Here is a 46,767-nt window from a genome sequence, read left to right on the forward strand (position 1 = left end):
CGGTTCCCCCCCCCCCGCCCTTCCGCGCGGGCACCCGGCCCGCCCGCCGGGGCCCGCGCCCCGGGCGGGGGCGCGGCCACCGGTGGTCCGGCGCGGGGCCGGTGCGCGGGTCAGTGCGCGGCCGAGTCCCAGTCCGGGCCGACGCCGACGGAGACGTCGAGCGGGGCGCGGAGGTCGGCGGCGGCGGACATCTGCTCGCGGACCAGGGCCTCGACCCGCTCGCGCTCGCCGGGGGCGATCTCCAGGACGATTTCGTCGTGGACCTGGAGGAGCATCCGGGAGGCGAGGCCGGCCTCGGTGAGGGCCCGGTCGACCTTGAGCATGGCGACCTTGACGATGTCGGCGGCGGTGCCCTGGATGGGGGCGTTGAGCGCCATCCGCTCGGCGGCCTCGCGGCGCTGGCGGTTGTCGCTGTTGAGGTCCGGCAGGTAGCGGCGGCGGCCGAGCATGGTCTCGGTGTAGCCGGTGGCGCGGGCCTCCTCGACGACCCGGTGCAGATAGTCCCGCACCCCGCCGAAGCGCTCGAAGTAGGTGTCCATCAGGACCCGGGCCTCGCCCGGGTCGATGCTCAGCTGCTGCGCGAGGCCGAAGGCGGAGAGGCCGTAGGCGAGGCCGTACGACATGGCCTTGATCTTGCGGCGCATCTCGGCGTCGACGGCGGACCGCTCGACGCCGAAGACCTGGGAGGCGACGGTGGTGTGCAGGTCCTCGCCGGAGGTGAAGGCCTCGATGAGGCCCTCGTCCTCGGAGAGGTGGGCCATGACGCGCAGCTCGATCTGGCTGTAGTCGGCGGTCATGAGGGACTCGAAGCCCTCGCCGACGACGAAGCCGTGCCGGATGGCGCGGCCCTCGTCCGTCCGCACCGGCACGTTCTGCAGGTTGGGGTCGGTGGAGGAGAGGCGGCCGGTGGCGGCGACGGTCTGGCTGAAGGTGGTGTGGATCCGGCCGTCGGCGGCGATCGTCTTGATCAGGCCCTCGACGGTGGAGCGGAGCCGGGCCTGCTCGCGGTGGCGGAGCATGATGACCGGCAGCTCGTGCTCGGTCTGGCCGGCCAGCCAGGCGAGCGCGTCGGCGTCGGTGGTGTAGCCGGTCTTGGTCTTCTTGGTCTTCGGGAGGTTGAGCTCGCCGAAGAAGACCTCCTGGAGCTGCTTGGGCGAGCCGAGGTTGAACTCGTGGCCGACGGAGGCGTGGGCCTCCTTGACGGCCTGCTGCACGGCCCCGGCGAACTGCTGCTCCATCGCCTCCAGGTGGTCGCGGTCGGCGGCGATGCCGTGCCGCTCCAGGCGGGCGAGGAGGACGGAGGTCGGCAGCTCCACGTCGTACAGCAGGTCGCGGGCGCCGACCTCGTCGAGCCGGGCCTCGAAGGCGGTGCCGAGGTCGAGGACGGCGCGGGCCTGGGTCATCAGGGCCTCGGCCTCGGCGTGGTCCTCGGCGCCGAAGGCGAGCTGGCCCTCGGTGGCGGCGGCGGGGGCCAGCTCGCGGCCGAGGTACTCCAGGGAGAGGGCGTCCAGGGCGAAGGAGCGGCGGCCCGGCTTGACCAGGTACGCGGCGAGCGCGGTGTCCATGGTGACGCCGGCGACGGTCCAGCCGTGCTCGGGGAAGACCCGCATCGCGCCCTTGGCGTTGTGCAGGACCTTGGGGCGGTCCGGGTCGGAGATCCAGGCGGCCCAGGCCCGCTCGTCGGCCTCGTCGAGCTCGCTGGGGTCGAACCAGGCGGCCTCGCCGCCGGCGCCGGCCAGGGCGATCTCGGAGACGCTGCCGGTGCCCAGCGCCCAGGCGTCGACGGTGGCGACGCCGAGGGGCTGCTCGCCGTGGGCGGCGAGCCAGGGGGCGAGCTCGCCGGAGCCGAGGACGGTGAAGTCCAGCTCGACGCCGGGGGCGGGGGCCGGCCCGGCCTCCTCGGCGGAGCCGGGGTCGACGGCGAGGAGCCGCTCGCGCAGCGAGGGGTTGCGGATCTCCAGGGTGTCGAGGACGAGGGCGACGGCCTTGCGGTCGTACGGCTCGCGGGCCAGCTCGGCGACGGTCCTCGGCAGCTCGACGTCCCGGACCATCTCGGTGAGGACGCGGTTGAGCTTGACGGACTCCAGGTGGTCCCGGAAGTTCTGTCCGGCCTTGCCCTTGACCTCGTCGGCGCGCTCGACCAGCTCGGCGAAGGAGCCGAACTGGTTGATCCACTTGGCGGCGGTCTTCTCGCCGACGCCGGGGATGCCCGGGAGGTTGTCGGACGGGTCGCCGCGCAGGGCCGCGAAGTCGGGGTACTGGGAGGGGGTGAGGCCGTACTTCTCCTGGACCTTCTCCGGGGTGAAGCGGGTCAGCTCGGAGACGCCCTTGGTGGGGTAGAGCACGGTGGTGTGCTCGGTGACCAGCTGGAAGGAGTCCCGGTCGCCGGTGACGATGAGGACCTCGAAGCCCTCGGCCTCGGCCTGGGTGGCGAGGGTGGCGATGATGTCGTCGGCCTCGAAGCCGTCCACGGCGAACCGCGGCGCGTTCATGGCGTCGAGGAGCTCGCCGATCAGCTCGACCTGGCCCTTGAACTCGTCGGGGGTCTTGGAGCGGTTCGCCTTGTACTCGGGGAACTCCTGCGAGCGCCAGGTCTTGCGGGACACGTCGAAGGCCACGGCGAAGTGCGTGGGCGCCTCGTCGCGCAGGGTGTTCGCCAGCATCGACGCGAAGCCGTAGATCGCGTTCGTCGGCTGCCCGGTCGCGGTGGTGAAGTTCTCCGCGGGCAGCGCGAAGAAGGCCCGGTAGGCGAGCGAGTGCCCGTCCATGAGGAGCAGGCGGGGGCGGGTGTCTGCGGTGTTCTTCGATGCTGTCTCGGCCACGGGACGATCCTGCCACGGCCCGCTGACAATCCCGTCCACACCGGTCGGGGTGCCGGGCTGTCGGCGGCGCGTGACAGGATCGGAGACGTACGCCGCAGGATGATCGCTCAAGGGAGAGCGCGATGGTCAGCAAGCCGCCGGCCGGTGACCCGGTCCAGGACGCGCCGCAGGTCACACCGCCGCAGCACGCCGCCGCGGGCCTGCCCGCCATCGGACACACCCTCCGGATCGCGCAGGAGCAGATGGGGGCCGTGCGCACGGCCCGGACGCTGCTCAGGGTCAACCAGAAGGACGGCTTCGACTGCCCCGGCTGCGCCTGGCCGGAGGGCGACAAGCGGCACCTGGCGGAGTTCTGCGAGAACGGGGCGAAGGCGGTCGCCGAGGAGGCGACGCTGCGCCGGGTGACGCCGGAGTTCTTCGCCGCGCACCCGGTGGCGGAGCTGGCGGAGCGGAGCGGCTACTGGCTGGGGCAGCAGGGCCGGATCACCCAGCCGGTGTACCTGCCGGAGGGCGCCGACCGCTACGAGCCGGTGACCTGGGAGCGGGCCTTCGCGATCATCGCGGAGGAGCTGACCGCGCTCTCCTCCCCCGACGAGGCGCTCTTCTACACCTCGGGCCGCACCAGCAACGAGGCCGCGTTCCTGCTCCAGCTCTTCGCGCGCGAGTTCGGCACCAACAACCTGCCGGACTGTTCGAACATGTGCCACGAGTCCTCGGGTTCGGCGTTGACCGAGACGATCGGCGTCGGCAAGGGCAGCGTCTCCCTGGAGGACCTGCACCGGGCGGACCTGATCATCGTGGCGGGGCAGAACCCGGGCACGAACCATCCGCGGATGCTGTCGGCGCTGGAGAAGGCGAAGGCGGCCGGGGCGCGGATCATCTCGGTGAACCCGCTGCCGGAGGCGGGCCTGGAGCGGTTCAAGAACCCGCAGACCCCCCAGGGCATGCTGAAGGGGGCGGCGCTGACCGACCTCTTCCTCCAGATCCGGATCGGCGGCGACCAGGCCCTCTTCCGGCTGCTCAACAAGCTGGTCCTGGAGACCCCCGGAGCGGTCGACGAGGAGTTCGTACGGGAGCACACCCACGGCTTCGAGGAGTTCGCGGCGGCGGCCGGGGAGGCGGACTGGGAGGAGACCCTCGCGGCGACGGGGCTGTCCCGCGCGGAGATCGAGCGGGCCCTGGAGATGGTGCTGGCCTCGGAGCGGACGATCGTCTGCTGGGCGATGGGCCTGACCCAGCACAAGCACTCCGTGCCGACCATCCGCGAGGTGGTCAACCTGCTGCTGCTGCGGGGGAACATCGGCCGGCCGGGCGCGGGCGTGTGTCCGGTGCGCGGGCATTCGAACGTGCAGGGCGACCGGACGATGGGCATCTTCGAGCGTCCGGCGCCGGCCTTCCTGGACGCGCTGGACAAGGAGTTCGGGATCGTCTCCCCGCGCCACCACGGCTTCGACGTGGTGCGGTCGATCCGGGCGCTGCGGGACGGCGAGGCGAAGGTCTTCTTCGCGATGGGCGGGAACTTCGTCGGCGCGACCCCGGACACCGAGGTCACCGAGGCGGCGATGCGCAACGCCCGGCTGACCGTGCACGTGTCGACCAAGCTGAACCGCTCGCACGCGGTGACCGGCCGGCGGGCGCTGATCCTGCCGACGCTGGGGCGCACCGACAAGGACGTGCAGAAGAGCGGCCGCCAGTTCGTGACGGTCGAGGACTCGATGGGCCTGGTGCACGCCTCGCGCGGCAACCTGCCGCCGGCGAGCCCGCACCTGCTCTCCGAGCCGGCGATCGTGGCGCGGATGGCGCGGGCGGTGCTGGGCGAGGGGTCGCGGACGCCGTGGGAGGCGTTCGAGGCGGACTACGCGGCGGTGCGGGACCGGATCGCGCGCGTGGTGCCCGGTTTCGAGGACTTCAACGCCCGGCTGGCGGCGAACCCGGGCGGGTTCGCGCTGCCGCACGCGCCCCGGGACGAGCGGCGCTTCCCGACGAAGACCGGCAAGGCCAACTTCACGGCGGCCCCGGTGGAGTACCCGAGGGTGCCGGAGGGCCGGCTGCTCCTCCAGACGCTCCGCTCGCACGACCAGTACAACACCACGATCTACGGTCTGGACGACCGCTACCGGGGGATCCGGGGCGGCCGCCGGGTGGTGCTCGTGCACCCGGCGGACGCGGCGGCGCTCGGCTTCGCGGACGGGGCGTACGCGGATCTGGTGAGCGAGTGGACGGACGGCAGCGAGCGGCGGGCGCCCGGTTTCCGGGTGGTGCACTATCCGACGGCCCGGGGGTGCGCGGCGGCGTACTACCCGGAGACGAACGTGCTGGTCCCGCTGGAGTCGACGGCGGACGTCAGCAACACCCCCGCGAGCAAGTCCGTGATCGTGCGTCTGGAAGAATCGCCGCAGCCGTCCGTCTAAGCGCTTGCTCAGTCAGCGGGCCGGGCGGGAGGATCAGCCGTACGACGACGAACGGAGCCGGTTCATGGGTGAGCAGCAGCACGTGAAGTTCCCGCAGGAGGTCATCGACGAGTACGCCGCGCTCGGCGTGGATCTGCCGGCGCTCTTCTCGGCGGGGCACCTGGGGAACCGGATGGGCGTGCAGATCGTGGAGGCGTCGGCCGAGCGGGTCGTCGGCACCATGCCGGTGGAGGGCAACACCCAGCCGTACGGGCTGCTGCACGGCGGCGCCTCGGCGGTGCTGGCGGAGACCCTGGGCTCGGTGGGCTCGATGCTGCACGGCGGGGTGTCGAGGATCGCGGTCGGCGTGGACCTGAACTGCACCCATCACCGCGGGGTGCGCAGCGGTCTGGTGACCGGCGTGGCGACCCCGGTGCACCGCGGCCGGTCCACCGCCACGTACGAGATCGTCATCAGCGACGAGCAGGGGCGCCGGGTCTGCTCGGCGCGTCTGACCTGCATGCTGCGGGAGATCGGGCCGAAGGACGCGGACGTCCTGCCGGAGGCGGGGCGGGCGGACGGCTCCTGAGGCCGGCGCCCGGAGGAGCGGTCCACGGCGGAGGGGCGGTGCGCGCGGCGCGCACCGCCCCTCCGCCGCACCCGGGCCGGCTCCCGCTCCTCCACGCCCTCTTGCCCCGTACGGGCGCAGCCGCTTCACTGGCGGACCTCCCCCCACAGGAGAACACCCGTTCCGCTCACACACCGAGGGGTTCTTCGTGACCGCCGTTCGCACCACCTCCGCGCTGACCGCCGTCACCGCCGCGGCCTGCGCCGCCGTGATCGCCACCGCGATCCCGTCCGCCGCGATCAACTCGTACCACGCGACCCCCGCCCCCGAGCGCACCGAGGTCGGGGCGCTCGTCGCGACCTGGGACGCCGACGGCGACCCCGCGACGCCCGACCGGGTCGACTGGGTCTGCTCGGGCACCATGATCGACGCGGACACCTTCCTCACGGCCGCGCACTGCACGACGGACTGGCCGGAGAACGTCCGCTTCTACGTCTCGCTCGACCAGGACGTCCAGGGCGGCCTGGACCGGGCGGCCGCCGAGCACCCCGGGGACCCGGCCGCCGCGGCACGGAGCGTCGCCGTCGAGGGCACCGCCCGCAACCACCCCGGCTACCCGGGCCCGGCCTCCGACACCCACGACATCTCGGTGGTCGAGCTGCCCGCGGAGGAGGTCGCGGCCCGCTGGTCCTTCACCCCGGCCGCGCTGCCGGAGGCGGGGGCCCTCGACGCGCTCGGCCCCCGGGGGCTGAACGACGCCTCCTTCGTCGTGGCGGGGTACGGCACGCAGGAGGCCCGGCGGGGCCCGGGCGGGCACACCCACCCCGGCGGCGGCGTCCGGATGAAGGCCCCGGTCACGTTCGAGGCGCTGAACCCGGCCTGGGTGCGGCTCGGCATGACCGCCCCGCAGGGCAACGGCGGTGCCTGTTACGGGGATTCGGGCGGGCCGAACTTCGCCACGCTGAACGGCCGGTTCACCCTGGTGGCCACCACGATCACCGGCGACACTCCCTGTTACGCCACCAACGTGACGTACCGGCTGGACTCCGCCGGCGCCCGCGACTTCCTCCGGCCCTTCGTCCAACTTCCGTGACGCCTCGGCGACTTCGCCCGGCCGGGGCCGCGCTCGCCGCGGTCCTGGCCGGGTGCGTCCCGGTGCTCGTCACCGGGTGCGGCGCGCCGGAGGAGCCCGCGCCCCGCGCCGGCACGCCCGTCGACGTCTGCGCGAGCCTGGTCTCGTACTGGGTGCGGGAGGCCCTGGAGGGCAGTTCGTGGGCGGGGCTCGACTGGGAGCAGAAGGGGCTCTCCAACGAGCAGTACGAGATCCACGACGAGGTGCTCCAGGAGGCCAGGGCCGAGGAGCGGCGCGCGGGGCGCGCGGCGGCCTCCGCCCTCGCGGACCGGGAGGCGCGGCGGCGGTGCGAGGCCGCGGACGGGGCGACGGGCAGCTCCGAGAACTGGCGCCCGCCCGGCGGGGCGACCGCTCCGGGCGACGGATCTCGGCCAGAGTCCTGATCACTCTGCGTCACCTTCCCGCCGGGTGGCGGCGCGGCGCTCCGGTCGCCCGATCCGTCCGCTGGCGAAAGAGCGGGTGTCCGTTATCCGGACGCCTCCTCAAGGGGCCGTCAGGAGCATGATCCGCTCAAGCCCCTTAGCGGAACTGCGGGTTCTCAGCATGTGAACACCGCCCCGCCGACCGCTGTGCCCGGGTTTGCCCATCCGTTGCACACGGCATCCGCCCGTCGGCATAACAAGACAGTCACATCCTGACCTCGGCGCTCCCCGCCGCTCCCCACCTGCGCCTAGAGTCACGGCCAGTCACCGCGCCGCCGGGCGCTTCCACTGCACGGCCCTGCTCGACCCAGTACGGCCCGGCATCGAAAACGGCACCTCTCGCTCCACAGCTTCACGGCACCGCCTCAGCTGAGGGGGCCGCGCCAGGGAAAGGATTCTTCGTGCGACACCGTTCACTCATCATCCTCACCAGTGTGCTCACCACCGGTGCGCTCACCCTCACCGCTTGCGGTTCGCGCGACGACAAGGGCGGCTCCGGCGGTGGCGGCGACAACGCCGGCGGCAACGTCACGGTCGTCATCGGTGTCGACGCCCCGCTGACCGGCTCCCTCTCCGCCCTCGGCCAGGGCATCAAGAACTCCGTGGACCTCGCGGTCAAGACCGCGAACAAGAACAACGAGGTCCCCGGCGTCACGTTCAAGATCGAGGCCCTGGACGACCAGGCCGTCCCCGCCTCCGGCCAGGCCAACGCCACCAAGCTCGTCGGCAACAAGGACGTCCTCGGCGTCGTCGGCCCGCTGAACTCCGGCGTCTCCCAGCAGATGCAGGGCGTCTTCGCCGCCGCCAACCTGGCCCAGGTCTCCCCGGCCAACACCAACCCGGCGCTCAGCCAGGGCGACAACTGGGGCAAGGGCGAGTACAAGCGCCCCTTCAAGACCTACTTCCGCACCGCCGCCACCGACGTGGTCCAGGGCAAGTTCGCCGCCCAGTACCTCTTCAAGGACGCCGGCAAGAAGAAGGTCTTCGTCGTCGACGACAAGCAGACCTACGGCGCCGGCCTCGCCGCGATCTTCTCCGAGGAGTTCAAGCGCCTCGGCGGCCAGGTCGTCGAGACCGACCACGTCACCGTGAAGGAGACCGACTTCTCCTCCACCGCCGACAAGGTCAAGGCCTCCGGCGCCGACTCCGTCTACTTCGGCGGCCAGTACCCCGAGGGCGGTCTGCTCTCCGACCAGATCAAGAAGACCGGCGCCAAGATCCCCGTCATGGGCGGCGACGGCATCTACGACCCGGCCTTCATCAGCGCCTCCGCCGAGGCCAACGACGGTGACCTGGCCACCTCGATCGGCTACCCGGTCGAGAAGCTCGACACCGCCAAGAAGTTCATCGAGGACTACAACGCGGGCGGCTACAAGGACCCGTACGCGGCCTACGGCGGCTACTCCTACGACGCCGGCTGGGCGCTCATCCAGGCCGTCAAGTCCGTCGTCCAGGCCAACGGCGGCAAGCTCCCGAGCGACGCCCGCGCCAAGGTCACCGAGGCCCTGGGCAAGGTCTCCTTCGACGGTGTGACCGGCAAGGTCTCCTTCGACGAGTACGGCGACACCACCAACAAGCAGCTCACGGTCTACAAGGTCGAGGGCGGCAAGTGGGTCGACGTCAAGAGCGACACCTTCAACCAGTAATCCCCCCAGGCGCCCGCGAGGGAGCCCGCTCCACCTGAACCGAGCCGCGCGAGGGCGCAAACAGCGCCCTCGCGCGGAGTCTTATCCGACAAGCTCATCGGAGGCCTGCGGTGAACGAACTGCCGCAACAGCTGGCCAACGGCCTGGCCCTCGGTGCCCTCTATGGCCTCATCGCCATCGGGTACACCATGGTCTACGGCATCGTCCAGCTCATCAACTTCGCCCACGGCGAGATCTTCATGATCGGGGGCTTCGGTGCCCTCACCACCTACACCGCTCTGCCGAGCGGAACGTCCCTGCTGGTGGCGATACCGCTCATGATCGTCGGTGGCGCGATAGCCTCCGTGGCCGTCGCCACCGCCGCCGAGCGGTTCGCCTACCGTCCGCTGCGCAGCGCGCCCCGGCTTGCGCCGCTGATCACCGCGATCGGCCTGTCCATCGCGCTCCAGCAGCTGGTGTGGCAGTTCTACCCGGACGCCAAGAAGGCCGTGAGCTTCCCCGAGTTCACCGGCGAGGCGTTCAAGATCACCGAGAGCCTCTCGATCCAGCGCGCCGACGCCTTCGTGCTCGCCCTCGCCCCGCTCTGCATGCTCGCCCTCGGCCTCTTCGTCTCCAAGAGCCGCAGCGGCCGCGCCATGCAGGCCACCGCGCAGGACCCGGACACCGCGAAGCTGATGGGCATCAACACCGACCGCATCATCGTCATGGCCTTCGCCATCGGTGCCGCGTTCGCCGCCGTCGCCGCCGTCGCGTACGGCGTCGACAAGGGCCAGATCAACTTCGAGATGGGCTTCATCCTCGGCCTCAAGGCCTTCACCGCGGCCGTCCTCGGCGGCATCGGCAACATCTACGGCGCCATGGTCGGCGGCGTGGTCCTCGGCATCGCCGAGTCCCTCTCGATCGCCTACATCGCGGACATCCCCGGCATGCAGCAGCTCGGCGGCGGTGCCTGGTCCAACGTGTGGGCCTTCGTCCTCCTCATCCTCGTCCTCCTCGTGCGGCCCCAGGGCCTGCTCGGCGAGCGCGTCGCGGACAGGGCGTGAGCACCATGACCGACACCCTCAGCAAGAACACCCCGGCCGCGCGCCCCGCCGCCCTGCTCTGGACGGTCGTCGGCGGCAGCGTCGCCACCGTCGCCAGCGCCTTCCTCGCCTGGACGTGGACGACCGCCTTCCCCGGCAACCTCACGCTCTACGGCTACCCCGCCCCGCTCCAGCTGCTCACCCTCGTCGGGGCCGTCCTCACCGGTCTGCACGCGCTCTCCGCGCTCGGCGTCAAGGGCCTCGGCTGGCTGACCCCGGCCGGCGCCCGCAAGGCGCTGTGGATCCTCGCCCTCGGCACCTTCGCCACCACCCTCTTCACCGCGCTCGCGATCATCGTGGAGCTGGGCGCCCTGGTGGACCTGGAGCCCGGCGCCGGCGTGGCCGTCGTCGCCTCCGCGATCCCGGCGGTCGCCGCGTACAGGATCCCGGACGACACCCGCAAGGCGGCCCCCGCCAAGCGGCTGTCCTCCTGGGCCGAGATCCTGATCGTCGTCGCGGTCTTCGCGCTCGGCCTGTACGTCGTCACCTTCGGCATCGACACCGAGGACTCCGAGCCGCAGCTGTTCATCGCGTACCTGATCCTCGTCGGCTTCGCCGCCGCCGCCCTGATCAAGTCCGGTCTCCTCGCCCGGCTCTCGGACCTCACCGCGCGCAACCGCCAGGTGACGGTCACCGCCGGTCTCGTCGCGGCGATCGCGTTCCCGTTCATCCAGCAGAGCGGCGACACGTACACGCTGATCGCGGTCAACATCCTGATCTTCGCGACCGTCGCCCTCGGCCTGAACATCGTCGTCGGCCTCGCCGGTCTGCTCGACCTCGGTTACGTCGCCTTCCTCGGCGTCGGCGCCTACACGGCGGCCCTGGTCTCCGGCGCCACCTCCTCCGCCTTCGGCGTCCAGTTCCCCTTCTGGGCGGCGGCGCTCACCGGCATGGCGGCCTCGCTGGTCTTCGGCGTGGTCATCGGCGCCCCGACGCTGCGGCTGCGCGGCGACTACCTCGCCATCGTCACCCTCGGCTTCGGCGAGATCTTCCGGATCGCCATGGGCAACCTCGACGGCACCTCGGGCCCGCAGATCACCAACGGCCCGAACGGCATCCCGAACATCCCGCAGCTGGAGTTCTTCGGCTACAACTTCGGCGAGGCGCACACCGTCCTCGGCGTCGAGCTCGGCGCGTACGCCAACTACTACCTGCTGATGATCCTGGTCATGGCCCTGGTGATCATCGTCTTCGCCCGCGCCGCCAACAGCCGCATCGGCCGTGCCTGGGTCGCCATCCGCGAGGACGAGACCGCCGCCACCGCCATGGGCATCAACGGCTTCCGGGTCAAGCTGATCGCCTTCGCGCTCGGCGCCGCGCTCGCCGGCCTCGCCGGCACCGTCCAGGCGCACGTCAACACGACGGTCGTCCCCGAGAACTACGTCTTCGCCGGCCCCGTGCCGCCGAACTCCGCGTTCCTCCTCGCGGCCGTCATCCTGGGCGGCATGGGCACCATCAGCGGTCCGATCCTGGGCTCCGCGCTGCTCTTCCTGATCCCGGCCAAGCTGCAGTTCCTCCAGGACTACCAGCTGCTCGGCTTCGGCATCGCGCTGATCCTCCTGATGCGCTTCCGCCCCGAGGGCCTCATCGCCAACAAGCGGGCGAAGCTGGAATTCCACGAGAACGACGAACAGGCCGACGTGCCGGAGCAGCGACTCCCCGACGAGTCGGGCGTCACCACGGCGAAGGCGGGGGCGTGAACGCCATGACGACCACCACCGAGCAGAACGCCACCGGCACCACCCTGGGCGCGCCGGTCCTGGAGGCCAGCGGGGTCACGATGCGCTTCGGCGGTCTGACCGCCGTCCGCGACGTCGACCTGACCGTCCGCGAGGGCGAGATCGTCGGTCTCATCGGACCCAACGGCGCCGGCAAGACGACCTTCTTCAACTGCCTGACGGGTCTGTACGTGCCGACCGAGGGCCGGGTCAGCTACAAGGGCACGGTCCTGCCGCCCAAGCCCCACCTGGTCACCCAGGCCGGCATCGCCCGTACCTTCCAGAACATCCGTCTCTTCTCCAACATGACGGTCCTGGAGAACGTCCTCGTCGGACGGCACACCCGGACCAAGGAGGGCCTGTGGTCCGCGCTCCTGCGCGGGCCCGGCTTCAAGAAGGCGGAGGCCGCCTCGCGCGAACGGGCCATGGAACTCCTGGAGTTCGTGGGCCTGGCGAACAAGGCGGAGCACCTCGCCCGGAACCTGCCGTACGGCGAGCAGCGCAAGCTGGAGATCGCCCGCGCGCTCGCCAGCGACCCCGGCCTGCTGCTGCTGGACGAGCCGACGGCCGGCATGAACCAGAGCGAGACCCGCACCACCGAGGAGCTGGTCTTCGCGATCCGCGACCGCGGCATCGCCGTCCTGGTCATCGAGCACGACATGAAGTTCATCTTCAAGCTGTGCGACCGGGTGGCCGTCCTCGTCCAGGGCGAGAAGCTCGTCGAGGGCACCTCCGAGGTCGTCCAGGGCGACGAGCGCGTCGTCGCCGCGTACCTCGGCACCCCCTTCGAGGGCGCCCCGGGCGCGGAGGAGGCCGCCGAGGTCGAGGCCGCCGAGGCCCACGCGGCCGAAGGGACCGCGGAGGCCGTGGAGGAGGCCGCCGAGGACGCGGCCGAAGCGGACGCCGACGAGACCGAGGGGGCCGCCGAGGAGGCGGGCGCCGAGGACGCGGCCGAGGCGGACGCCGAAGAGGCGGACGAGGAGTCCGATGCCTCCGACGACACCCCCGCCGACGCGGCCCCGGCCGCCGGCGCGGACAGCACCACCGAAGGAGACTCCAAGTGACCGCGCTTCTGGAGGTCGAGGACCTCAGGGTCGCCTACGGCAAGATCGAGGCCGTCAAGGGCATCTCCTTCTCCGTCGAGGCCGGCCAGGTCGTCGCCCTGATCGGCACCAACGGCGCCGGCAAGACCACGACGCTGCGCACCCTCTCCGGTCTGCTCAAGCCCACCGCGGGGAAGATCACCTTCGACGGCCAGGTGCTCAACGGCATCCCGGCCCACAAGGTGGTCTCCCTGGGCCTGGCGCACTCCCCCGAGGGACGGCACATCTTCCCCCGGCTCTCCATCGAGGAGAACCTCCAGCTGGGCGCCTTCCTGCGCAGCGACAAGGACGGCATCGCCCGGGACGTCCAGAAGGCCTACGACCTCTTCCCGATCCTGGGCGAGCGTCGCAAGCAGGCCGCGGGCACGCTCTCCGGCGGTGAGCAGCAGATGCTGGCGATGGGCCGGGCCCTGATGTCCCAGCCCAAGCTGCTGATGCTGGACGAGCCGTCCATGGGTCTGTCGCCGATCATGATGCAGAAGATCATGGAGACGATCGCGACCCTCAAGTCCGAGGGCATGACGATCCTGCTCATCGAGCAGAACGCGCAGGCCGCGCTCTCGCTCGCGGACTACGGGTACGTGCTGGAGGTGGGCAGCGTGAAGCTGTCCGGCACCGGCCAGGACCTGCTCGTCAACGACGACGTCCGCAAGACGTACCTCGGCGAGGAGTAGTTCCCGCCGGCACACGGCGGAAGGCCCGCCCCGCGCGATGCGGGGCGGGCCTTCCGCCGTGCGGGGGCCGTTGTGCCGGCGGGGTGCTACTGCCCCTTGGCGGCCTTCTTCTCCTCGGCGTCCTCGATGACGGCCTCGGCGACCTGCTGCATGGACATGCGGCGGTCCATGGAGGTCTTCTGGATCCAGCGGAAGGCGGCCGGCTCGCTCAGCCCGTACTGGGTCTGGAGGATCGACTTGGCGCGGTCGACCAGCTTGCGGGTCTCCAGGCGCTGGGTGAGGTCGGCGACCTCCTGCTCCAGGGCGCGCAGCTCGGCGAAGCGGGAGACGGCCATCTCGATGGCCGGCACGACGTCGCTCTTGCTGAAGGGCTTCACCAGGTAGGCCATCGCGCCGGCGTCCCGGGCCCGCTCGACGAGGTCGCGCTGGGAGAAGGCGGTGAGCATGAGGACCGGGGCGATGGACTCGCCGGCGATCTTCTCCGCGGCGGAGATGCCGTCGAGGACGGGCATCTTCACGTCCAGGATCACCAGGTCGGGGCGGTGCTCGCGGGCCAGCTCGACGGCGGTGGCGCCGTCGCCCGCCTCACCGACGACCGTGTAGCCCTCCTCCTCCAGCATCTCCTTGAGATCGAGGCGGATCAGGGCCTCGTCCTCGGCGATGACGACGCGGGTGGTCAGCGGCGGGACGTGGGACGCGTCGTCGACGGCGTCGGCGGGCTGAGGCGACTCGGGGGCGGTCACGGGGGCTCCTCGTTGCGGGGCAGCTACTGCTACATGAGCCTACCGAGGTCCTGTATGTTTGGACACGACAGGTTGCCAATGACCTTCGTTTCGAAGGAAGCCCCGGTAGCCCAGCGGAAGAGGCGATGGTCTCAAACACCATACAGCGTGGGTTCGAATCCCACCCGGGGCACTTTCCCTTTAATTCCAAGGAAGCCAGCCCGTCGAGGGTTCGTCATCCGCGGGCGTGAAGCCCGGTCGTCCAGCCCCCGAACCGGGAGTGATTCGGCCGCCCTCGGTCGCGCGTACGACGTCGAAGCGCGCAAGCAGGCGCTCGCTCTCGTCGCCCAGGGCCGAAGCCTCGGCTCCGTCGGCAAGCGGACCGGGATCTCCCGCGCCGCCCTCCGCAGTCGGCGGGCACGTCCCACACCTCGCTCCCGCCACCTCGCACTCGGACGATGTCCGGAAGCCGTTCGGTGACGCCCTCACCAGGTCCGGTGTCGAGGGGAGGACCACCGCCCGAGGCGCCGCCCCCCGCAACGTCCCCACCGCCCGCAAAGCGTCCGTCGCGCTCGTGGACACCCACGTGGGCCCCGGGTACCGACCTCGATGCGGCAGGCCGCCGGCCCGTGCGGTCCAGGGTGGGAGAGCGCCCGTCAAGGGCTCCGGACTCGCGGCTTCCGGGCCGTGCGGAAACACGGAGAACCCCGCCGGCAGGAGGCTGGTGGCGGGGTTCTTTCGGGTACACCGTCTCGGGCGCGGGGCCCGCGGCTCAGGAGAGCGGGTCTCCGATGTGGTGCACGCGGACCAGGTTCGTCGAGCCCGAGACGCCGGGCGGGGAACCGGCCGTGATCACCACGACGTCGCCCTTCCGGCAGCGTCCGATGCGCAGCAGCTCCTCGTCGACCTGGGCGACCATCGCGTCCGTGGAGTCCACGTGCGGGCCGAGGAAGGTCTCCACGCCCCAGGTCAGGTTGAGCTGCGAGCGGGTGGCCGGGTCCGGCGTGAAGGCCAGCAGCGGGATCGGCGAGCGGTAGCGGGAGAGCCGCCGCACGGTGTCGCCGGACTGGGTGAAGGCGACCAGGAACTTCGCCCCCAGGAAGTCGCCCATCTCGGCCGCCGCGCGGGCCACGGCGCCGCCCTGGGTGCGCGGCTTGTTCCGCTCGGTCAGCGGCGGCAGGCCCTTGGCGAGGACGTCCTCCTCGGCGGCCTCGACGATCCGGCTCATGGTGCGGACCGTCTCGATCGGGAAGCGGCCGACGCTGGTCTCGCCGGAGAGCATCACGGCGTCGGTGCCGTCGATGACCGCGTTGGCCACGTCGGACGCCTCGGCGCGGGTGGGCCGGGAGCTGTCGATCATCGAGTCGAGCATCTGGGTGGCGACGATGACCGGCTTGGCGTTCCGCTTGGCGAGCTTGACCGCGCGCTTCTGCACGATCGGCACCTGCTCCAGCGGCATCTCGACGCCGAGGTCGCCGCGGGCGACCATGATGCCGTCGAAGGCCGCGACGATCTCCTCGATGTTCTCGACCGCCTGCGGCTTCTCGATCTTGGCGATGACCGGGAGGCGGCGGCCCTCCTCGTCCATGATCCGGTGGACGTCCTCGATGTCCCGGGCGGAGCGGACGAAGGAGAGGGCGATGACGTCGGCGCCGGTGCGCAGCGCCCAGCGGAGGTCCTCGACGTCCTTCTCGGAGAGGGCGGGGACGGAGACGGCGACGCCCGGCAGGTTGAGCCCCTTGTGGTCGGAGACCATGCCGCCCTCGACGACCCGGGTGACCACCCGGGGCCCGTCGACGGAGGTGACCTCCAGGGTGACCCGGCCGTCGTCGACGAGGATCCGTTCACCGGCGGTGACGTCCGAGGCGAGACCGGCGTAGGTGGTGCCGCAGCGGTGGCGGTCGCCCTCCATCGGCTCGACGGTGATGGTGAACTCGTCGCCGCGTTCAAGGAGTACCGGCCCCTCGCGGAAGCGGCCGAGCCGGATCTTCGGGCCTTGAAGGTCGGCGAGCACCCCGACGCTGCGGCCGGTCTCGTCGGCCGCCTTGCGGACCCGCAGGTAACGCTCCTCGTGCTCGGCGTAGGTGCCGTGGCTGAGGTTGAGGCGGGCCACGTCCATGCCGGCTTCGATCAACGCCTTGATCTGGTCGTATGTTTCGGTGGCGGGCCCAAGGGTACAAACGATTTTCGCTCGGCGCATGAGGCGAGCCTAGGGCCTTACCCATCAGTAGCCGGTGGGTCCGGCATGACTACTCAACAACCTTTCCGTGAAACGTTGTTGACAAGTCTTGAATCTGTGCGCCGGCGCGCTCCGATGAGCGTTTTCCACGCCCCGGAGCCCCTCGTCTCAGAGTGCGGGCGGCAGCATCGTGAACCGCGCGACGACCTCGGCGGTCACCGTCCGGCGCCGCGGTTCGATGTCGAGCGAGGGGGCCGCGCCCGGCTCCTCCGCCGCGTACCCGACCGCCATCGGGTGGAAGCCGCCGTCCCGCGGCGCGCCCGGCTCCGGCAGCCCGGCGTCCGACAGTTCGAGGAGTGAGCCCAGCGAGGTGCCCAGCGCCTCCGCGTAGGACCGCGCCCGGCGCACCGCCTCCGCCACCGCGAGCCGGCGGACCTCCGCGTACGCCTCCGAGTCCGGGCGCAGCTCCCACCACGGCCCGTCCACCTCCGTCTGCTCCCGGTCCGCGAGCGCGGGCACCAGTTCACCGAGGACCGTGAAGTCGGTCAGCTCGACGACGATCCGCACGTGCCCCCGGTAGGCCCGCACCCGCTCGCCCCGCTGCCGGCGGGACTGCTCCGGGGCGATCGAGAAGCCGCCGGTCTCCAGCTTCCCCACCGCCGCCCCGCGCGCCCTGATCAGGTCGAGCACCTCGGCGTTGCGGCGGGTGAGGTCGGCGAGCACGGCGGCGCGGTCGGTGCCCCGGGCGGAGACGGCGAGCCGGAACCGGACCAGTTCGGGCTCGACCTCCAGCCGGCCCTCGCCGCGGACCGTCACCTGCGGCGCCTGGGGGGTGGGGTGGGCGTGCGTCACGGCGGACTCCTCCGGGCCGGGGATCGGTGGCATACGAACACTTTCCCACTCCGTAACCCGAAAGGGCTGTTGCGGCAGAGGCGTCTGAGCCAGAATCTACGCGCGTTGTGCACCTGAGACAGCGCCGTCGAACAAGGAGAAACACATGCCGCTGAACCGCCGGACCTTCCTGGAGAGCTCCGCCGCCATCGGAGCCGGGGCCGCCCTCACCGCCGGGGTCGCCGCCCCCGCCGAGGCCCGGGAGTCCCGCCCCCGGCCGGCCAAGCGGTACTCCTTCACCGTCATGGGCACCACCGACCTGCACGGCAACGTCTTCAACTGGGACTACTTCACGGACAAGGAGTTCGACGACAAGGCCCACAACGACGTCGGCCTCGCCAAGATCTCCACCCTGGTGAACCGGGTCCGCGAGGCCAAGGGCCGCGGCAAGACCCTCCTCATCGACGCCGGCGACACCATCCAGGGCACCCAGCTCTCGTACTACTACGCCAAGGTCGACCCGATCACGCAGGACGGCGGTCCCGTCCACCCCATGGCGCAGGCCATGAACGCCATCGGCTACGACGCCGCCGCACTCGGCAACCACGAGTTCAACTACGGCATCCCGGTGCTGCGGAAGTTCGAGGAGCAGTGCGACTTCCCGCTGCTCGGCGCCAACGCGCTCGACGCGAAGACGCTGCGCCCGGCCTTCCCGCCGTACAGCCTCCACCGGCTGCGCACCCCGCACGGCAAGGACGTCAAGGTCGCCGTGCTCGGCCTGACCAACCCCGGCATCGCCATCTGGGACAAGGCCAACGTCAGCGGCCGGATGGTCTTCCCCGGCCTGGAGGAGCAGGCCGCGACGTGGGTGCCGAAGCTGCGCTCGATGGGCGCCGACGTCGTCGTCGTCTCCGCCCACTCCGGCTCCAGCGGCACCTCCTCGTACGGCGACCAGCTCCCGCACGTCGAGAACGCGGCCGGCCTCGTCGCCGAGCAGGTCCCCGGCATCGACGCGATCCTCGTCGGCCACGCCCACACCGAGATCCCCGAGTACCGGATCGCCAACAAGGAGACCGGCAAGGAGGTCGTCCTCTCCGAGCCGCTGAAGTGGGGCCAGCGCCTCACCCTCTTCGACTTCGACCTGGTGTGGGAGAAGGGCCGCTGGACGGTGGAGAAGGTCGCCGCCCAAGTCCTCAACTCCAACACCGTCGAGGAGGACCCGGAGATCACCGGCCTGCTCGCCGACGAGCACAAGAAGGTCGTGGCCTACGTCAACACCGTCATCGGCACCTCCACCGCCGCCATGACCACGGCCGACGCGCCGTGGAAGGACGAGCCGATCATCGACCTGATCAACGTCGTCCAGGCCGAGACGGTCAAGGCGGCCCTGGCCGGCGGCGCGTACGCCTCCCTGCCGGTGCTCTCGCAGGCCTCCTGCTTCTCCCGCACGGCCCGCATCCCGGCCGGCGAGATCACCATCAAGGACGCCGCCGGGCTCTACCCCTTCGAGAACACCCTGGAGGCCCGCCTGATGACGGGCGCCCAGCTGAAGGAGTACCTGGAGTACTCGGCGAAGTACTACGTCCGGACCCCGGCGGGCGCCCCCGTCGACACCGCGAAGCTCACCAACGCGGAGAACACCCCGGACTACAACTACGACGCCGTCTCCGGGCTCACGTACGAGATCGACATCGCCAAGCCGGTCGGACAGCGGATCACCGGCCTGTCCTTCGAGGGCGAGCCGCTCGACCCGGCCGCGAAGTTCGTCCTCGCCGTCAACAACTACCGCGCCAGCGGCGGCGGCGCCTTCCCGCACGTCGCCAGGGCCGAGCAGCTGTGGGCGAACTCGGACGAGATCCGCAACACGATCATCCAGTGGGTGCGGGCCAGGGGAACGGTCGACCCGGGGCAGTTCGCGTCCGTGGACTGGAAGCTGACCCGGGACGGCGTGCCCGTCTTCTAGCCGTCAGCTCTGCACGAGGGGCGTCAGCCTCCGGTCCTGCGCCGGGATGCCCGACGCCCCTCGCGCGTCCAGTCCGAAGCTGGTGAAGGCGGTCCGGCGCGGCAGCGGGTACGGCTCCTTGCCGGTGACCGCGTTGAGGATGACCGCGCTGCGCCAGGCCGCCAGGCCCAGGTCGGGGGCGCCGACGCCGTGGGTGTGGCGCTCCGCGTTCTGCACGTAGACCGAGCCGGTCACCGAGGGGTCGAGCACCATCCGGTACCGCTCGTCGATCCGCGCCCGGCCCGCCGCGTCGTGCCGCAGGTACGGGTCGAGGCCGGCCAGCATCCGGTCGACCGGGCGCTCCCGGTAGCCGGTGGCGAGGACGACGGCGTCGGTGGTGAGCCGGGAGCGGGTCCCCTGCTGGACGTGCTCCAGGTGCAGCTCGACCTGGGTGGTGGCGACCCGGCCCGCCGTGCGGACCCGCACCCCGGGGGTGAGGACGGCGTCCGGCCAGCCGCCGTGCAGGGTGCGGCGGTAGAGCTCGTCGTGGATCGCGGCGATGGTCTCCGCGTCGATGCCCTTGTGCAACTGCCACTGGCGGGGCAGCAGTTCGCCCCGGACCGGCTCCGGCAGGCCGTGGAAGTAGCGGGTGTAGTCGGGGGTGAAGTGCTCCAGGCCCAGCTTCGAGTACTCCATCGGCGCGAAGGCCTCGGTGCGGGAGAGCCAGCTGATCCGCTCGGCGCCGGCCGGGCGGGCCCGCAGCAGGTCGAGGAAGACCTCGGCGCCGGACTGGCCGGAGCCGATGACGGTGACGTGCCCGGCGGCGACCAGCGACTCCCGGTGGGCCAGGTAGTCGGCGGAGTGGATCACCGGCACGCCGGGGGCGTCGGCGAGCGGGCGCAGCGGCTCGGGGACGTACGGCTCGGTGCCGACGCCCAGGACCACGTTGCGGGTGTAGGCGCGGCCGAGGGCGGCGGCCTCGCCGTCCTGGTCGAGCTGGGTGAAGTCGACCTCGAAGAGCCTGCGCTCGGGGTTCCAGCGGACCGAGTCGACCTGGTGGCCGAAGTGGAGGCCGGGCAGCCGCTCGCTGACCCAGCGGCAGTAGGCGTCGTACTCGGCCCGCTGGATGTGGAACTTCTCCGCGAAGTAGAAGGGGAAGAGGCGCTCGCGGCCCTTCAGGTAGTTGAGGAAGGACCAGGGGCTGGCCGGGTCGGCGAGGGTCACCAGGTCGGCGAGGAACGGCACCTGGAGGGTGGCGCCCTCGATGAGGAGGCCCGGGTGCCAGTGGAAGGCGGGCCGCTGCTCGAAGAAGGTGGCGGCGAGCCCGCCGGGGACGCCGTCGGCGAGGGCGGCGAGCGAGAGGTTGAACGGGCCGATGCCGACGCCGACCAGATCGTGCGGGCGGTCGAGGTCCTGCTGGGGGGTGCTGCCGGTCATCGGTCGGTGCCGCCTTCCACGAGGGTGATGAGCTGGGCCAGGTCGTCGGGGGTGGTGTGGGGGTTGAGCAGGGTGGCCTTGAGCCAGAGCCGGCCGTCGGCCTCGGCGCGGCCGAGGACGGCCCGCCCCTCGGCGAGGAGCCGGCGGCGGATCGCGGCCACGGCCGCGTCCTCGGCGCCGGCGGGGCGGAAGAGGACGGTGGTCAGGACGGGCCGGGCCCGCAGTTCGAGCTCCGGGGCCTTCTCCACCAGGTCGGCCAGGTCCCGGGCGCGCTCCATGCAGAGGTCGACCAGGGCGCCGAGTCCGGAGCGGCCGAGCGCGCGCAGGGTGACGGCGGCCTTGAGGACGTCGGGGCGGCGGGTGGTGCGCAGGGAGCGGCCGAGGAGGTCGGGGAGGCCGGCCTCGGTGTCGTCGCCGGCGTTGAGGTAGTCGGCGGTGTGGGCGAGGGCGGCGAGGTCGCCGGCCTCGCGGACGGCGAGGAGCCCGGCGGCGACCGGCTGCCAGCCGAGCTTGTGCAGGTCGAGGGTGACGGTACGGGCCCGGTCCAGGCCCTCCAGGAGGGGGCGGTGGGCGCGGCTGAGGAGGAGCGGGCCGCCGTAGGCCGCGTCCACGTGGAGCTCGGCGCCGTGGGCCGCGCAGGCGTCGGCGAGGGCCGGCAGCGGGTCGATCAGGCCCTCGTCGGTGGTGCCGGCGGTGGCGGCGAGGAGGACGGGCCCCTCCCGCTCGGCGAGGGTCCGGGCCACGGCTTCGGGGTCGAGGACGCCCCGGGGGGTGGGGAGGACGACCGGTTCGGGGAGGCCGAGGAGCCAGGCGGCGCGGCGGAAGGAGTGGTGGGCGGCCGCCCCGGTGACGGTGGTGAGGCCGGGGCCGTGCCGCTCCCGGGCGAGGAGCAGGGCCAGCTGGTTGGACTCGGTGCCGCCGGTGGTGACGAGCGCGTCGGGACGGTCGGCGGCCGGGAAGACCTCGGCGGCGAGCGCGGCGGTGACCTCCGCCTCCAGGGCGGAGGCGGCCGGCGCCTGGTCCCAGGAGTCCAGGGACGGGTTGAGCGCGGCGGCCGCCAGGTCGGCGGCGGCGGCGACGGCGAGCGGCGGGGTGTGCAGATGGGCGGCGCACAGCGGGTGCGCGGGGTCGGCCGCGCCCGCGGCGAGCAGGTGCACCAGGGTGCGCAGGGCCTCGTCCTGGCCGGTGCCGGTCTCGGGGAGGACGGCTCCGAGGGCGTCCCGCACCCGTGCGGTGACGGCCCGCGGTCCGCCGGCCGGCAGCGGGCCGCCGCGTTCCTCGGCGCCGGCGCGCAGGGCGTCCAGGGCGATGCCGAGGAGACGGCTGAGGGGGGTGGGCTGGGCGGCGAGGGGTGGCGGGGGTGCGGCACGCATGGACGACAGCGTGCCGGGGGCGGCCGGGGTCTGTCCGGCGAGCCCGGCCACGTGACCCGAACGGGGGACGGGACGGTCGCGGCGGGGCCGGCGCGGTGGACGCGCCGGGCCCCGCCGGGGGCTCAGGCCCCGCGGACGCGGAGGGCGCGCGCGAGGTCGTCGAGCTGGTCGGCGAGCTTGCGGTGGAGGGCCGGGATCATGGTGCCGTCGGCGAGGCGGCGCTCGCCGACGGCGAGGGAGTCCGCGTCGACCGCGTACGCCGGGAAGGCGTGGCGTCCGGCGGCCTCGGCCATGGCGGGGCCCCGGCGGTCGCCGAGGGCGATGGCCGCGTCGTAGAAGCGGCCCACGTACTCCCGCACCAGCTCGGCCTGTTCGGGCTGCCAGAAGCCGAGGGCGGTGGCGGTGAAGAGGTAGTTCGACAGGTCGTCGGAGTCGAACATGGCCGCCCAGGCCGCCGCCTTGGCCGCCGGGTCGGGGAGCGAGGCGCGGCAGCGGGCCGCGCCCTCCTGGCCGGTGGCGCTGGGGTCGCGCGCCAGCTCGGCGGCGATGGCGGTCTCGTCGGTGGCGCCGAGGACGGCGAGCCGGGCGAGGATCCGCCAGCGCAGCTCCGGGTCGAGCTCGGGGCCGCCGTGGACGGTGCCCTCGTCGAGCCAGGAGGCGATCTGGTCGGGGGTGGTGGCGCTGTCGACGAGGGTGCGGACGGCGGTGAGGCGCAGGCCGGGCTCTTCGCCGTCCTCGGTGCGGCGGAGCAGGGCGCGGGCGATCTCGCGGAGGGTCGCGAGGGCGGCCGGGCGCCGCTCCTCGGTGACGTACCGGTCGGCGATCTGCTGCCGGGCGAAGGCCAGGACGCCCTGGACGATGCCGAGGTCGGACTCGTCGGGGAGGTGGGCGAGGGCCGTCTCCAGGTAGGCGGCGGGCTCCAGCTCGCCGTCGCGGACCATGTCCCGCAGGGCGTTCCAGACGACCGCGCGGGCGAGCGGGTCGGGGATGCGGGAGAGGCCGCGCAGGGCGGACTCCTCGGAGACCTCGTCGAAGCGGAGCTTGGCGTAGGTGAGGTCGCCGTCGTTGAGGACGACGAGGTCGGGGCGGGGGCCGGAGAGCCGGAGGGGCTCGCTCTGCGGCACGTCGAGGGCGATCCGCTCGCGCAGGGCGAGTTCGCCGTCGGGGCGGCGGTCGTAGAGGCCGGCCTCGACGCGGTGGGGGCGGTCGCCCGCGTGCTCGACGGCGAGCTCCCAGCGGTTGCCCTCGCCGGTGAGGCGGGGGGTGAGGGTGTCGACGCCGGTGGTGCGCAGCCACCGCTCGGCCCAGGCGTGGACGTCGCGGTCGGTGGCGGCGGCGAGGTTGTCGATGAAGTCGGCGAGGGTGGCGTTGCCGAACTTGTGCCGCTTGAAGTGGATGTTGATGCCGGCGAGGAAGTCGGCCTCGCCGAGCCAGGCGACGAGCTGGCGCAGGGCGGAGGCGCCCTTGGCGTAGGAGATGCCGTCGAAGTTGAGGAGGGCGGAGGCGGTGTCGGGGACGGCCTCGGGGTCCGGGGCGACGGGGTGGGTGGAGGGCCGCTGGTCGGCGTCGTACCCCCAGGCCTTGCGGCTGACGCCGAAGTCGATCCAGGTGTCGGCGAAGAGGTCGGAGCAGGCCTCGTTGACGGTCTGGTAGCCCATGTACTCGGCGAAGGACTCGTTCAGCCAGATGTCGTCCCACCAGCGGAGGGTGACGAGGTCGCCGAACCACATGTGGGCCATCTCGTGGGCGATGACCATGGCGCGGGTCATCCGCTCGGTGGCGGTGACGGCGGAGCGGAAGACGAACTCGTCGCGGAAGGTGACGAGGCCGGGGTTCTCCATGGCGCCGGCGTTGAACTCGGGGACGAACGCCTGGTCGTAGGAGTCGAAGGGGTAGGGCTCGTCGAACTTCTCGTGGAAGCGGTCGAAGCACGCCTTGGTGACGGCGATGATCTCGTCGGCGTCGGCGTCGAGGTGGGGGGCGAGGGAGCGGCGGCAGTGGATGCCGAAGGGCAGTCCGGCGTGCTCGGTGCGGATCGAGTGCCAGGGTCCCGCGGCGACGCAGACGAGGTAGGTGGAGAGCGGCTGGGTGGGGGCGGCCTTCCAGCGGCCGTCGTCCTGTCGCTCGGTGACGGTGTTGGAGAGGACGGTCCAGCCCTCGGGGGCGGTGACGGTCAGCTCGAAGACGGCCTTCAGGTCGGGCTGGTCGAAGGCGGCGAAGACGCGCTGGACGTCCTCCATGAAGAGCTGGGTGTAGACGTAGGACGCGCCGTCGGTGGGGTCGAGGAAGCGGTGCATGCCCTCGCCGGTGTGCGAGTAGCGCATGGTGGCGGTGAGGCGGAGCTCGTGCTCGCCCTCGGTGAGGCGCAGCGGGAGCCGGTTCCCGGCGAGGTCCGCCGGGTCGAGGGGGGTGCCGTCGAGGACGGCGGAGTGCAGGGTGTCCGGCTTGACTTCGACGAAGGTGTCCCCGGCGGCGCGGGCGGTGAACCGGATCAGGGTGGTGGACCCGAAGGTCTCGTCGCCGGTGGTGAGGTCGAGGTCCACGGTGTAGTGGTGGACGTCGAGCAACTGGGCACGGGTCTGCGCTTCGTCGCGCGTCAGTACGGACATGGGCCCCATGCTGCCTGATGGCCTGGCGTGACGGTACGGGGGTGCGCGGATCCGCGGGCGCGGCCGGCCGTCACGCGAGGCCGGTGCCGTCGAGGTGGGCGAAGGCGGCGGTGATGCGGGGGCGGTCGTACCCGCCGGGGCCCGCGGCGCCGCTGGAGACGAGGGCGGCGAGGAGGAGCCGGGCCTTGGCGGGGTCGAGCGGGCCGGCCGGGACGAGGCCGTGGCGGAGGAGGTCGTGCTCGGAGCCGGGGCCGCGGTAGGTGTCGCTGAGGCCGGTGCCCGCCCCGGTGCGGGAGGCGAGGACGACCGGGACGCGGCGGGCGATCTCGGCGAGGGGTTCGACGAGCCAGGCGGGGGCGTGGCCGGCGCCGAAGGCGGCGACGACGAGGCCCTGGAAGCGGTCGTCGACGGCGGAGAGGAGTTCGCCGCGGTCGCCGAGGCTCAGGGTGACCAGGGCGATCCGTACGGCCGGGTCGTAGGAGAGCCGGCGGGGGGCGGTGGGCACGGTGGGGCGGAGCAGGATCCGCGGGGTGCCCTCGACGACGGTGCCGAGGGGTCCGGCGCCGGGCGAGGCGAAGGCGGCGACCGAGGTGGTGTGGGTCTTGCGGGCGTGCCGGGCGGCGTGGATCTCGTCGGCGAGGACGACGAGGACGCCGAGGCCGCGGCAGGCGGGGTCGGCGGCGACGGCGAGCGCGGCGGCGAGGTTGGCGGGGCCGTCGGCGCCGGGCAGGTCGGGGCGGCGCATGGCGCCGGTGACGGCGATGGCGGCCCGGTCGGTGGGGCAGAGCAGGTCGAGGAGGAAGGCGGTCTCCTCCAGGGTGTCGGTGCCCTGGACGACGACGACGCCGGAGCCGGCGGCGACGGTCTCGTTCACCTCGGCGGCGAGGGCGGCGAGGTCCTCGGGGACGAGGGTGGAGGAGGGGAGCCGGCGGAAGTCGCGGAGTTCGACGTCCTCGGGGGCGCCGAGGGCGGCGAGGACCTCCGGGCCGGTCATGCGGCTCGCGTCACCGCCGCGCGCGGAGATCGTCCCGCCGAGGGTGAAGACGGTGACGCGGGCCATCAGCGCGCTCCGTCCGCGATCGTCTCGTGGTGGCGGATGACCTCGGCGATGATGAAGTTGAGGAGCTTCTCCGCGAAGGCCGGGTCCAGTTTGGCGCTCTCGGCGAGCTCCCGCAGCCGGGCGATCTGGCGGGCCTCGCGGGCCGGGTCGGCGGGCGGCAGGTGGTGCTCGGCCTTGAGGACGCCGACCTGCTGGGTGCACTTGAAGCGTTCGGCGAGCATGTGGACGACCGCGGCGTCGATGTTGTCGATCGACTCGCGCAGCCGGGTCAGCTCGGCGCGGACGGACGGGTCGATCTCGCTGGCGTCGTTCCTGGTGTCGCTCATGGTCAGCGAGCTTAGACGGAGTCTCCGGTGAGGGTGGGCGGGCGTTCGGGATCCGGAACGCGGTCGCTCCAGCCGCCGTGGACGGCGCGGCCCTGTTGTTCGCGGAAACGGACGGGGGCGAGTCCGACCCTTCGGGTGAAGAGCCGGGAGAAGTAGGCGGGGTCGTCGTAGCCGACGCGGCGGGCGACGGCGGCGACGGGCAGCTCGGTGGCGGCGAGGAGCTCCTTGGCGCGGTCGAGCCGGACGGTGAGCAGGTAGTCCTTGGGGCTGCGGCCGGCGGCCCGGCGGACGGCGGCGCGCAGCTCGGCGGGGGTCATGCCGTGCCGGGCGGCGTGCTCGGCGACGGAGAGCGGCTGGAAGGCGTCGCGGGCGAGGGCGGCGAGGACGGGGTCGCCGTCGGCGCCGGTGCCGGCGCGGGCGCGGCGCAGGGCGACGAGGAGCTCGTGGACGGCGGCGGCGGTCTCGACCTCCAGGAGCGGGTTGCCGGGCCGGGCGGCGCGGGCGATGCGGCCGACGGCGGCGCGGGCGGGGGCGGCGTCGGTGAGGGGGACGACGGGCCGGTCGGGCTCGATGTAGCCGAGTTCGGTGTAGGTGGCGGTGGCGGGTCCGGTGAAGTCGGCGAAGGACTCGTCCCAGCCGGTGGCGGGGTCGGCGCCGTAGTGGTGGGGGACGCCGGGGGTGAGCCAGAGCAGGGCGGGGGCGGCGACGGGCGTGCGGCGGCCGTCGGCGGAGCGGTACCAGCCGCGGCCGGCGGAGACGACGACGGCGACGTGGTGGTCGAGGGTGCGGGGGCCGACGACGGGGAGCCTGCCGTGCTGGAGGCCGACGCCGAGGCAGACGAGGCCGAGGCCGTGGTGGACGGGGGCGGGCGTGAAGTAGCGCATCCAGGTGTGGTACATCCCGTGGCCCGCCCCTTCTAACGTCCAAACTGCGACGATCTTTGTCCATGGACCGGCCCGCCGCCAGGGGGTGAGGGTGCGGCCATGAGCACGTTCGCTGTGGGTGACGAGGACTTTCTGCTCGACGGGCGGCCGGTGCGGCTGCTGTCGGGGGCGCTGCACTACTTCCGGGTGCACGAGGGGCACTGGGGGCACCGGCTCGGGATGCTGCGCGCGATGGGGCTGGACTGTGTCGAGACGTACGTGCCGTGGAACCTGCACGAGCCGGAGCCGGGCCGGTACGCCGATCCGGGGGCGCTGGGCCGTTTCCTGGACGCGGTGGCGGCGGCCGGGATGCGGGCGATCGTGCGCCCGGGGCCGTACGTCTGCGCCGAGTGGGAGAACGGCGGGCTGCCGCACTGGCTGACGGGTCCGCTGGGCCGGCGGGTGCGGACCCGGGACCCGGAGTTCCTGGGGCCGGTGGAGGCGTGGTTCCGGCGGCTGCTCCCGCAGGTGGTGGCGCGGCAGGCGGACCGGGGCGGTCCGGTGCTCATGGTCCAGGTGGAGAACGAGTACGGGAGTTACGGGAGTGACGCCCGCTATCTGGAGTGGCTGGCGGGGCTGTTGCGGGAGTGCGGGGTGACGGTGCCGCTCTTCACCTCGGACGGGCCCGAGGACCACATGCTGACGGGCGGTTCGGTGCCGGGGGTGCTGGCGACGGCGAACTTCGGCTCGGGCGCGGCGGAGGGGTTCGCGGCGCTGCGCCGGCACCGGCCGTCGGGGCCGCTGATGTGCATGGAGTTCTGGTGCGGCTGGTTCGACCACTGGGGCACGGAGCACGTGGGCCGGGACGCGGCGGACGCGGCGGAGGCGCTGCGGGAGGTCCTGGAGTGCGGGGCGTCGGTGAACGTCTACATGGCGCACGGGGGCTCGAACTTCGGCGGCTGGGCGGGCGCGAACCGTTCCGGCGGCCTGCACGACGGCCGGCTGCTGCCGACGGTGACCTCGTACGACTACGACGCGCCGGTGGACGAGTGGGGGCGGCCGACGGAGAAGTTCCACCGCTTCCGGGAGGTGCTCGCGCCGTACGCGGCGGGGCCGCTGCCGGAGGTGCCGGAGCCGCCGGCCCGGCTGGCGGCCCCGGCGCGCGCGGACCTCGCGGAGTGGGCGGCGCTGGGCGCGGTCCTGGGCGTCCTGGGCGGCGCGGAGGCGGAGACCGGGGCGCCGCCGTCCTTCGAGGAGCTGGGCGTGGACCGGGGTCTGGTGCGGTACCGCTTCTTCGTGCCGGGTCCCCGGCAGCCGTATCCGCTCGCGGTGACGGGGCTGCGGGACCGGGCGCAGGTGTGGGTGGACGGCGTCCTCGCCGGGGTGCTCACCGAGGAGGACGCGGTGCTGCCGGAGCCGGTGGCGGGCCCGGCCGTGGTGGACCTGTGGGTGGAGTCGCTGGGCCGGGTGAACTACGGGCCGCGGCTCGCGGAGCCGAAGGGGATCACCGGCGGGCTGCTGCACGAGCGGCAGTACGTGCACGGGGTGCGGACCCGGGGGCTGCGGCTGGACGCGTTCACGGCGGAGGCGGTGGGCCGGGTGCCGTTCCGGGCGGCGGCGGAGCGGTACGACGGGCGGGGCCTGTACCGGGCCTCGGTGGAGGTGGCGGGCGCGGGGGACGCGGAGCTGCGGCTGCCGGGCGCGGGCCGGGGCTTCGTCTGGGTGAACGGCTTCTGCCTGGGCCGGTACTGGCCGGCGGCGGGCCCGCAGGAGGGGCTGTTCGTGCCGGGGCCGGTGCTGCGGGAGGGCGCGAACGAGGTGTGGGTGCTGGAGGTGGAGCCGGCGGCGGGCGGGGGCGGGCCGGAGGCGGTGGAGCTGGGCTGAGGGGACGTACGGGGAAGGGCCCCGGGGCGCTGTGCCGCCCCGGGGCCCGGCCCGTGGGGGGTTACAGCGTGGCCGCGGCGGACTTGATCGCGGCGGCGAAGGTCGAGACCTCCGTGTAGACGCCGGGGTAGCCGGCCCGGGCGCAGCCCTCGCCCCAGCTCACGATGCCGACCTGGATCCAGGCGCCGGCGTTGTCCTTGCGGAACATCGGGCCGCCGGAGTCGCCCTGGCAGGTGTCGACCCCGCCCTGGCTGTAGCCGGCGCAGATCTCCTCGGACGGGACGAGGTCGCTGCCGTACGCGGCCTGGCAGGAGGCGTCCGAGACGAAGGGGACGTTCGCCTTGAGCAGGTAGCGCTGCTGGGAGCCGCCCTCGCGGGCGGCGCCCCAGCCGGCCACGGTGAAGGTGCCGCTGTTGTACGCGGTGGTCTCGGCGATCTTCAGGGTGGGCAGCGAGGTGATGGGGCTGGCGAGCTTGATCAGCGCCCAGTCCTTGCCCTTGCCGTTGTAGCCGGGGGCCTGGAGGACCTTGGTGGAGCGGACCTTGATGGCGCTGCTCGACTGGAGGTCGACGACGCCGGCGGTGGCGGTGATGGAGGTGTTGGTGCCGGAGCCGCTGACGCAGTGGGCGGCGGTGAGGACGATCTGGGGGGTGAGCAGGGAGCCGCCGCAGCCCATGGAGAGCCGGACCATCCAGGGGAACTCGCCCTGGGCGGCGCGGGTGCCGCCGACGACCGGCGTGGGGGCGGCGGTGGCGGTGGAGACGGGCTGGAGGCTGAGCGCGGCGAGAGCGACGGCGCCGGCCGCGGCGAGTTTCTGCAGGGTGCGGACGAGTCGGTTCTTCTTCTGCACGGTCTGCCTTCTCTCGTGGGGGGTTGACGCATGGGGGGTGCGGCCCCGACGGCGGGTCGCGCACGGGATCCGGGCCGGCGGCCCGGAGTGACATGCGCCCGTCAAGGCATGTCCGGAGTATGGACAACCTCCAACTCCCGCCACAAGAAAGCCTTTTCGGCCAGAGCCCGCGGTGCGGGACCGCCGCCGGACCGTACAGTGGGGCGAGGGGGTGAGCGCGCGTGACGGACCGCCGCGGGACCGGCCGGACCGGCGAGGACGCCTACGGGGTGGAGCGCGGCTTCCCCCACCGGGAGGCCGTGCGCGCCTCGCTCACCGCGCTCTACCGGCGCCTCGGCCCCACCGGCGTCGGCCGGTACGCGACCAGCGTGGCCGCCGCCGACGTGGCCCTCTCCCCCGCCGAGGACCCGCTCCTCGGCGCCACCCGGGCGGCCGGCGCCCTGGTCCGCCACCTGCGGCTCCCGGAGGCCCGGATGGTGGTCTCGTTCCGGGCGATGGAGCACGCCGCCACCGTCGAACTCGCCGCCGGGCCGGAGTACTCCGTCGAGCTGAACGAGCGCTTCCGGACCCGGACCCGGGACATCGGCGCGGCCCTCGCCCACGAGATCGCCCACGTCCTGCTGCACCGGCTGGACCTCCGCTTCCCCGACACCGGACGGAACGAGATCCTCACCGACGTGGCCACCGCCTACCTGGGCGCGGGCTGGCTGCTTCTCGACGCCTTCCGGCAGGACGGCGCCGAGAGCCAGAAGCTCGGCTACCTGACGCCGGAGGAGTTCGGCTGGGTGCTCGCGCAGCGGGCCGAGCTCTTCGGCGAGGACCCCTCGCCGTGGTTCACCGGCCCGGCCGCCTACGAGGCGTGGCGGCGCGGCCGGGCCGAGGCCGAGCGGGAGCGGCGGCTGCCGCCGCTGGCCTCGGCCGGCCGGCTCGCCCGGCTCCGCTACGCCCGGGAGCGGCGCCTGGGGCGGGCCGCGCCCGGCGCCCCGTACGCCTTCGACGGCGGCGCGCCCGCCACCGGGGTCGCCTTCCCCTGCCCGGTCTGCCGGCAGCGGCTGCGCGTCCCGGCGGGCCGGACCCTGCGGGCCCGCTGCCGGCTGTGCGGGACGGTCCTCGACTGCGCCGGGTGAGGAGGCCGGCGGAAAAGACCGCGCACGTCACGGCCCCGGCGGGGACAATACGGGCATGGTACGGAGTTTCGAGGAACTGGTGGCGGAGGCCGAGGCGGCCCCGATGGAGGGCTGGGACTTCTCCTGGCTCGACGGACGGGCCACCGAGGAGCGTCCCTCCTGGGGCTACCAGCGGCTGATGGGCGAGCGGATGGGCGCGGCCTCGGCCGCGCTGGACATCCAGACCGGCGGCGGGGAGGTGCTGGCCGGGGTGCCGAAGCTGCCGCCGCTGGTGGCGGCCACCGAGTCCTGGCCGCCGAACGTGGCGAAGGCGACCCGGCTGCTCCACCCCCTCGGCGCGGTCGTCGTCCACGACGAGGACGAGCCGCCGCTGCCCTTCGGCGACGCCGCCTTCGACCTGGTCGTCAGCCGCCATCCGGTGACGGTGTGGTGGGAGGAGATCGCGCGGGTGCTGCGCCCCGGCGGCACCTACCTCTCCCAGCAGGTCGGCCCCGCCAGCGTCTTCGAGCTGGTCGAGTACTTCCTCGGGCCGCAGCCGGAGGAGGTCCGCCGGGCCCGGCACCCCGAGGACGCGCGGCGGGCCGCCGAGGCGGCCGGCCTGGAGGTGGTGGACCTGCGGGCGGAGGCGCTGCGGACCGAGTTCCGGGACGTGGGCGCGGTGGTCTGGTTCCTGCGCAAGGTGATCTGGATGGTGCCCGGCTTCACGGTGGAGGCGTACCGCGACCGGCTGCGCGAGCTGCACGAGCGGATCGTCCGGGAGGGCCCCTTCGTCGCGACGACGGCCCGCTTCCTCGTCGAGGCCCGCAAGCCCTGAGCCGGACGGGCGGATTTGCGCCGGGAGCCGATGGCGGGTCAGGGTCGGTGCATGAGCACGCTGTTCGAGGCCATCGGTGACGGGGACGAGGACGCGGTCGTGCGGGCGCTGCGCGCCGGGGCGGATCCGGAGGCCGTCGACGACGACGGGGAGACCGCCCTCTACCGGGCGGCGGTCGCCGACGAGCCCGGGATCGCGCGGCTGCTGCTCGCCGCCGGGGCCGACCCCGGCCGGGCGAGCGGCCCGGACGGCGGGGACCTGCCGCTGTGCGGGGCGGCCTGCGGCGGCCACACGGGGACGGTGCGGGCGCTGCTCGCGGCGGGTGCGCCGCCCGACCAGGAGGAGGAGTTCGGCTTCACGGCGCTCGCCTGGGCGGTGCGGCTCGGCCACGCGGAGACCGTACGGGCGCTGCTCGGCCACGGCGCCGATCCCGACCGGCCGGGGCCCGACGGGCTGGCCCCGCTGACCGCCGCCGCCCGGCGCGGCTCCCCCTCCTGCGTCCGGGCGCTGCTCGACCACGGCGCGCGGGGCGCGGCGCCGGCGCTGCGGGAGGCGCGGCGGTGGATCGGCGTGGACGTGGCGGCCGAGCTGCGGCGCGGCCTGGTCGCCGGGAACGGCGGCGGGGAGACGTACGAGGCGGTGGTGCGGCGGGTCCGGGAGGACGGCGGGGTGACCGTGGTGGTCGAGCTGCTGCGGGAGGACGGCCGGCCCGGGCGCGGCGACGAGCGGCAGACCGGGCACGCGGCCGTCGCGACCCTCCTGGAGGCGGCGCTCGGCCGGCGCACCCCGCACGAGGAGCTGGCGGCGCGGGCGCTGCGCTGCGGGGACCCGGAGCTCGACGACTGGACGACGGCGGTGGCCGAACTCGCCGGGCGGGCCGACGAGGAGACCTTCGTGGCGGCGGCCGGCTGGTGCGCCTACCGCGATCCGCTGCGGCAGGCCCTCGGCGCGCGGGTCCTCGGGGCGCTGCCCGGGTTCGCGGCGAGCGCGGTGCCGGTGCTGCGGCGGCTGGCCGGGGAGGCGGGCCCCGGGCGGGAGCCGGTGCTCTCGGTGGTGACGGCGCTCGGGGCGTGCGCGGACCCGGCGGCGGTGCCGGAGCTCCTCGCCGCGGCGGCCCACCCGGACGCGGAGGTGCGGCGGGCGGCGGCGGGCGCCCTCGCGGGGCTCGTGCCCGCCGGGGACATGGAGGCCCTGGGGGTGCTGCTCGGGCTGAGCCGGGACGGGGACGCCCGGGTGCGGGACTGGGCGGTGCTGGCCCTCGCCGAACTGCCCGACGACATCCCGCTCGTCCGGGAGGCGCTGGCCGAGCGGCTCGCCGACCCCGATCCGGAGACGGCGGCGGAGGCGGCCCGGGGCCTGGCGATCCGTCAGGACCCGCGGGCGGTGGAGGCGCTGGCGGCGATCCTGGCGGACGGCGACCCGGACGGCGCGCCCTGGGAGACGGCGCTCGCCGCCCTGGAGTTCGTGCGCGACGCCCGGGTCAGGACCCGGCTGGAGTGGACGCCCCCGCGCCGTCGCTGACGGCGCGGCTCAGGGGTCCCGTTTCCCGCTGAGCGGGAAGCCGGCCCCGGACGGGCGTCCGCGGCGCGCGCACCCCTCCCCTCCTCCGCCCCCGGCTGCTACGTTCCTCACCCAGCGGCCGCCGCCTAACAAATGTTTGGCAGGAGAGCGGCCGATCCGCCCCGCGCGGACCCGGTGCCGAGCCGGGTCCGGCCGGGCCCCCACCGGCACCCGTGAGGGAGACAGCCATGCCCCTGTCGAGACGCGCCCTGCTGAGCACCGCCGGAGCCGCCGCCGCCCTGGCGCTCGCCCCGTCCACCGCCGCGGCCCGGCCCCGGACCGCCGCCCCGATCCGGCAACTCCCGCTGCGGGGCGCGGTCAACGTCCGCGACCTGGGCGGATATCCGACGTACGACGGCGGGCGGGTCCGGTACGGGCTCGTCCACCGGGGCGACCACCTCGGGAAGCTGACCGACGCCGACCTGACCGCCCTCGGCGGGCTCGGGCTCGCCCGGGTGATCGACTTCCGGATCTCCGCGGAGGTGGCGCACGACGGCGCCGACCGGCTGCCCGCCGGGGTCGCGGCCGTCTCCCGGCCGATCACCGACCGGGGGCTGTTCGAGCGGCTCATGGCCGCGATCGGCTCCCGCGACCCGGTGCGGCAGGAGGAGATGCTGGGCGGCGGCCGGGCGGCGGCCTTCATGACGGAGGTGTACCGCGGCTTCGTCACCGACGCCGCCAACCGGGAGGCGTTCGGGCGGACCCTGCGCGAGCTCGCCGCGCCCGGCGCCGGCCCGGTGCTCTACCACTGCACCTCGGGCAAGGACCGCACCGGCTGGACGAGCTGGCTGCTCCTGCGCCTCGCCGGCGTGCCGGAGCGCTTCGCCACCGGGGACTACCTGGCCTCCAACACCTTCCGCGCCGCCCACGACGCCCGCGTCCGCGAGGGCCTGAGGCAGGGCGGGCTCATGCGGGACCCGGAGCTGATCGTGCCGCTCCAGGAGGTCCGCCGGGAGTACCTGGACGCGGCCCTCGCCGAGGTCCGCGCCGGCTACGGCGGCCTCCACCGCTACGCGACGGCCGGCCTGGGCCTGGCCCCGCGCACCCTGGCGGGCCTGCGGGAGCGGCTGGTCGGCTGACGCCCTTCAGAGGCGGACGGCGATGCCGTCGAGGACCATCGACAGGTACTGGCGGGCGATCTCCTCGGGGCTGTGCCGGCCGCCCGGCCGGTACCAGGAGGCGGCGACCCAGACGGTGTCGCGGACGAAGCGGTAGGTGAGCCGGACGTCGAGGTCGGCGCGGAAGACGCCGTCCCCGACGCCGCGCTCCAGCGTGCCGAGCCAGGCCTTCTCGAACCTGCGCTGCGAGTCGGCGAGGTACTGGAAGCGGGGCAGGTCGGTGAGGTGCCGGGACTCCTTCTGGTAGATGGCGACGGCGGCGCGGTGCCGGTCGATCTCGCGGAAGGACTCGGTAACGAGGGCCTCGATGGTCTCCCGGGGGCCCAGCCCGGCGGCGAGCACGGTGTCGTACCCCTCCCAGAGCTCGGTGAGGAAGGTGGAGAGGATCTCGTCGAGCATCGACTCCTTGGAGTCGAAGTGGTAGTAGAGGCTGCCGGCGAGCATCCCGGCGGCGTCCGCGATCTTGCGGACGGTGGTGGCGTTGTAGCCCTGGGCGGCGAAGACCTCGGCGGCGGTGTCGAGGAGTTCGCGGCGCCGCTCGGGCGCGGCGACGTTCGCCTGGTTCTTCTTCTTGGTCGCTGACACCCGTCCATTGTCGTCGGTCCGCCGCCCGCTCCGACGGGCTCAGCCGTCCTCGCGCGGCGGGGCGTCGTCGTTGCCCCGCCGCAGCGTGCGGAGCGCGCGGCCGGGCCGCCAGGTGGTGAAGTGGATCTCGTCGCCCTTCACCCAGGTCCGGACGACCTCGGAGGGCTCCACCCGGAAGAGGTGGAAGGGCAGTGGGGCCCCGGCCCCGGCGGCGTACCGCGCCACCTCGTCCGGGTCGGTGATCTCGACGGCCCGCCCGGAGATCCGCACGTCCCCGCCGCCCATGTCGGTGCCCGCGCCCGGGTTGGCGAGCAGGGAGAAGCGCGGATCGCGGCGCAGGTCGAGGGCCTTGCGCGAGTTCGGCATCATGCCGAGCCACAGCTCGCCGTCCCGGAAGTCGGCCTCGATGCCGCTGAGCCGCGGCGAGCCGTCCCGCCGCAGGGTGGCGAGGGCGTGGTGGGTGTACCGGCCGAAGCGTTCGCGTACGGTCGCGGCCAGTTCGGGCTCGGCGGCCTCGAAGGCCGGCCAGGGGAGGGTTCCGGTGTCGCGCATGGTTCCAGGGAACACCGGATACCCGACATCTACTGTCCGGATTGCTCCGGACGCTCACGGCGACCCGCTCCGGACGGTCCCGGCGGCCCGGAGACCGCCGGGAGCGGTGGCCCGGGGGCCGTCAGGAGGCGTCCCGCTCCGCCTTGCTGCGCTCCACGCAGAACTCGTTGCCCTCGGGGTCGGCCAGGGTCGCCCAGCCCGTGCCGTCCGGCCTGCGGTGGTCGCCGACGAGGGTCGCGCCGAGGGCGAGCAGGCGCTCGACCTCCTCGTCGCGGGTGCGGTCCTGCGGCTGGAGGTCGAGGTGGATCCGGTTCTTGACCGTCTTCCCCTCGGGCACCTGGATGAAGAGCAGGTCCGCCCCCGCCGACTCGACCACGGCCTCGGGGTCGCCGGGGTGGTCGTCGTCGGAGAGCCGGCCGTCCAGCACCTTCGCCCAGAACCCGGCGAGGACGTAGGCGTCGGCGCAGTCGATGGTCACGTGGCGTACGAGAGAACTCATGCGCCCATGATCCTCCAGAGGCCCGACGGCGACCACCGGTTTCCCGGCGGCCCGTCAGGAGCGCGCCTCCGGGGACGAGCGGTTCGCCCGGCCGTCGGCCGCGTGAGGTCTCAGGAACGGACGATGCCCTGGGCGCGGGCGGCGGCGAGCCAGCGGGGGAACTCGGCGACCAGCCGGTCGTACAGCTCCGCGTCCGCGACCCGGCCGGGGTCCTTCCCGGCGTGGAAGAAGCCGGAGTTGTCGACGCACCGGCGCTCGGGGACGGCGAGTTCGTCGAGCCGGCGCAGGAAGTCGAACTGCTTGCTGCCGGGGTCACCGAAGCCGACGAACTGCCAGAAGATCGGCAGCCGGGCGGCCTTGCAGACGTACCGCTCGGCGGCGAGCCGGTTGACGGGGCCGCCGTCGGTCTGGAAGACGACGAGCGCGGGCGCGGTGGCCCCGCTGTCGAGGTAGTGGTCGATGACCGCGTCCATGGCGAGGTGGTAGCTGGTCTTCCCCATGTGGCCGAGGCCGGCGACGATCCGCTCGACCCGGCCCTCGTGGTCGTCGAGCCGGATCTCGGTCTCGGCGTCGACGTCGGTGGAGAAGAAGACGACCGGCACCCGTCCGTCGTCGTCGAGCTGGGCGGAGAGCCCGAGCACCCGGTCGGCGAGGGCCTGGACGCTGCCGTCGCCGTAGTACGGCTTCATCGAGCCGGAGTAGTCGACGACGAGGTAGACGGCGACGCGCTGCCCGTCGACGCCGTGCCGGCGCAGCGACTCCCCCGCCGTCCTGTACAGGCCGACCAGCGCGGGCGCGGTCTCCTCGACCTTGCGCAGGCTCAGTGCCATGGGGGCCTCTCCTCGTGTCCGTCCGCCTCTGCTGGAGGACGGCGGACCGGCGGGGACGGTTCCGTCCCGGCCGCCCGTCCCGGCGCCCCGGCACACGGCGACGCCCGCCCCTCAGTCCGTGGTCGGGGACGGGGCGGGCGTCGCTCGGTTCCGTACGCCGTTGTACGGGACGTCCGGTGGGCGGTGCGTCAGACCAGCAGGGCCCGGTCCGTGGGACGGATCGGGGCCGGCAGGGAGCTGGCGCCGGTGAGGTAGCGGTCCACGCCGCGGGCGGCGGAGCGGCCCTCGGCGATGGCCCAGACGATCAGCGACTGGCCGCGGCCGGCGTCGCCGGCGACGAAGACGCCGTCGACGTTGGTGGCGAAGTCGGCGTCGCGGGCGATGTTGCCCCGCTCGTCGAGCTCGACGCCGAACTGGGAGACCAGGCCGTTCTGCACGTCGGTGCCGGTGAAGCCCATGGCGAGGGTGACCAGCTGGGCGGGGATCTTCCGCTCGGTGCCCGGCTTCTGGGTCAGCTTGCCGTCGACGAACTCGACCTCGACCAGGTGCAGGAACTGGACGTTGCCGTCCTCGTCGCCCTCGAAGTGGGTGGTGGAGACGGAGTAGACCCGCTCGCCGCCCTCCTCGTGCGCCGAGGTGACCTTGTACAGCATGGGGAAGGTCGGCCAGGGCTGGCCGGCGCTGCGCTCCTCGCCCGGCTTCGGCATGATCTCCAGCTGGGTGACGGAGGCCGCGCCCTGGCGGTGGGCGGTGCCGACGCAGTCGGCGCCGGTGTCGCCGCCGCCGATGACGACGACGTGCTTGCCCTCGGCGGAGATCGGGGAGGCCACGAAGTCGCCCTCGACCACCTTGTTGGCGAGCGGCAGGTACTCCATCGCCTGGTGGATGCCCTTGAGCTCGCGGCCGGGGACCGGCAGGTCGCGGGCGGTGGTGGCGCCGGCGGCGACCACGACCGCGTCGAACCGCTTGCGCAGGTCGGTGGCGGTGATGTCGCGGCCGACCTCGACGCCGGTGCGGAACTTGGTGCCCTCCGCGCGCATCTGCTCGATGCGGCGGTTGATGTGCCGCTTCTCCATCTTGAACTCGGGGATGCCGTAGCGCAGCAGGCCGCCGATGCGGTCGGCGCGCTCGTACACGACCACGGTGTGGCCGGCCCGGGTCAGCTGCTGGGCGGCGGCGAGGCCGGCCGGCCCGGAGCCGATGACGGCGACGGTCTTGCCGGAGAGGCGCTCGGGGATCTGCGGCTTGACGTCGCCACCGTCCCACGCCTTGTCGATGATGGAGACCTCGACGTTCTTGATGGTGACGGCCGGCTGGTTGATGCCGAGCACGCACGCCGACTCGCACGGGGCCGGGCACAGGCGGCCGGTGAACTCCGGGAAGTTGTTGGTGGCGTGCAGGCGCTCCTGCGCCGCCGACCAGTCCTCGCGGTAGGCGTAGTCGTTCCACTCGGGGATCAGGTTCCCGAGCGGGCAGCCGTTGTGGCAGAACGGGATGCCGCAGTCCATGCAGCGGCCGGCCTGCTTGCTGATGATCGGCAGCAGGGAGCCGGGGACGTAGACCTCGTTCCAGTCGCGGACGCGCTCCGCGACGGGGCGGGTCCGGGCGACCTCGCGGCCGGTGGTGAGAAAGCCCTTCGGGTCAGCCATGGGTCGCCGCCTCCATCATCTTCTCGGTGGTCTCCTGCTCGGAGAGACCGGCGAGCTCAGCGGCGTCCTTGGCGGCGAGCACGGCCTTGTACGTGGTGGGGATGATCTTGCTGAAGCGGCTCACCGCCGCGTCCCAGTCGGCCAGGAGCTTCTCGGCGACGGTGGAGCCGGTCTCCTCCTGGTGGCGGCGCACGACGTCGTGCAGCCACGCCTTGTCGGTGTCCGACAGCTCCTCGATCGCTCCGTGGTTGCCGGAGTTGACGTTGGACCGGTCGAGGTCGATCACGTAGGCGACGCCGCCGGACATGCCCGCCGCGAAGTTGCGGCCGGTCTCGCCGAGGACGACCGCCGTGCCGCCGGTCATGTACTCGCAGCCGTGGTCGCCCACGCCCTCGGAGACGACCAGGGCGCCGGAGTTGCGGACGCAGAAGCGCTCGCCGGTGCGGCCGCGCAGGAACAGCTCGCCGCCGGTGGCGCCGTACGCGATGGTGTTGCCCGCGATGGTGGAGTACTCGGCCAGGTGGTCGGCGCCCCGGTCGGGGCGGACGATCACGCGGCCGCCGGAGAGGCCCTTGCCGACGAAGTCGTTGGCGTCGCCCTCCAGGCGGAGGGTGACACCGGCCGGCAGGAAGGCGCCGAAGGACTGGCCGGCGGAGCCGGTGAAGGTGAGGTCGATGGTGTCGGCCGGGAGGCCGGCGCCGCCGAACCTCTTCGTCACCTCGTGGCCGAGCATGGTGCCGACCGTGCGGTTGATGTTGCGGATGGCGACCTGGGCGCGGACCGGCTGGGCCTCCTCGGCGGAGGCGGCGTTCAGCGCCTCGGCGGCGAGCTGGATCAGCTGGTTGTCGAGCGCCTTCTCCAGGCCGTGGTCCTGCTCGACCAGGGCGTGGCGGACCGCGCCCTCGGGCAGCTCGGGCACGTGGAAGAGCGGGGCCAGGTCGAGACCCTGCGCCTTCCAGTGGTTCACGGCGCGGCTGGTGTCGAGGAGCTCGGCGTGGCCGACGGCCTCCTCGATCGAGCGGAAGCCCAGCTCGGCGAGGAGCTCGCGGACCTCCTGCGCGATGAACTCGAAGAAGTTGACGACGTACTCGGCCTTGCCGGAGAAGCGGTCGCGGAGGACCGGGTTCTGGGTGGCGATGCCGACCGGGCAGGTGTCGAGGTGGCAGACGCGCATCATGACGCAGCCGGAGACGACGAGCGGCGCGGTGGCGAAGCCGAACTCCTCGGCGCCGAGCAGCGCGGCGATGACGACGTCGCGGCCGGTCTTCAGCTGGCCGTCGGTCTGGACGACGATCCGGTCGCGCAGGCCGTTGAGGAGCAGCGTCTGCTGGGTCTCGGCGAGGCCGAGCTCCCAGGGGCCGCCCGCGTGCTTCAGCGAGGTGAGCGGGGAGGCGCCGGTGCCGCCGTCGTGGCCGGAGATGAGGACGACGTCCGCGTGGGCCTTGGACACGCCGGCCGCGACCGTGCCGACGCCGACCTCGGAGACCAGCTTCACGTGGATGCGGGCCCGCGGGTTGGCGTTCTTGAGGTCGTGGATCAGCTGCGCCAGGTCCTCGATGGAGTAGATGTCGTGGTGCGGCGGCGGCGAGATGAGGCCGACGCCGGGCGTCGAGTGACGCGTCTTGGCCACCCACGGGTAGACCTTGTGGCCGGGCAGCTGGCCGCCCTCGCCGGGCTTGGCGCCCTGGGCCATCTTGATCTGGATGTCGTCGGCGTTGACCAGGTACTCGGAGGTGACGCCGAAGCGGCCGGAGGCGACCTGCTTGATCGCGGAGCGGCGCGCCGGGTCGTACAGGCGCTCCGGGTCCTCGCCGCCCTCACCGGTGTTCGACTTGCCGCCGAGCCGGTTCATGGCGATGGCGAGGGTCTCGTGCGCCTCCTGGGAGATGGAGCCGTACGACATGGCGCCGGTGGAGAAGCGCTTGACGATCTCGGAGACCGGCTCGACCTCGTCGACGGGGATCGGCGTGCGGCCCTCGGTGGCGAAGCCGAACAGGCCGCGGAGCGTCATCAGGCGCTCGGACTGCTCGTTCACCCGGTCCGTGTACTTCTTGAAGATGTCGTACCGCTTGTTCCGCGTGGCGTGCTGGAGGCGGAAGACGGTCTCCGGGTCGAAGAGGTGCGGCTCGCCCTCGCGGCGCCACTGGTACTCGCCGCCGATCTCCAGGGCGCGGTGCGCCGAGGCGATGCCGGTGGCGGGGTACGCCTTGGCGTGGCGGGCGGCGACCTCCTGGGCGACGACGTCGAGGCCGGCGCCGCCGATCTTGGTGGCGGTGCCGTTGAAGTACCGGGCGACGAACTCCTCGTCGAGGCCGACGGCCTCGAAGACCTGGGCGCCGCGGTAGGAGGCGACGGTGGAGATGCCCATCTTCGACATGACCTTGAGGACGCCCTTGCCGAGGGCGTAGATCAGGTTGCGGATGGCCTGCTCGGGCTCGATGTCCGAGAGGAAGGTGCCGGCGCGGAGCAGGTCCTCGACGGACTCCATGGCGAGGTACGGGTTGACCGCCGCGGCGCCGTAGCCGATGAGCAGGGCGACGTGGTGGACCTCGCGGACGTCACCGGCCTCGACGAGCAGGCCCACCTTGGTGCGCTGCTTGGTGCGGATGAGGTGGTGGTGGACGGCGGCGGTGAGCAGCAGCGACGGGATCGGCGCGTGCTCGGCGTCGGAGTGCCGGTCGGAGAGGACGATCAGGCGGGCGCCGCCCTCGATCGCCGCGTCGGCCTCGGCGCAGATGGCGTCGATGCGGGCGGCCAGCGCCTCGCCGCCGCCGGAGACCCGGTAGAGGCCGGAGAGGGTCACGGCCTTCATGCCGGGCATGTCGCCGTCGGCGTTGATGTGGATGAGCTTGGCCAGCTCGTCGTTGTCGATCACCGGGAAGGGCAGGGTGACCGAGCGACAGGAGGCCGAGGTCGGGTCGAGCAGGTTGCCCTGGGGGCCGAGGGAGGAGCGCAGGCTGGTGACCAGCTCCTCGCGGATGGCGTCCAGCGGCGGGTTGGTGACCTGCGCGAAGAGCTGGGTGAAGTAGTCGAAGAGGAGCCGGGGGCGCTCGGAGAGGGCGGCGATCGGCGAGTCGGTGCCCATGGAGCCGATCGGCTCGGCGCCGGTGCGGGCCATCGGGGCGAGGATGACGCGGAGCTCTTCCTCGGTGTAGCCGAAGGTCTGCTGGCGGCGGGTGACCGAGGCGTGGGTGTGCACGATGTGCTCGCGCTCGGGGAGGTCGGAGAGCTCGATCTCCCCGGTCTCCAGCCACTCCGCGTACGGCTGCTCGGCGGCGAGGCCGGCCTTGATCTCGTCGTCCTCGATGATGCGGTGCTCGGCGGTGTCGACGAGGAACATCTTGCCGGGCTGGAGGCGGCCCTTGCGGACGACCTTGGCGGGGTCGATGTCGAGGACGCCGACCTCGGAGGAGAGGACGACGAGGCCGTCGTCGGTGACCCAGTAGCGGCCGGGGCGCAGGCCGTTGCGGTCGAGGACCGCGCCGACCTGGACGCCGTCGGTGAAGGTGACGCAGGCGGGGCCGTCCCAGGGCTCCATCATCGTGGAGTGGTACTGGTAGAAGGCGTGCCGCGCGGGGTCCATGGAGTCGTGGTTCTCCCACGCCTCGGGGACCATCATCAGGACCGAGTGGGGCAGCGAGCGGCCGCCGAGGTGGAGCAGCTCCAGGACCTCGTCGAAGGAGGCGGTGTCGGAGGCGTCCGGGGTGCAGATCGGGAAGATCCGGTCCAGGCCCTTGCCGGCCTTGCTCTCGCCGAAGACGTCGGTGGCGAGCTGGGCCTCGCGGGCGGTCATCCAGTTGCGGTTGCCCTTGACCGTGTTGATCTCGCCGTTGTGGGCGACGAAGCGGTACGGGTGGGCGAGCGGCCAGCTCGGGAAGGTGTTGGTGGAGAACCGGGAGTGGACGAGGGCGATGGCCGAGGTCAGGCGCCGGTCCGACAGGTCCGGGAAGAAGGGCTCCAGCTGCCCGGTGGTGAGCATGCCCTTGTAGACGATGGTGCGGGCGGAGAGCGAGGGGAAGTACGTCGCGGCCTCGCGCTCGGCGCGCTTGCGCAGCACGAACGCCTTGCGGTCCAGCGCGATGCCGGTGGACTCCCCGTCTGTCACGAAGACCTGGCGGAAGACCGGCATGGTGGAGCGGGCGGAGGCGCCGAGCAGGTCGGGGGCGACGGGGACCTCGCGCCAGCCGAGGACGGTGAGGCCCTCGTCGGCGGCGATCGCCTCGATGGCGGCGGCGGTCTCGTCGGCGGTGTCGACCGGGAGGAAGGCGGTGCCCACGGCGTACGCGCCGGCCTCGGGCAGCGCGAAGCCGGTGACCTCGCGGAAGAAGGCGTCCGGGATCTGGAACAGGATGCCGGCGCCGTCGCCGGAGTCCGGTTCGGAGCCGGTGGCGCCGCGGTGTTCGAGATTGCGCAGTACGGTCAGCGCCTGCTCGACCAGCTCGTGGCCGGCCACACCGGTGAGGGTGGCCACGAACCCGACACCGCAGGCGTCGTGTTCGTTACGGGGGTCGTACATGCCCTGGGGGGCGGGGCGACCGTCCATGGGCGACCAGGCGTCGGAACGCATCGGCTCTCCCGTCGTCGTCGTGGCATATAGAGCTGCCGAGGGACGACGTTGGCCCTCCGCGAAAGTTCGTGCAGGTTACATGATGACGGGCTTCTCGCCTAGTGGATAGCTCGTTCCACCATGCGGACACCTCCGACACGGAGCGGTGGTGTGCGTTCACCTGTTCTCTCGGGGTGCGGGGCCGGCGACGGCATCGTGACCGCCCCGCGGGGGACGGAGCCGTACCGGCCCGTCCGGGGAGGGCTTCATTGCCCAACGACGCTTCTGCCTCATTCCCTGGGGTCACGGGTTCGAAACCGCTGGGTAACCGGCTAGATATGTGGCGTCGTGCATAGTGTCTCACCGCCGCGGGGATTCCGACCAGGGATATTCGTCACAGCGAGAATGCGGCCTTCGTCCCGAAAAGTCACCCCGAAAAGCCCGAAAGGCCCCTTGAGGGGCCTCTCGGGCTTCCACGGCGGTGCGGAATCCGTTCCGCCGGAACGCGGATTCCGTACCGCCGGCCGCCGGCGCGGAGGGGGCACGGGGGCGAGGTCGCGGACGCGGGCGGGGGCGGGGGAGCGAAGTCGCGGACGCGGACGGGGGGCGCGGGGCGCCCGCTACAGCGCGGCTCCGATGAGCATGCCCAGGCCGTACGTGACGGCCGCCGCGGCACCGCCGAGCACCAGCTGGCGCAGACCGCTGAACCACCAGCCGCGCGCGGTGACCCGGGCGACCAGCGCGCCGCAGGCGAAGAGGCCCACGAGGGCGAGCAGCACGGCCGGCCAGAGCGCGGTGGCGCCGAGCAGGTACGGCAGCACCGGCAGCAGCGCGCCGAGCGCGAAGGACCCGAAGGACGAGACGGCGGCGACGACCGGCGACGGCAGGTCGTCGGGGTCGATGCCCAGCTCCTCGCGGGCGTGGATCTCCAGCGCCTGCTCGGGGTCCTTCGACAGCTGCATGGCGACCTCGCGGGCGAGCGCGGGCTCGACGCCGCGGGAGACGTAGAGGGCGGCCAGCTCCTCCATCTCGTCGATCGGGTGCTTGCGCAACTGGCGGCGCTCGACGTCCAGTTCCGCCTGGACGAGCTCGCGCTGCGAGGCGACGGAGGTGTACTCGCCGGCGGCCATGGAGAAGGCTCCGGCCGCGAGGCCGGCGAGGCCGGCGACGACGACGGTCTGCGAGGAGACCGCGCCGCCGGCGACGCCGGTCATCAGGGCCAGGTTGGAGACCAGTCCGTCCATCGCGCCGAAGACCGCGGGCCGCAGCCAACCGCCGTTCACGTCGCGGTGGGTGTGGTTGTCGCGGTGGGCCTCGTGCAGTGGCGCCTGGGCTTCGATGATGGACATGGTTCTCCCCTCGGTCCGGCGGGCCGGGTCGCACCCGCCGCCCCCAACACCCTCGAAAATACGCCCGATGTAAGGGGCGCGCCAGCAAGGCAGGCCGTACTTACTAAGGCCCGCCTCAGTGTGGTGACGCTTACTTGACGCCTCGTCAGCGCCCTGCGCCCCCCTGACAGACGGGTGACAGAAGCGCCCGGGCGGCGAGTCGGCGGCCCGCCGTGGCACAGATCCAGGCGAAGGGGTACCGCCGAAAAGGTGCCCGCACCGAGGAAGGGGCGCGGAGATGGTGACCACGACATGCGACACCCGTGAACGGGCGAGAGGGGCGCTCCTCGGCCTCGCCGTCGGCGACGCGCTCGGCGCCCCCGCCGAGAACATGAAGCCCTCGGAGATCCGGCGCCGGTGGGGCCGGATCGAGGGCTTCCTGACGGACCGTCCGGCGGGGACCGACGACACCGAGTACGCGATCTTCTCGGCGCTGCTGCTCGCCCGGCACGGCTCGGCCCTCACCGTCGCCCACGTCGAGCGGGCCTGGCACCACTGGATCGCCGACCTCGACGAGGGTCCCTTCCGGGGCGCCGGCTTCTCGGAGCGGGGCACCCTGGAGAACCTCCGGCGCGGCCTGGCGGCCCCCATCTCCGCCCAGCACCGCCACGCGTGGTCGGACGGGCTGGCCATGCGGGCCGCACCCTTCGGCGTCTTCGCGGCCGGCCGCCCCGAGGAGGCGGCCCGACTCGTCGCGATCGACGGCAGCGTCAGCCACGAGGGCGAGGGCATCTACGGCGGCCAGGCGGTGGCGGCGGGGGTCGCGGCGGCGATGTCCGGCGCGACCGTCACGTCCGTGATCGCGGCGGCCCTCTCGGTGATCCCCATGGACTCCTGGACGGCCCGCTCGCTGCGCCGCGCGGTGGTCGCCGCCCAGCGGGTCCAGCCGGACCCGCTCACCCGCGAGCGCCAGGTCCGCTCGGCGGTCGTCATCGGCGGCTACCCCTGGACCGACCTGGCCCCCGAAGCCGTCGGCCTCGCCTTCGGCGCCTTCGCCGCGGCCCGCGGCGACTTCCGCACCGCGGTCCTGACCGCCGTCAACATGGGCCGCGACGCCGACACCACGGCGGCGGTGGCCGGCGCGCTGGCCGGCGCGGCGGGCGGCCTGTCGGCCATCCCCGACGCGTGGGCCACCGCCATCACCCCCGTGACGGGCAGCTGCCTCCCCTCCATGCGCGGCTACCACGTCCTGGACGTGGCCGACCTCCTGACCGGAGAGGACCCCCGATGAGCACCGACCTGAACCACCCCGCACCAGCCGTGGACCATCGTTCCGCAGGGCGTGGGGCTCCCCCCTCCGGGGAAGGGCGGGCACAGCCCCCGACGGCGGGCACCGCCCCGCCGGACCTCTCCCCGGCGCCGGGCACCGCCCCGGCGGCCGCCGCGCCGCACGGCACGGGCACCCGGGGCGCCCCCCACGAGACCCCGCGGTCCGCGCCGCCGCGCGGGGCGGGCCGCGACAGGATCGAGGGCCTCCTCCTCGGCCTCGCCGCGGGCGACGCCGCCGGCTGGCCCGCGGCACGCCACCGCGCCGCCCGGATGCCCGAGTGGACCCGCCGCCTCACCCGCGAACTCGACACCTTCGCGGAGCAGAACGCGACGACCACCCTCCCCGTCCCGATCGCCCTCAACCAGCCCCCCGAGCCCCTCCGCCTCGGCCCCTCCGACGACGCCGAGTGGGCCGCCTTCACCGCCGAGGCGGTGCTCGCCGCCGCCGGCCCCCTCTTCGCCGCCCTCCCCCCGGAGCGCCGCCTCCGCGCCGCCGTGGACCTCGCCTGGAACCACCTGGCGGGCCAGGTCGCCGCCGCCGCCGACCGCGCCCCCGAGGTCGAGTCCGCCGTCCTCCCGCTCCGCGCCCGGATCTCGGTCCGGGCCGGCCTCGGCAACCTCGCCACCGGCCTGCGCCCACCGGCCACCGGCCACGACAACCCGCACTACTTCGACGACGCCGCCTGCGTCCGCGCCGCCGTCCTCGCGGTCGTCCACCCCGGCGACCCGCGCGCCGCCGCCGCCCTCGCGGAGGTCGACGCCCGGTACACCCAGGACGGCGACGGCGTGCACGGCGCCCGCGCCACCGCGGCGGCCGTCGCCGCGGCCCTCGGCGGCGCGGACCCCGACACCGCCGTGGAGGCCGCCCTCGCCGAACTCCCGCCCGTCACCGAGATCGGCCGCAACGCCCGCCACGCCGTGAAACTGGCCCGCACCGCCGACACCGCCTTCGAACTGGTCCCGCTCCTGGAGCACCAGATCGTCGACCACGTCTACAGCTACGGCATCGCCGCCGCCGAGACCGTCCCGGTCGCGCTGGCCCTGACCGTCGCCGCGCGCGGCGCGATGACGGCCGCGGTCCCGGCCGCCGCCTGCCTCTCCCGGGTCGCCGACTCCGCGCCCGCGCTGGCCGGCGCGCTCACCGGCGCGCTGGGCGGCGGCCGTTCGGTCCCGGCGAGCTGGCGGGACGCCTGCCGG

Annotated in this window: 35 protein-coding genes, 1 tRNA gene and 1 pseudogene; 19 read left to right on the top strand and 18 right to left on the bottom strand. The window is 73.4% G+C overall.

Annotated elements, in window-relative coordinates:
• Window positions 1–110: 110 nt before the first annotated feature.
• Window positions 111–2,822, bottom strand: a complete 2,712-nt coding sequence (gene polA, locus AB0E83_RS23015; protein WP_362114877.1) for a DNA polymerase I — start codon at window positions 2,820–2,822, stop codon at window positions 111–113.
• A 122-nt stretch (window positions 2,823–2,944) separates the two neighbouring features.
• Between polA and AB0E83_RS23020 the strand changes: the two genes are divergently transcribed.
• The 9 genes from AB0E83_RS23020 to AB0E83_RS23060 all read left to right on the top strand — a co-directional run bounded on the left by AB0E83_RS23020 (window position 2,945) and on the right by AB0E83_RS23060 (window position 13,557).
• The gene (locus AB0E83_RS23020; protein WP_362114880.1) at window positions 2,945–5,233 is read left to right on the top strand and encodes an FdhF/YdeP family oxidoreductase; all 2,289 of its coding nucleotides are present in this window, start codon (window positions 2,945–2,947) and stop codon (window positions 5,231–5,233) included.
• Window positions 5,234–5,297: 64 nt separating this feature from the next.
• Window positions 5,298–5,801 (top strand): hotdog fold thioesterase, encoded by a 504-nt coding sequence (locus AB0E83_RS23025; RefSeq protein WP_362114883.1) that lies wholly within the window; start codon window positions 5,298–5,300, stop codon window positions 5,799–5,801.
• A gap of 187 nt (window positions 5,802–5,988) precedes the next feature.
• Window positions 5,989–6,873 (top strand): trypsin-like serine protease, encoded by an 885-nt coding sequence (locus AB0E83_RS23030; protein ID WP_362114886.1) that lies wholly within the window; start codon window positions 5,989–5,991, stop codon window positions 6,871–6,873.
• A gap of 62 nt (window positions 6,874–6,935) precedes the next feature.
• A complete protein-coding gene (locus tag AB0E83_RS23035) occupies window positions 6,936–7,295 on the top strand; it encodes a hypothetical protein (protein WP_362114889.1) in 360 nt (119 codons plus the stop codon).
• 440 nt (window positions 7,296–7,735) lie between these two features.
• The gene (locus tag AB0E83_RS23040) at window positions 7,736–8,980 is read left to right on the top strand and encodes a branched-chain amino acid ABC transporter substrate-binding protein (protein ID WP_362114891.1); all 1,245 of its coding nucleotides are present in this window, start codon (window positions 7,736–7,738) and stop codon (window positions 8,978–8,980) included.
• Between the two features lie 110 nt (window positions 8,981–9,090).
• Entirely contained in the window at window positions 9,091–10,023 is a 933-nt protein-coding gene (locus AB0E83_RS23045) for a branched-chain amino acid ABC transporter permease (protein ID WP_362114894.1), read from the top strand.
• A 5-nt stretch (window positions 10,024–10,028) separates the two neighbouring features.
• Window positions 10,029–11,762: a branched-chain amino acid ABC transporter permease gene (locus tag AB0E83_RS23050; RefSeq protein WP_362114973.1), complete on the top strand. Its 1,734-nt coding sequence runs from the start codon at window positions 10,029–10,031 to the stop codon at window positions 11,760–11,762.
• A gap of 5 nt (window positions 11,763–11,767) precedes the next feature.
• Entirely contained in the window at window positions 11,768–12,844 is a 1,077-nt protein-coding gene (locus tag AB0E83_RS23055) for an ABC transporter ATP-binding protein (protein ID WP_362114976.1), read from the top strand.
• A complete protein-coding gene (locus tag AB0E83_RS23060; RefSeq protein ID WP_362114897.1) occupies window positions 12,841–13,557 on the top strand; it encodes an ABC transporter ATP-binding protein in 717 nt (238 codons plus the stop codon). Before AB0E83_RS23055 ends, AB0E83_RS23060 begins: the two co-directional genes overlap by 4 nt.
• An 86-nt stretch (window positions 13,558–13,643) precedes the next feature.
• Here the strand turns inward: AB0E83_RS23060 and AB0E83_RS23065 are convergent, their stop codons facing one another.
• Window positions 13,644–14,300 (bottom strand): response regulator, encoded by a 657-nt coding sequence (locus AB0E83_RS23065; RefSeq protein ID WP_362114900.1) that lies wholly within the window; start codon window positions 14,298–14,300, stop codon window positions 13,644–13,646.
• A gap of 99 nt (window positions 14,301–14,399) precedes the next feature.
• Here AB0E83_RS23065 and AB0E83_RS23070 point away from each other — a divergent pair.
• Window positions 14,400–14,472, top strand: a tRNA-Leu gene (locus AB0E83_RS23070).
• A gap of 44 nt (window positions 14,473–14,516) precedes the next feature.
• Window positions 14,517–14,702 (top strand): annotated as a pseudogene (locus AB0E83_RS23075) (hypothetical protein); the annotation flags it as partial.
• 349 nt (window positions 14,703–15,051) lie between these two features.
• Here the strand turns inward: AB0E83_RS23075 and pyk are convergent.
• Complete coding sequence (gene pyk / locus AB0E83_RS23080; protein WP_362114903.1) at window positions 15,052–16,479, bottom strand: pyruvate kinase; 1,428 nt, start codon at window positions 16,477–16,479, stop codon at window positions 15,052–15,054.
• A 147-nt stretch (window positions 16,480–16,626) separates the two neighbouring features.
• Complete coding sequence (locus tag AB0E83_RS23085) at window positions 16,627–17,343, bottom strand: SIMPL domain-containing protein (RefSeq protein WP_362114906.1); 717 nt, start codon at window positions 17,341–17,343, stop codon at window positions 16,627–16,629.
• Window positions 17,344–17,455: 112 nt separating this feature from the next.
• Here AB0E83_RS23085 and AB0E83_RS23090 point away from each other — a divergent pair, with 112 nt between their 5' ends.
• Complete coding sequence (locus AB0E83_RS23090) at window positions 17,456–19,252, top strand: 5'-nucleotidase C-terminal domain-containing protein (protein WP_362114909.1); 1,797 nt, start codon at window positions 17,456–17,458, stop codon at window positions 19,250–19,252.
• A 3-nt stretch (window positions 19,253–19,255) separates the two neighbouring features.
• Here AB0E83_RS23090 and AB0E83_RS23095 read toward each other — a convergent pair whose 3' ends face one another.
• The 6 genes from AB0E83_RS23095 to AB0E83_RS23120 form a co-directional block, all read right to left on the bottom strand.
• On the bottom strand, window positions 19,256–20,668 hold the full coding sequence (locus AB0E83_RS23095; RefSeq protein ID WP_362114911.1) for a SidA/IucD/PvdA family monooxygenase: 1,413 nt from the start codon (window positions 20,666–20,668) through the stop codon (window positions 19,256–19,258).
• Window positions 20,665–22,041 carry an aminotransferase class V-fold PLP-dependent enzyme gene (locus tag AB0E83_RS23100; protein ID WP_362114914.1) on the bottom strand — a complete coding sequence of 459 codons (1,377 nt, stop codon included), beginning with the start codon at window positions 22,039–22,041 and terminating at the stop codon, window positions 20,665–20,667. Before AB0E83_RS23100 ends, AB0E83_RS23095 begins: the two co-directional genes overlap by 4 nt.
• Before the next feature lie 122 nt (window positions 22,042–22,163).
• A complete protein-coding gene (gene pepN, locus AB0E83_RS23105; protein WP_362114917.1) occupies window positions 22,164–24,650 on the bottom strand; it encodes an aminopeptidase N in 2,487 nt (828 codons plus the stop codon).
• Window positions 24,651–24,720: 70 nt separating this feature from the next.
• The gene (locus AB0E83_RS23110; protein ID WP_362114920.1) at window positions 24,721–25,710 is read right to left on the bottom strand and encodes an asparaginase domain-containing protein; all 990 of its coding nucleotides are present in this window, start codon (window positions 25,708–25,710) and stop codon (window positions 24,721–24,723) included.
• Window positions 25,710–26,036 (bottom strand): chorismate mutase, encoded by a 327-nt coding sequence (locus tag AB0E83_RS23115; RefSeq protein ID WP_362114923.1) that lies wholly within the window; start codon window positions 26,034–26,036, stop codon window positions 25,710–25,712. Before AB0E83_RS23115 ends, AB0E83_RS23110 begins: the two co-directional genes overlap by 1 nt.
• Before the next feature lie 11 nt (window positions 26,037–26,047).
• Entirely contained in the window at window positions 26,048–26,935 is an 888-nt protein-coding gene (locus tag AB0E83_RS23120) for an AraC family transcriptional regulator (RefSeq protein WP_362114926.1), read from the bottom strand.
• Between the two features lie 84 nt (window positions 26,936–27,019).
• Here AB0E83_RS23120 and AB0E83_RS23125 point away from each other — a divergent pair, with 84 nt between their 5' ends.
• Window positions 27,020–28,783, top strand: coding sequence for a beta-galactosidase family protein (locus AB0E83_RS23125; RefSeq protein WP_362114929.1), 1,764 nt, complete (start codon window positions 27,020–27,022; stop codon window positions 28,781–28,783).
• A 61-nt stretch (window positions 28,784–28,844) separates the two neighbouring features.
• On the opposite strand, the gene AB0E83_RS23130 is transcribed toward AB0E83_RS23125, so the two are convergent.
• Window positions 28,845–29,633 carry a serine protease gene (locus tag AB0E83_RS23130; RefSeq protein ID WP_362114932.1) on the bottom strand — a complete coding sequence of 263 codons (789 nt, stop codon included), beginning with the start codon at window positions 29,631–29,633 and terminating at the stop codon, window positions 28,845–28,847.
• A gap of 221 nt (window positions 29,634–29,854) precedes the next feature.
• Between AB0E83_RS23130 and AB0E83_RS23135 the strand changes: the two genes are divergently transcribed.
• From AB0E83_RS23135 to AB0E83_RS23150, 4 genes are all read left to right on the top strand, one after another.
• Window positions 29,855–30,760 carry a hypothetical protein gene (locus AB0E83_RS23135; RefSeq protein WP_362114935.1) on the top strand — a complete coding sequence of 302 codons (906 nt, stop codon included), beginning with the start codon at window positions 29,855–29,857 and terminating at the stop codon, window positions 30,758–30,760.
• A gap of 55 nt (window positions 30,761–30,815) precedes the next feature.
• Window positions 30,816–31,574 (top strand): class I SAM-dependent methyltransferase, encoded by a 759-nt coding sequence (locus AB0E83_RS23140; RefSeq protein WP_362114938.1) that lies wholly within the window; start codon window positions 30,816–30,818, stop codon window positions 31,572–31,574.
• A gap of 51 nt (window positions 31,575–31,625) precedes the next feature.
• Complete coding sequence (locus AB0E83_RS23145) at window positions 31,626–33,095, top strand: ankyrin repeat domain-containing protein (RefSeq protein ID WP_362114941.1); 1,470 nt, start codon at window positions 31,626–31,628, stop codon at window positions 33,093–33,095.
• A gap of 227 nt (window positions 33,096–33,322) precedes the next feature.
• Window positions 33,323–34,213, top strand: coding sequence for a tyrosine-protein phosphatase (locus AB0E83_RS23150; RefSeq protein WP_362114944.1), 891 nt, complete (start codon window positions 33,323–33,325; stop codon window positions 34,211–34,213).
• Between the two features lie 6 nt (window positions 34,214–34,219).
• On the opposite strand, the gene AB0E83_RS23155 is transcribed toward AB0E83_RS23150, so the two are convergent.
• The 7 genes from AB0E83_RS23155 to AB0E83_RS23185 all read right to left on the bottom strand — a co-directional run bounded on the left by AB0E83_RS23155 (window position 34,220) and on the right by AB0E83_RS23185 (window position 44,262).
• Complete coding sequence (locus tag AB0E83_RS23155; protein ID WP_362114947.1) at window positions 34,220–34,837, bottom strand: TetR/AcrR family transcriptional regulator; 618 nt, start codon at window positions 34,835–34,837, stop codon at window positions 34,220–34,222.
• A gap of 39 nt (window positions 34,838–34,876) precedes the next feature.
• Window positions 34,877–35,389, bottom strand: coding sequence for a pyridoxamine 5'-phosphate oxidase family protein (locus AB0E83_RS23160; RefSeq protein WP_362114950.1), 513 nt, complete (start codon window positions 35,387–35,389; stop codon window positions 34,877–34,879).
• A 121-nt stretch (window positions 35,390–35,510) separates the two neighbouring features.
• Complete coding sequence (locus AB0E83_RS23165) at window positions 35,511–35,888, bottom strand: VOC family protein (protein WP_362114953.1); 378 nt, start codon at window positions 35,886–35,888, stop codon at window positions 35,511–35,513.
• A gap of 110 nt (window positions 35,889–35,998) precedes the next feature.
• Window positions 35,999–36,718 carry a VWA domain-containing protein gene (locus AB0E83_RS23170; RefSeq protein ID WP_362114956.1) on the bottom strand — a complete coding sequence of 240 codons (720 nt, stop codon included), beginning with the start codon at window positions 36,716–36,718 and terminating at the stop codon, window positions 35,999–36,001.
• A 188-nt stretch (window positions 36,719–36,906) separates the two neighbouring features.
• Window positions 36,907–38,367 carry a glutamate synthase subunit beta gene (locus AB0E83_RS23175; protein ID WP_362114959.1) on the bottom strand — a complete coding sequence of 487 codons (1,461 nt, stop codon included), beginning with the start codon at window positions 38,365–38,367 and terminating at the stop codon, window positions 36,907–36,909.
• On the bottom strand, window positions 38,360–42,934 hold the full coding sequence (gltB, locus tag AB0E83_RS23180) for a glutamate synthase large subunit (RefSeq protein WP_362114962.1): 4,575 nt from the start codon (window positions 42,932–42,934) through the stop codon (window positions 38,360–38,362). The genes AB0E83_RS23175 and gltB overlap by 8 nt, the downstream gene beginning before the upstream one ends.
• Window positions 42,935–43,533: 599 nt before the next feature.
• Window positions 43,534–44,262: a VIT1/CCC1 transporter family protein gene (locus AB0E83_RS23185; protein WP_362114965.1), complete on the bottom strand. Its 729-nt coding sequence runs from the start codon at window positions 44,260–44,262 to the stop codon at window positions 43,534–43,536.
• A 277-nt stretch (window positions 44,263–44,539) separates the two neighbouring features.
• Between AB0E83_RS23185 and AB0E83_RS23190 the strand changes: the two genes are divergently transcribed.
• Together AB0E83_RS23190 and AB0E83_RS23195 are read left to right on the top strand one after the other, a co-directional pair.
• Window positions 44,540–45,532 (top strand): ADP-ribosylglycohydrolase family protein, encoded by a 993-nt coding sequence (locus AB0E83_RS23190; protein WP_362114968.1) that lies wholly within the window; start codon window positions 44,540–44,542, stop codon window positions 45,530–45,532.
• Window positions 45,529–46,767: ADP-ribosylglycohydrolase family protein (locus AB0E83_RS23195; RefSeq protein ID WP_362114971.1), on the top strand; the 1,239-nt coding region annotated here is incomplete at its 3' end. The genes AB0E83_RS23190 and AB0E83_RS23195, both read left to right, overlap by 4 nt.

The sequence above is a fragment of the Streptomyces sp. NPDC035033 genome, from assembly GCF_040636735.1.
In the GTDB taxonomy this organism is placed as follows: domain Bacteria; phylum Actinomycetota; class Actinomycetes; order Streptomycetales; family Streptomycetaceae; genus Streptomyces.

Coding starts and splice junctions, on each gene's coding strand:
- AB0E83_RS23160 (WP_362114950.1), bottom strand. CDS start 35,389: ATGCGCGACACCGGAACCCTCCCCTGGCCGGCCTTCGAGGCCGCCGAG.
- AB0E83_RS23110 (WP_362114920.1), bottom strand. CDS start 25,710: ATGGCCCGCGTCACCGTCTTCACCCTCGGCGGGACGATCTCCGCGCGC.
- AB0E83_RS23140 (WP_362114938.1), top strand. CDS start 30,816: ATGGTACGGAGTTTCGAGGAACTGGTGGCGGAGGCCGAGGCGGCCCCG.
- AB0E83_RS23145 (WP_362114941.1), top strand. CDS start 31,626: ATGAGCACGCTGTTCGAGGCCATCGGTGACGGGGACGAGGACGCGGTC.
- AB0E83_RS23120 (WP_362114926.1), bottom strand. CDS start 26,935: ATGTACCACACCTGGATGCGCTACTTCACGCCCGCCCCCGTCCACCAC.
- AB0E83_RS23185 (WP_362114965.1), bottom strand. CDS start 44,262: ATGTCCATCATCGAAGCCCAGGCGCCACTGCACGAGGCCCACCGCGAC.
- AB0E83_RS23050 (WP_362114973.1), top strand. CDS start 10,029: ATGACCGACACCCTCAGCAAGAACACCCCGGCCGCGCGCCCCGCCGCC.
- AB0E83_RS23100 (WP_362114914.1), bottom strand. CDS start 22,041: ATGCGTGCCGCACCCCCGCCACCCCTCGCCGCCCAGCCCACCCCCCTC.
- AB0E83_RS23025 (WP_362114883.1), top strand. CDS start 5,298: ATGGGTGAGCAGCAGCACGTGAAGTTCCCGCAGGAGGTCATCGACGAG.
- AB0E83_RS23125 (WP_362114929.1), top strand. CDS start 27,020: ATGAGCACGTTCGCTGTGGGTGACGAGGACTTTCTGCTCGACGGGCGG.
- gltB (WP_362114962.1), bottom strand. CDS start 42,934: ATGCGTTCCGACGCCTGGTCGCCCATGGACGGTCGCCCCGCCCCCCAG.
- AB0E83_RS23090 (WP_362114909.1), top strand. CDS start 17,456: ATGCCGCTGAACCGCCGGACCTTCCTGGAGAGCTCCGCCGCCATCGGA.
- pepN (WP_362114917.1), bottom strand. CDS start 24,650: ATGTCCGTACTGACGCGCGACGAAGCGCAGACCCGTGCCCAGTTGCTC.
- AB0E83_RS23020 (WP_362114880.1), top strand. CDS start 2,945: ATGGTCAGCAAGCCGCCGGCCGGTGACCCGGTCCAGGACGCGCCGCAG.
- pyk (WP_362114903.1), bottom strand. CDS start 16,479: ATGCGCCGAGCGAAAATCGTTTGTACCCTTGGGCCCGCCACCGAAACA.
- AB0E83_RS23095 (WP_362114911.1), bottom strand. CDS start 20,668: ATGACCGGCAGCACCCCCCAGCAGGACCTCGACCGCCCGCACGATCTG.
- AB0E83_RS23115 (WP_362114923.1), bottom strand. CDS start 26,036: ATGAGCGACACCAGGAACGACGCCAGCGAGATCGACCCGTCCGTCCGC.
- AB0E83_RS23055 (WP_362114976.1), top strand. CDS start 11,768: ATGACGACCACCACCGAGCAGAACGCCACCGGCACCACCCTGGGCGCG.
- AB0E83_RS23085 (WP_362114906.1), bottom strand. CDS start 17,343: ATGCCACCGATCCCCGGCCCGGAGGAGTCCGCCGTGACGCACGCCCAC.
- AB0E83_RS23150 (WP_362114944.1), top strand. CDS start 33,323: ATGCCCCTGTCGAGACGCGCCCTGCTGAGCACCGCCGGAGCCGCCGCC.
- AB0E83_RS23165 (WP_362114953.1), bottom strand. CDS start 35,888: ATGAGTTCTCTCGTACGCCACGTGACCATCGACTGCGCCGACGCCTAC.
- AB0E83_RS23170 (WP_362114956.1), bottom strand. CDS start 36,718: ATGGCACTGAGCCTGCGCAAGGTCGAGGAGACCGCGCCCGCGCTGGTC.
- AB0E83_RS23175 (WP_362114959.1), bottom strand. CDS start 38,367: ATGGCTGACCCGAAGGGCTTTCTCACCACCGGCCGCGAGGTCGCCCGG.
- AB0E83_RS23190 (WP_362114968.1), top strand. CDS start 44,540: ATGGTGACCACGACATGCGACACCCGTGAACGGGCGAGAGGGGCGCTC.